We start from the raw sequence: 57,344 nt of genomic DNA, 5'->3' as shown, positions 1-57,344 counted from the left end.
GCCAATCGTATGGAAATTGATGAAGGATTATCAACGCCAGCTTAAGGAAGGAAAAACACCAGAGTTTAAAATTGACGAACACCCTGAATTACGTAAGAAAATATTTGATTCTCGCATTTGGAAATAAGTATGAAATGGCTAGAAAGAAATTTTTAGCCATTTTTAGTTTATTCATATATTGCGTTTTATCATTAATATCGTGATAAATTGAAAATAATCCCCGATAGCTATTGTTCTAAGTGGGTAAAAAGGGTATATTCCGACCCAAATTTTTTCTTTTTTACAGAACGGAGTTTATTATGTTTGGTTTATCCCCTGCTCAAATGATTATCTTATTAGTGGTCATTTTATTGGTTTTCGGTACGAAAAAATTAAGAAATGCGGGTTCAGATCTTGGCGCTGCAGTAAAAGGCTTTAAAAAAGCAATGCAAGATGATGAAAAAGCAAAAGATGCAGAATTTAAGTCTATTGACAATAATGCAACATCTGCAAAAACTGAAACCACAAAAGAGAAAGAACAGGCTTAATCCGTGTTTGATATTGGTTTTTCAGAACTTGTTTTGTTGATGGTGGTTGGCCTAGTTGTGCTAGGGCCGAAGCGTTTGCCTGTCGCTATTCGCACAGTGATGGGCTGGGTGAAAACGATTCGTGGTTTAGCTGCCAATGTGCAAAATGAGTTGAAACAAGAACTAAAATTGCAAGAATTACAGGATAGTATCAAAAAAGCTGAATCTTTGAACTTGCAAACCCTTTCACCAGAATTGAGTAAAACGGTGGAAGAATTAAAAGCTCAAGCAGATAAAATGAAAGCAGAGCTAGAAGATAAAGCAGCTCAAGCTGGTACAACGGTGGAAGAGCAAATTAAAGAAATTAAAAGTGCGGCTGAAAATGCAGAAAAATCTCAAAATGTAGCATTAACTGAGGATTCTTCTACGGAAACTTTACCTGAAGCAGAAAAAACACCTGCAGATTTAACCGTACTTGAAGCCCACGAGCAAGCAGAATTGACCGAGCGTTTATCTGATTATTATCCGCCTGATGAGATTGAAATTGCTCCAGCACCAAAATCTCAATCTTCAAAAACTGAATTATAGCGAGTTTTTATGAGTAATGTGGATGAATCTCAACCTCTAATTACACACCTTGTTGAGCTAAGAAACCGTTTATTACGCTGTGTGATTTGTGTGGTATTGGTTTTTGTCGCATTGGTGTATTTTTCCAACGATATTTATCATTTTGTTGCAGCACCTTTAACGGCTGTTATGCCAAAAGGTGCGACAATGATCGCAACGAATATTCAAACGCCTTTCTTTACGCCAATTAAATTGACAGCGATTGTTGCTGTTTTTATTTCTGTTCCTTATTTGCTTTATCAAATTTGGGCTTTTGTTGCGCCTGCATTGTACCAACATGAAAAACGGATGATTTATCCGTTGCTATTTTCAAGTACGATTTTATTTTATTGTGGCGTATCTTTTGCTTATTACGTTGTATTCCCGTTTGTATTTAGTTTCTTTACTCAAACTGCGCCAGAAGGCGTTGCTATTGCAACAGATATCAGCAGTTATTTAGATTTTGCTTTAGCGTTGTTTTTAGCCTTTGGTGTTTGTTTTGAAGTACCGATAGCTATCATTCTACTTTGCTGGACTGGTGTTACCACAGTGAAGGCTCTTTCAGGAAAACGTCCTTATATTATCGTGGGGGCATTTTTTATCGGCATGCTTTTAACGCCTCCTGACGTTTTTTCACAAACTTTACTCGCGGTGCCGATGTGCTTGCTCTTTGAGCTTGGCCTATTAGTAGCTCGTTTTTATCAACCCAAAGATGATGAAAGTGCGGTTGAAAACAACGATGAATCAGAAAAAACAGAATAATGAATCGATTAATATATAAAATGGGGGCTTAGCCCCTTTTTTATTGCATTGATGTCATCCTCGCGTTGTTTTTTCATAAAACAATATCTTTTGGTTTATTCGCGACTAAATGTGATTTATAGCTTAGTAAAAGTTTCGTATTTTCACCTAAAACATCATCATTTTATTAGGTTATTATCTTTATTTTTATTTTCTATTTAATAAATTAGGTGGTTTTTTAGATAATTTCTTTCTGTTTTGTTTTTCTTTAAATTTCCTTCATAAAAATTATTGCAACGTTAAATCGCTCATTGCATATTATCAGTGTGCCCGATGAGGCGAACATAATTAAAAAACACAATACACACAACATCAACAACAAAGAAGGAAATTCATTATGTCAACAGTTGCTTCCTTAGATGCATTCTTAGCAAAAGTCGCTCAACGTGATGGTCATCAACCTGAGTTTTTACAAGCGGTTAGAGAAGTGTTTACTTCTATTTGGCCTTTTTTAGAAGCTAATCCTAAATATCGTTCAGAGGGATTATTAGAACGTTTAGTCGAGCCTGAACGTGCATTTCAATTCCGTGTAGCTTGGACCGATGACAATGGTCAGGTGCAAGTCAACCGTGCATTCCGAGTGCAATTTAATAGTGCAATTGGTCCATTTAAGGGCGGTATGCGATTCCATCCATCAGTAAACTTATCTATTTTAAAATTTTTAGGTTTTGAGCAAATATTTAAAAATGCTTTAACTACATTGCCTATGGGCGGAGCAAAAGGTGGTTCAGACTTTGATCCAAAAGGGAAATCGGATGCAGAAGTTATGCGTTTTTGCCAAGCATTGATGGCTGAACTTTATCGTCATGTAGGGGCTGATACTGATGTGCCTGCGGGTGATATTGGTGTTGGTGGGCGCGAAGTTGGTTATTTAGCGGGCTATATGAAAAAATTATCAAACCAAGCAGCATGCGTCTTTACTGGGCGTGGATTATCTTTTGGGGGGAGTTTAATTCGTCCAGAAGCAACGGGATATGGGTTAGTTTATTTTGCTCAAGCCATGTTGGCTGAAAAAGGCGATAGTTTTGAGGGTAAAGTTGTATCTGTTTCAGGTTCTGGTAACGTTGCGCAATATGCTATTGAAAAAGCATTATCTCTTGGCGCAAAAGTGGTGACTTGCTCTGACTCATCAGGCTATGTTTATGATGCTGAGGGATTTACTACTGAAAAATTAGCCGCACTTTTAGAAATTAAAAATGTAAAACGTGGTCGAGTGAAAGATTATGCAGAACAATTTGGCTTGCAATATTTTGAAGGTAAACGCCCTTGGGAAGTGAAAGTTGATATTGCGCTTCCTTGTGCAACTCAAAATGAATTAGAACTTTCAGATGCTCAACGTTTAATTAAAAATGGCGTGAGATTGGTCGCTGAAGGTGCCAATATGCCAACTACCATTGAAGCAACAGAAGCGTTACAGGAAGCGGGTGTATTATTTGGACCTGGTAAAGCGGCTAATGCTGGTGGCGTGGCGACTTCTGGTTTAGAAATGGCGCAAAGCTCACAACGTTTGTATTGGACTGCAGAAGAAGTGGATGCAAAATTGCATCGAATCATGTTAGACATTCACGCAAACTGTAAAAAATACGGCACGATTGAAGGACAAGAAAATATCAACTATGTGGTAGGCGCAAACGTAGCAGGTTTCGTCAAAGTCGCTGATGCTATGTTGGCACAAGGTGTTTATTAATCCTCAAAATTTTAAATAGAAAATAACAGCACTTTAAAAAAGAGCGGTTATTTTTTCGGATGAAATTTGAATATAAGAAAGGCGACCTTGAGTCGCCTTAGAGATGTTATTTATTTGAATTGTTTTCATCGCACTTATTGATATCACTACATTTACCGTAAAGATATAAACTGTGTGCTTTTAACTTAATACCATACTGTTGGCTAATTTCGCGTTGACGTTGTTCGATGATATTGTCACTGAATTCAAATACTTTTCCGCAATCCTCACAGATAATATGATCATGGTGTTCAGTTGGTGCCAATTCAAATACAGATTTGTTCCCTTCAAAATTGTGACGAATCAGAATATGAGCCTCGTCAAATTGATTTAATACTCTGTAAACGGTCGCTAAGCCAATTTCACTCCCTTGATCAAGCAGGATTTTGTACACATCTTCTGCTGAGAAATGTTCGTTTTTGTGTTCTTGCATTAAGCTAAGAATTGTTAAACGAGGTTCAGTGATTTTTAATCCAGCTTTTTTAAGTAATTTAATGTTTTCTTCAGACATAAAGTTCCCTTCCTTTTATGTGAAAAATGCTAAGCGAGCTCGGCTAAACACATTTCATCGTAAATTTGTTTACACCATTTTTCTACACGTTCTGCCGTGAGTTCAGGTTGGCGATCTTCATCAATACACAACCCAATGAAAGTTCCATCTTCTAATAATGCTTTTGAAGCTTCAAAAGTATAGCCTTCAGTTGGCCAATTACCCACAATGATTGCACCGCGCGGTTCTACGATGTCACGCACGGTGCCGATAGCATCACAGAAATAATCAGCATAGTCTTCTTGATCGCCACAGCCGAAAATACCTACGAGTTTATCTGTAAAATCAATTTCTTCTAGCGTTGGGAAAAAATCATCCCAGTCAGCTTGTGCTTCGCCGTAATACCAAGTCGGAATACCGAAAAGTAAGAAATCGTATGCTTCAATATCTTCTTTGCTACTTTTTGCAATATCACGAATATCGATTAAGTCGTTACCTAATTGTTTTTGGATCATTTTCGCGATGTTTTCAGTATTGCCTGTGTCACTGCCATAAAATAGACCAACAACTGCCATTTTTCTTTCCTTTTAAAATTTAACGTATTGATTATAAATAGGGGATATACCCTAAATTATGTGGGAGTATACTACAAAAGTATTCTCATTTAAATGAATTAATTCTTATTTACAAATCGCTCTATCGCACGTATAACAAATTCAGGTTTTTCAGCATGGACCCAATGCCCACAACCACTAATAGTAAAAGACGTCGCATGAGGAAATTGTTCTAAAATTTTTTCGCTATTCTCTATTTTTATATAAGAAGAATTTCCGCCTTTGATAAACAGCGTCGGCGTGAGTACATGCACCTTTTCCCAATCCATAATGTTAGCGTAATTGTTGAAAAGTGCGGTGAGATTAAACCGAAAATAATCAGGTGAATTGGGTTCAAAAGATTTCAGCATAAATTGCACGACATCTTGATCGTCAATTTCCTTTTCTAAGAGCGGTTTGGCTTCTTGACGAGTTTGAGGGGCTGTATTTTTGACAGCGAACAAGCCATTAAACACATCTTTATGCCCAAATCCTTCGTAAGGCAGGGGAGACATATCAATTACAATTAATTTTTCGACTAATTCTGGGCAAAGTGCGGTGATTTTCATGGCGGTTTTTCCCCCCATAGAATGGCCAATTAATATCACTTTGGGTAAATTCAAGTGGCGGATTACCGCGATAACATCTTCAGCCATAAGTTGATAATTCATTTTTTCCGAATGAAAACTATGGCCGTGATTGCGCAGATCTACGCGTAAAATATTGTAATTTTCGCTAAAAGCTCTAGCGATGATGCCAAGGTTATTCATATCCCCGAATAAACCGTGAATAAAAACTAAAGTTGGAGAATTAATCGTTTGTTTTACTTGGTGAAATTGATAATTGAGCAATGAATTTGCCATAATTTTTGCGTGAGAATTTGTAAAGAAGTCGTTATAATTAAAAAAATTCTAGCAAACAGAGAGAAAAAAATGAAGATCATTGAAGTTGATGAAGAATTATACCAATACATTGCGAGCCAAACCCGCTCTATTGGGGAAAGTGCTTCGGATATTTTACGCCGTTTGCTTAATTTACCGGCGCATGCGAGTGTTTTTGCCGATGACTTAACATTTGCTCCGGCTGAAAATAACGAAAAAACAGAATCAAAAGTAGAAGTACAGACTGAACCAGCTAAGTCAGAAAGTGTAAAACCGACGAAAAAACAGCCGATAACGGCAATTAATCAGATCGTAGAAAAAGTTCAAACGTTGTTGAACTCGACAGAATTTCAAGAAGAAGGCAAAGCTGTTACGCGTTTCTTAGCAATTCTACGTGTGCTTTATCGCACTAATCCTGAGAGTTTTGCGCAAGCCACAGAATCTTTACAAGGCCGCACTCGAGTTTATTTTGCGCGCGATGAAGCAACATTGTTAATGACCGGCAATCATACAAAACCAAAACAAATTCCAGATACGCCTTATTGGGTTATTACTAACACAAACAGTGGCCGTAAAATGCTGATGTTGGAAGGTGCAATGCAATCAATGGATTTGCCTGAAAGTTTAATTGATGAAGTGCGGGCATATTTCACGGTAAATTAATGATGTATCCTTGGCAAGCCTTTGCTATCCAACCTAAGTTTTCTCATAAAATCGCCTTGCGCACTGCACAGGGCGATATTTTTAATTGGGCGCAAGTAGCCGAGAAAGTGAATCAAACCGTTTCCTTCTTACAAAATAAAGGTGTAAATCCAGAAAGTGCGGTTGCTTTTGTTGGAAAAAATACAGAAGACATTTTATTTTTATATCTTGCTACAATCCAACTTGGTGCAAAAATTCTAGGTATTAATCCGGCTTTTCCGCAAGAAAAAATTACAGAATTGTGTAATGTTCATCACATCGATTTTTGTTTTTATGATGAAGATTTGAGGGATTTTCCCAAAGCTGATGTAGTTATACAAAAAGCTGATTTCTTTCGCCCTGCAACAATGACGCTCACGTCTGGCTCTACAGGTTTGCCAAAAGTGGTAGTACATAATGTTCAAGCGCATTTAGATAATGCGAAGGGCGTATGCGAATTGATGAAGTTTGATAGCGAACATTCTTGGCTACTTTCCTTGCCGTTATATCATGTTTCAGGACAAGGTATTGTTTGGCGTTGGTTGAGTTGTGGCGCTGAATTGCATTTTCCGAAAACGGATTTTTACGCTTCATTATTGGAGTCGACTCACGTTTCTCTTGTGCCAACGCAATTACAGCGTTTATTAGATTATTTACAGAAAAATCCGAGTATTTCATTTGCTACACGTCATATTTTACTGGGCGGTGCGCATATTCCGACAGAACTTACACAAAAAATGGTGAAATACGGTATCGAAACGTATTCTGGCTACGGAATGACGGAGATGGCTTCTACGGTTTTTGCCAAAAAATCTGATGAAAAACAAGGCGTAGGGCAACCGCTATTAGGTCGAGAATATCGTTTGGTGAATGATGAAATTTGGCTAAAAGGTGCGGGTTTGGCTATGGGATATTGGAAAGATCGACAAATTTTTTCATTAACGAATAGCGATGGCTGGCTTCAGACAAAAGATAAAGGCATTTTGCAAGAGGGTGAACTGGTTATTATTGGACGACTTGATAATATGTTTATTTCAGGCGGTGAAAATATTCAGCCTGAAGAAATAGAGCAAGTTATGCTGAAAAACGCTATGGTGAAACAAGTTTTTGTTTTACCCAAAGTCGATTATGAATTTGGCTATCGCCCAGTTGCGATTGTTGTTTTGAATGAACCCTTTAATCAAAGTGCGGTCGAAAAACTCACTGAATTTTTACAAGATAAATTGGCTCGCTTTAAACAGCCAATAGCTTATTATGAATTGCCAGTAGATTTATCTGCTGGCGCAATAAAAATATCACGTAAAGTGCTTGCCGATTGGTTAGCAAAACAAATAAACGAACAATAAAAAATACAGGTAACTTATGAAAACATCACGTTTTTTCACCGCACTTTTAGCCACAGCTTTAATAGGTTGGGCGACGGTGCATCCAACATTTGCAGCAAACAAAAGCAAAATATTATTACCTACGGAGCAAGAGCTCTCTGCAGATTTAGCTGATGTGCAAAAAATGGCTGATGGTGATGTAAAAACAGCACTTATTAATGAATTGCAAACCTCTTTAGATTTATTGCAACTCATTCAAACTCAACAAAAAAATAATGAAGATTTACATGATGTTTTGGCTCATGCTGATAGTGAAATTAAGAAAAATAATGCAGATTTATTGGCATTTAAGAAGCAGTTAGAACAATCTAAATCAGTAGATTATCAAGCTCAAAATTTAGCGGATTTACAGGCTACATTAAGCAAACTTAATGCTCAACAGCAGGAAACCCAAACTGCATTAAGTAAAGCGAACACTCAATTAGCGGGGCAAAGTTCTATATCTGAGCGTGCACAAACCAGTCTTACTGAGAATTTGAAACGTACACAAGAAATTAATCAACAATTAGCCGATAGCAATCTTACAAAAACTTTACGTCAAAAAAATCAAATAGAATTACAGTTGATTGATTTAAAAAACGCTTACAACCAAGATTTATTAAAAAATAGCGATCAACTGACATTGCTTTATCAAAGCCGCTATGATTTGTTGAATGCTCGTTTGCAACTGCTACAACAACAAATTGTGGCTATCCAAGAAGTGATTAATCAGAAAAACTTGGCGCAAACTCAAAACCAAGTGGAACAAGTTCAGCAACAGCAACAAAATAGTGCGAAAAATGCTTATATTCAGAAAGAATTGGAACGTAATGCAGAGTTGAGTCAATATTTGTTGCAACAAACTGAAAAGACGAACATCTTGACACAAGATGATTTAAGAATGCGTAATGTGTTTGATAGTCTAACGCAAACTCAACATACCATCGAGGAGCAAATTAGTGCACTACAAGGTACGTTGGTGCTTTCTCGTATTATTCAACAACAAAAACAAAAATTACCGACTAACTTAAATATTCAAGGTTTATCAAAACAAATTGCGGATTTGCGGGTGCAAATTTTCGATATTACTCAAAAACGTAATGAGCTTTATGATTTAGATGCCTATATTGCCAAAGTCGAATCAGATGAAGGTGAGAAATTTACTTACGCTGAAAAAACACAATTAGTTAATTTGCTAACTGAACGTCGTAAAATGTCTTCTGACTTAATTAAGTCATTGAATAATCAACTTAATTTAGCCATTTCGTTAGAGCTTACTCAGCAACAAATTACTCAAATTAGTGATCAAATTCAATCAAAATTGGAGCAACAAAGTTTCTGGGTTAAAAGCAATAATCCTATTAATTTAGATTGGTTTACTGAATTGCCTCGAGCATTTATAGCACAAGTTGATGGTATTGTAAAAAAAATTGGTTTACCAACAAATTACAGTAACTTGCCTTACTTGTTGATGTACTGCTTAGGCTTGTTTGTTGTTGGTGGTGCTATTTTTAAATTCAAATATCGCATCAAACAACGCCTATCAAAAATTAACGGCGAAATTAACCGATTAAAATATGATAATCAGTGGAATACACCACAAGCTTTATTGCTTACTGCATTTTTAACGCTTTCTGGAACTTTATGGTTTTTAGCCATTTGTCAAATGCTTGGTTTTTTCTTTATGAAAAATCCAACTGAGTTTTGGGATTGGTCGTTTAGTATGGCTGGCTATTGGTGGTTCTTCACATTTTGGCTTTCTTTATTCCGCCCAAATGGGATTTTTGTTCGTCACTTTGAATTTTCTCAACAAAGTGCGGTGCGTTTTCAAAGTGTAATTAAACGTATTGTTGTAGCAGTTGTGTTATTACTTAATACATCAGTATTCAGTAACGTAACTGATTATGGGTTAGCAAATGATGTGATTGGACAGGTGAATACAATAGTTTCATTGCTGTTCTGCATTATTATCATCGCACCACGTTTCAAAAATGTGCTACGTTCTTACGAAGATGAGAAAAAAAGCCATAACCATATTATTGTCAAAATCGTTCAATTTGGTTTACAGATTATTCCTGTTGGCTTAGTGATATTAGTTGCGTTGGGATACTATTACACTGCGTTGAATTTAATACAGCATCTGATTAATTCTTATATCGCATGGTGTGTGTGGTGGTTAATTCGCCAAGTAATTTATCGTGGTATTACTGTATCATCTCGTCGCTTGGCTCATCGTCGTTTAGAAGAAAAACTCCGTCAAAAACAAGCAGGCTTTAATGATGGTTCGACATCCGATGATGTTGTTGTTCTAAATGAAAAAGAAGAAGGTTTAGCGTTAAATGAAGTGCGTAGTCAATTATTACGTTTTGCTGATCTCTTTATTTGGACTGCGTTGATTGGAATTTTCTATTACGTTTGGTCAGATCTTGTCGCGGTGGCAAGTTATTTGCGTGAAGTGACCTTATGGCAGCAAACGACGACAACTGAAGCTGGTACCGTGATGGAAAGTATCACTTTATTTAATCTTCTCGTTGCCTTGGTTATTGTAGGGATTACTTATGTGTTAGTACGCAATATTTCAGGTATTTTAGAAGTACTAATTTTCTCACGGGTTAAACTTTCACAAGGCACGCCTTATACTATTACTACATTATTAACCTATGTTTTAGTTGCGGTTGGTGGTGCCTGGGCATTTGCTACATTAGGCATGTCGTGGTCTAAATTGCAATGGTTATTTGCTGCCCTTTCAGTTGGTTTGGGCTTTGGTATGCAAGAAATCTTTGCAAACTTTGTATCCGGGATTATTTTGTTATTTGAACGCCCAATTCGAGTAGGCGATACCGTTACAATTAATGGCGTTAGCGGGACCGTTGCGAAAATTCGTATTCGTGCAATTACGTTGATTGATTTTGATCGTAAAGAAGTGATTGTGCCAAATAAATCTTTTGTAACAGGGCAGGTAATTAACTGGGCACTTTCTAACACTATGACACGTTTAGTGATCAATGTTGGTGTCGCTTATGGTTCGAATCTTGAATTAGTGAAGAAATTATTGCTACAAGCCGCAAATGAGCAGACAACAGTATTAAAGGATCCTGAACCAAGAGCCTATTTCTTGAGTTTTGGTGCCAGCACCTTGGATCACGAATTGCGCGTTTATGTTGCTCAACTTGCTGAACGTACAAATACGATTGATGCACTTAATCGCCGTATTAATGAGCTCTTTGCAGAAAACAATATTGATATTGCATTTAACCAACTTGATGTTTTTATCAAAAATAATGATACTGGCGAAGAAATGCCTTTTATTGAAGTAAAAAAATAAGTGAGAGATTATGGCTGGTAACACAATCGGACAACTTTTTCGTGTGACAACTTTTGGGGAGTCACATGGTATTGCATTAGGCTGTATCGTTGATGGGGTACCGCCAAATCTCGAATTATCAGAGAAAGATATTCAGCCAGATTTAGATCGTCGTAAACCTGGGACATCTCGATATACCACGCCGCGCCGTGAGGATGATGAAGTTCAAATTTTATCTGGTGTGTTTGAAGGAAAAACGACAGGTACAAGTATTGGAATGATCATTAAAAATGGTGATCAGCGTTCGCAAGATTATGGCGAGATTAAAGATCGTTTCCGCCCAGGACATGCGGATTTTACCTATCACCAAAAGTATGGAATTCGCGATTACCGTGGTGGTGGGCGTTCATCAGCGCGTGAAACAGCAATGCGAGTTGCTGCAGGAGCGATCGCAAAAAAATATTTACGCGAACATTTTGGTATTGAAGTCCGCGGTTTTTTAAGTCAAATCGGTCATGTGAAAATTGCACCGCAGACTATCGGAGACATTGATTGGGAAAAGGTAAATAGCAATCCATTCTTTTGTCCTGATGAAAGTGCGGTAGAAAAATTCGATGAATTGATCCGTGAACTTAAAAAAGAAGGGGATTCTATTGGCGCTAAACTTACTGTTATCGCTGAAAATGTTCCAGTCGGATTAGGCGAGCCAGTATTTGACCGTTTAGATGCGGATCTTGCCCATGCATTAATGGGAATTAATGCAGTAAAAGGCGTCGAAATTGGTGATGGTTTTGCTGTGGTTGAGCAACGTGGAAGTGAACATCGTGATGAAATGACACCAGATGGATTTGAAAGCAATCATGCTGGTGGCATTTTAGGCGGAATTAGTTCTGGTCAACCGATTATCGCCACAATTGCGCTAAAACCGACTTCAAGTATTACGATTCCTGGTCGTTCAATCAATCTTAATGGCGAAGCAGTAGAGGTTGTAACAAAAGGTCGACACGATCCTTGTGTGGGTATTCGAGCTGTACCCATCGCAGAAGCCATGATGGCGATTGTTTTATTAGATCATCTATTACGTTTTAAGGCACAGTGTAAGTGATCTTAATGTAATATTTAGGGCTAGGTCGCTATCTCCTAGACAAGCTTTGATGTTACCCCTTTGAGCAATGAATGTTCCTCAAAGGGGAGTTATTTTTTTATCGTGGGTATATTTATCGACGATGAAACTATTAATGATAATAGTAGAATGAATAAAATTTTATTAAAAACAACCATAATTTTTACCGCACTTTTCTCTCTGAATGTTGTTGCCTCTCCTCTAGATTGGCAAAAAGTGAAACGTCCAATACCAAGTGACGATGGGAAAGCAAAACCTATTGGTAGTTATACCAATGGGTGTATTATTGGGGCGCAAGCATTACCGCCGAAAGGTGAAGGTTACCAAGTTATTCGTATGAATCGCAATCGTTATTATGGTCATCCAAATATGATTCAGTATCTTGAACGTTTGGGGCAACGTGCTAAAGCTGCTGGGTTGCCAACGATGTTAGTGGGCGATATTGCCATGCCAGGTGGCGGCCGATTTTTAACGGGTCATGCTAGCCATCAGATGGGATTAGATGCAGATATTTGGCTAAGAATGGGCGAAATGTCAGACGCCTATGCGCTCAATTCTGATGGTAAAGGTTTATTAGTTGTGGATAGAAAGGCACAACGAGTAGATGAGCGCGTGTGGAATAGCAATCATGCGACGTTAATCAAATTAGCCGCGCAAGATCCAAGTGTAACACGTATTTTTGTTAATCCTGCGATTAAGGTAAAATTATGCCAAACCGCTGGCAATGATCGCGGTTGGCTACACAAAGTTCGTCCTTGGTATGGTCACGACTCTCATTTTCATGTTCGTTTAACTTGCCCTGCAGATGCACCTTATTGTGAAAATCAAGCACCTGTGCCTGCCGGTGATGGTTGTGGAGACGAATTATATTCTTGGTTTGAACCGCCAAAACCAGGCACTTCAGTGAGTAAACCTAAAGTTACACCACCGGAACCGTTTTTGTGCCAACAAATTTTGAACTCACCGAATCGGAGTGAATGGTTAGAATAGCATTAAGGTAAATCAATATGGATATCGGAATTGATCTTTTAGCAATATTGTTTTGTGTTGGTTTTGTCGCATCATTTATCGATGCAATTGCTGGCGGTGGTGGATTAATCACTATTCCAGCGTTGCTCATGACAGGTATGCCACCGGCAATGGCGTTAGGCACTAACAAATTGCAAGCTATGGGGGGCGCATTATCCGCAAGCCTTTATTTCTTGCGAAAAAGAGCGGTCAATTTACGCGATATTTGGTTTATTTTGATTTGGGTTTTCTTAGGTTCATCCCTCGGTACATTGTTAATTCAATCAATTGATGTAGCGATTTTCAAAAAAATTCTACCTTTTTTGATTTTAGCCATTGGTCTGTATTTTTTATTTACACCTAAATTAGGTGATGAAGATCGAAAACAACGATTAAGTTATCTGTTATTTGGTCTTTTAGTTAGCCCATTTTTAGGTTTTTATGATGGCTTCTTTGGTCCAGGAACTGGCTCAATAATGAGTTTAGCCTGTGTTACTTTGCTAGGATTTAATCTCCCGAAAGCGACAGCACATGCAAAAGTGATGAACTTCACTTCAAACCTTGCTTCTTTTGCGCTTTTCTTATTGGGCGGACAAATTCTTTGGAAAGTGGGTTTCGTGATGATGGCTGGGAGCATTTTAGGCGCAAATTTAGGTGCTAAAATGGTAATGACGAAAGGTAAAACCTTGATTCGACCAATGGTTGTTATCATGTCCTTTATGATGACGGCTAAAATGGTTTACGATCAGGGCTGGTTTCATTTTTAATTCGGAAAGCGCGGTTAAAATTAATTTCATTTTATTATGTCAAATAATCAACAAAATTTACGTTTGACAGCGAGGGTGGGCTATGAAGCGCACTTTTCATGGTCGTATTTAAAGCCTCAATATTGGGGAATTTGGCTCGGTATTTTCTTTTTATTGTTGTTAGCATTTGTGCCTTTTCGTCTACGCGATAAATTGGCGGGAAAATTAGGTATTTGGATTGGGCATAAAGCAAAGAAACAGCGTACGCGTGCACAAACTAACTTGCAATATTGTTTCCCTCATTGGACTGAACAACAACATGAGCAAATAATTGATAAAATGTTTGCGGTTGTTGCACAAGTTATGTTTGGTATTGGTGAGATTGCCATCCGTTCAAAGAAACATTTGCAAAAACGTAGCGAATTTATCGGTCTTGAACATATCGAACGGGCAAAAGCTGAAGGCAAGAATATTATTCTTATGGTGCCACATGGCTGGGCGATTGATGCGTCTGGCATTATTATGCACACTCAAGGCATGCCAATGACTTCTATGTATAATCCACACCGTAATCCATTGGTGGATTGGCTTTGGACGATTACACGCCAACGTTTCGGCGGAAAAATGCATGCTCGCCAAAATGGTATTAAACCTTTTTTAAATCATGTTCGTAAAGGCGAAATGGGTTATTACTTACCAGATGAAGATTTTGGTGTGGAGCAAAGCGTATTTGTTGATTTCTTTGGAACTTATAAAGCGACATTGCCGGGATTAAATAAAATGGCAAAACTTTCTAAAGCTGTTGTCATTCCAATGTTTCCTCGTTATAACGCTGAGGCTGGCAAATATGAAATGGAAATTCATCCCGAAATGAATTTAAGTGATGATCCTGAACAATCAGCTCGAGCAATGAACGAAGAAATAGAATCTTTTGTTACGCCAGCGCCAGAGCAATATGTTTGGATTTTGCAATTATTGCGTACAAGGAAAGATGGCGAAGATCTTTATGATTAAGAATAGGGTTTGAAAGTCATATTCTCGAAAACGGATATTCAATAAGGTAAATAAGAAATGGAAGAAAAAATTCGGCTAACGCAATACAGCCATGGTGCGGGTTGAGGTTGTAAAATTTCGCCTAAGGTGTTAGGGACAATTTTACATTCAGAACTGGAAAAATTTTATGATCCAAATTTGCTCGTCGGCAATGAAACTGCTGACGATGCAGCGGTGTATGATCTTGGTAATGGAACTGCAATTATCAGTACCACTGACTTTTTCATGCCGATTGTAGATGATCCTTTTGATTTTGGACGAATTGCCGCAACCAATGCCATTAGTGATATTTTTGCTATGGGCGGTAAGCCGATTATGGGAATCGCCATTTTAGGTTTTCCAACCAATGTATTACCTGCAGAAATTGCACAGAAAATTGTTGATGGTGGGCGTTTTGCTTGCCATCAAGCGGGTATTGCTTTGGCGGGGGGACATTCCATTGATTCGCCTGAACCTATTTTTGGTTTAGCCGTGACAGGCGTGATTGATACTGAAAAAGTGAAACGTAATGCGTCTGCAAAATCAGGTTGTAAGCTTTATATGACTAAACCGCTTGGTATTGGTATTTTGACGACGGCGGAGAAAAAAGGAAAACTTAAGCCAGAACATCAAGGTTTAGCCACTGCTGCTATGTGCCAAATGAATTCTATTGGCAGTCAATTTTCCCAAGTGGATGGTGTCACCGCAATGACGGATGTCACCGGATTTGGTTTACTTGGTCATTTAATTGAAATCTGTGAAGGTTCAAATCTAAGTGCGGTAGTTTTTGCGGACAAAATTAAAACCTTGGGCGGTGTAAAAGATTATATTGCGCAAGGTTGCGTACCTGGTGGAACAGGGCGTAATTTTGACAGTTATGGACATAAAATTGGTGTATTAACGGAAGAACAAAAAGCGATTTTGTGTGATCCTCAAACATCAGGCGGTTTATTAGTGGCAGTTGAGCCTAATAGCGTTCAAATGGTCATTGAAATAGCCAAGGATGCGGGCATTGATTTATATGAAGTGGGGGAATTAAAACCTAAATCAGAACTCGATGTCGTCGTTGAAATAGCTTAATAAAAAAGCGTGGAAATTTTAAAATCCACGCTTTTTTTATCTTCTAGAAGGATTATTTTCCGATAACGTCTAATCCGCCCATATATGGACGTAGCACTTCTGGCACGGTGATTGAACCATCTGCATTTTGATAGTTTTCAAGCACAGCCACTAAAGTACGACCAACTGCCAAGCCAGAACCATTTAAGGTATGCACTAAGCGTGTTTTCTTGTCGCCTTTTGCTTTACAGCGTGCTTGCATACGGCGAGCTTGGAAATCCCACATATTTGAGCAAGAAGAAATTTCGCGATAAGTATTTTGTGCAGGCACCCAAACTTCTAAGTCGTAAGTTTTGCAAGAGCCAAAGCCCATATCGCCTGTGCAAAGTAAAACTTTACGGTATGGTAAATTTAATAATTGCAATACTTTTTCCGCATGACCTGTTAATTCTTCGAGTGCTTCCATTGATTTATCAGGATCAACGATTTGTACCATTTCCACTTTATCAAATTGGTGCATACGAATTAAACCGCGAGTATCACGACCGTAAGCCCCAGCCTCTGAACGGAAACATGGTGTATGTGCGGTCATTTTTATTGGTAATTCTGTTTCATCAATAATTACATCACGCACTAAATTAGTAACAGGCACTTCTGCAGTTGGAATTAATGCGTAAGGTTGTTCGCCTTCTAAGGCTAAAGTATGGAATAAATCTTCACCAAATTTTGGTAATTGCCCTGTGCCATAAAGTGTGGCGTGATTTACTAAATAAGGCACATAGGTTTCTAAATAGCCATGTTGTTCAGTATGAAGATCTAACATGAATTGCGCTAATGCACGGTGCATTTTAGCGATTTGACCTTTCATTACAGCAAAACGCGCACCAGCTAATTTAGCCCCTGCGGCAAAATCTAAGCCATTTGCTTCTTCGCCCAAAGTGACATGATCTTTCACTTCAAAATCAAATGTACGTGGTGTACCCCAACGTAAGATTTCTTTATTTTCTGTGTCATCTATGCCTAATGGAACTTCGTCTGCAGGTAGATTTGGAATGGTTAATGTAATTTTGTTGATTTCCGCAAGTACTGCATCTAATTGTGCTTTTGTTTCAGTCAATTGATTGCCCATATCATCCACTTCTGCCAATAATGGCGCGATATCTTCACCACGTGCTTTAGCAGCGCCAATGGCTTTGGAGCGAGTATTACGCTCCGCTTGTAAGTTTTCTGTGGTGACTTGTAAGTTCTTGCGTTGTTCTTCTAATGAGGTGAGTTTTTCTGTATCAAGAATAAAGTTACGTTTTATTTTTAATTTTTCTGCGACTTCCGCTAAATTATTACGGAGTAAATTTGGATCGATCATGGTATTTCCTTACTTTTTTCGTTGAAATGAAAACGGTTTTATTCTATCGCACGTTGTTGAAATAAACCAGTTAAAAGCCAAGGGAAAAGCGAGATTCTGAAAATAAAGAAAAATACACCGCACTTTGTGCTAAAATTCGCGCCAATTTAATCAAATTTTTAGGTGAGTTATGAGAAAATTTATTCTTTCTTTTTTATTTATGATTATCGGCGGTGGGCTTGGTTTTGCGGGGGCTCATTTTCACCCGACAAAATGGCAGGTTAGTGCGCAATTTGAAGCGCCAAAAATGAGTGAACTAGGTAATTATTTTTCTCTTTTTTCTACATACAGTTTAGTTAGCGGTGATGCTGATGCCGTTGATATGGTAAAAATTGAGCGTAAGGCGACAGATTCTGCGTATCATGAATTTACAAAAATTCTTAATTCACCCGCTCAATTAATCGCTTTTTTAAATCAATCTGATTTTGTGAAAGCGAGAGTTAAAGTTGAAAACCAAACCATTCAGCAGATTGCCTCACATTTTAAATTTTCCCAAGAAAATAATCTTGATCAATTAACTCTTTCTTCTTTTGATCGTGAAGAAGTGGATCAACTTTTTGTAGAATACATTCGTTATGTGAATAATCAAGCGTGCCAAACATTAAATAATGAATTGATTACAAAATGGAAATCGTTATTCGAACAAGTGAAAAATGCTGCAGATGCTAAAATTGACGTTTCTTGGGAAAACAAATTGAAAATGATGCAATCTGTTCAACCCTTAGATAATAATTTGGTAGCATTTCATTTTGTTCAACAGCCTAATCTTGTGATATCAGAGAAACCTTATATTATCTTAACGGGTATTGGTGCTGGTTTTGGAATTATCCTTAGTTTGTTAGCGATGCTGATTTTAGGTGCTGGAAGAAATAAAAAAGCAAAAGAGTAAAGGATTATTTGAGAGAAATAAATTTTGTGATCGTTGTCAAATTTTTAAGATTGTTTTCTGTTTATTTGGGGCGAATGTAGTAAACTGAAACCAGTTAAAACCACTATAGGAGCAATGCTATGTTTCCCGAATACCGAGAACTAATCACCAAACTTAAAAGTAATGATGCTTATTTCGATCGTCTTTTTGAAAAGCATAACGAATTAGATCATGAAATTAAGAACATGCAGGAAAACATTCAGCTCGCCACTCATATGGAAATTGAGGCTTTGAAAAAAGAAAAATTACGGATTAAAGATGAGCTTTATGAATATCTCAAGAAAAAATCACAAGAATAGTAAAAAAACCGGCTGATGCCGGTTTTTTTGTTGAACTGTTTTAGGTTACACCACAGGTTTTTGTCGATAAAACAATAAGCCTGGTAAAGCTAATCCAAATACTATTGCGCCTAAGATAAAACTGGTATTAATAAAGGAACTAATCATCTGTTCAAATAAAGCATCGGAAAAGCCGAAATGATGAATTTGTACCATTGAAATCATTGCTTTATAGGCATGAACACCGGGGATCATCGGGATAATTGCGGCAACAGTGAAGGCTTTGGGGTGGGCTAAATAACGATGGGAAAGATGCACGCCTAAAAATCCAATTACGCAAGTGGCAAAGAAGGTGGCAAATACAATAGGCATATTAATATGCAGTAATAATGTGCGTGTAACATGCCCAAGTGCGGCTAAAATTGCGCAATATTTTAAGGCTTTTGGCGGCACATTAAATACTAAAGCAAAGCCCACAGCTGGAATTGCGGCAAATAACATATCATCGAATAATTTCAATATAAGTATTGTTATATCTAATAACATTTTAATGCCCCCAAGTTGTAATCTGTAATACGCTTAAAGCGAATACAATGCCAAGGCATGCGCCAAAAGTGAGAATAGTCGCAATCGTCCAACGGCCTAATCCCATATTGACATAACCTTTTAATATATCTGCCAAAGAATTAATCAGAGGAAACCCCGGCACAAGTAATAACACACTAGATGCTAAGGCAATTTGAGGATCGTTACCTAAGTTATATTTTAAGCTCACGCCAGAAATCAGCGAGGCGACAAAAGAGGTGATGGAAAAGACGATAAGGGGATTATAGTGCCGTTTAGAAAATTCTTGTCGCACAAACATTGCAATGGCTGCCGCCACAAAGGTGATGCCACAAATTACCCAGTCTCCGCCAGATAAATGGGCAAATGCTGCACAAGATAAGCCTATCATAAACACCACTAACCATCGGTTATATTTAAGCGGTTTTAATTGATCCAGTTTTCTTTGTGCGATTTCTAAGTCATACAAATGATGTTCAACGGCAATCACAATGCGCTGCACATCAGTAACCATTTGCATATTAATGCCTTTATCCGTATTTTTTCTTGCGGTGGTAATGCAATGATTATCTGATAAGGTCGTCAGCACCACCGCATTTGCCGTAAGTGCACATTCTACACTTTCTACGCCAAGTGCTATGCCTAAACGCTGCGCCATTTGCACCACCACAGTACTTTCTGCCCCATGTTGTAACAAGAGTAGTGCTGTTTGTACGCATACGCGAGTCACCGCCCGTTGATATTCGTGTTCCATATCTTTTTTCTTCTATCAAAATATACCTAGAAAGAATTATAAAAATGTTTTCTGAAAAATGCGCAAAAAAAGAACCGCACTTATGATCCAAGTCAAAAGTGCGGTTCAATTTGTCTGAGTTTTTATGATTAAAGTTTGACGACTTTCGCTTGTTTAATCATATTATCGCCCACTTCAAGAATGGTAATTTGCAAGCCATCAATTTCGCAAACCGTGCCTTCATCGGGAATTTCTTCTAAGTGTTCGAGGATTAAACCATTAAAGGTTCGGGCATCTTCTGTATCTAATTCCCAGTTAAACATTTTGTTGAGATCGCGTAGGTTGGCAGATCCATCAATAATCATGGAACCATCAGATTGTTGCGTTACTTCTTCGTCAATGCTTGGAGCGGTAGAAGTGGTAAAATCACCCACGATTTCTTCCAAAATATCTTCCAACGTCACAAGACCTTTAATATCACCGTATTCATCCACCACTAAGCCAATGCGTTCTTTATTTGCACGGAAATTCACAAGTTGAGTTTTTAATGGCGTGCTTTCAGGAATGAAATACACTTCATCCGCGGCACGAATTAAGGTTTCCTTAGTAAATTCATTTTTTTCAAGCAGTAAGCGGAATGCTTCACGCACGCGCAAAATGCCAAGCACTTGTTCATCAAGGCTGCCTTTGTAAAGTACCACGCGGTTATGTGCTGCATGATTGAGCTGGCGCATAATGGCTTTCCAGTCATCATCAATATCAATGCCGCCGATTTCGTTGCGCGGAACCATAATGTCATCAACGGTGACGATTTCCATATCTAAAATAGAAAGCAACATTTGTGGATGTTGTTCATCAGGTGTCGCTTCGCCCGCTTCTGATACGATACTACGAAGTTCCTCACGGCTAATTACTTGTTTTTGCATATCGGGTTTTAATCCTACCAAATGCATTAATGATTTGGTAAAAATATTCATCAACCAAACTAACGGATAGAAGATTTTAAGTAATACCGTCAAAATATGGCTAGACACAAAACCGACTTTTTCCGCGTGCATTGCTGCCACAGTTTTGGGGAAAATTTCAGAAAAGACAAGCATCACGAAAGTGAGTAAACCCGTTGCAATCGCCACGCCGGCATCTCCGTATAAACGCATACCAATCATGGTTGCAATCGCTGATGCGCTGATATTCACAAGGTTATTAAAAATAAGAATAAAGCTTAACAAGGTATCTGGCTTTTCTAGCAGTTTTTCTGCTTTTTTTGCGCCTTTATTGCCTTGTTCAGATAGAAAACGAAGACGATATTTATTGAGAGAGAGTAGTCCGGTTTCTGATCCGGAAAAATAGGCAGATAATACTAAACAGATAATGAGAATAATAAATAAAGTACTAAGGGGAATACTGTCCAAGGGAAAATCCTTTTGTTCGTTAATCAACAAAAAGTGCGGTCATTTTTCACCGCACTTTTTACCTGTTATTTGATTTTGCTAAATCAAATGGCTACTCAAATAGCCAAGAGTGAGCAGAATGATACCCGAAATTGGCTAAATAATCATTCTTTTTCCTTATATCCTATGCTTTCTTCATGAAATCGCCTACTCAAAAAGCCATTTTCATTTGAAATGATGAAAAACGCCTAAATTTCGGTATAATCAGCGCAATTTTTGAGAAAAACAGGATTGTTAGCCATGTTTGAGAATTTATCGGATCGCCTTTCCAAAACTTTACGTAATATCACAGGAAAAGGCCGTTTAACGGAAGATAATATTAAAGAAACCTTACGCGAAGTGCGTATGGCATTACTTGAAGCAGATGTTGCTTTACCTGTGGTGCGTGAATTTATCGCGAAAGTAAAAGAAAGCGCGCTTGGGGAAGAAGTCAATAAAAGTTTAACGCCAGGGCAAGAATTCTTAAAAATAGTTCAGCGTGAGCTTGAAAAAGCCATGGGCGAAGCCAATGAGAGTTTAAACCTTGCAACCCAACCACCAGCGGTTATTTTAATGGCGGGTTTACAAGGTGCGGGTAAAACCACCAGCGTGGGTAAATTGGCAAAATTCTTGCGTGAACGCTATAAAAAGAAAGTGTTAGTGGTGTCTGCCGACGTATATCGCCCAGCTGCGATTAAGCAACTTGAAACCTTGGCTCAATCCGTTGGCGTGGATTTTTTTCCATCGGATGTTAAACAAAATCCGGTTGATATTGCTAAAGCGGCGCTTGCTGATGCAAAACTGAAATTCTACGATGTGTTGATTGTGGATACGGCAGGTCGCCTACACGTTGATACAGAAATGATGGACGAAATCAAGCAAGTCCATGCAGCATTAAATCCAATCGAAACCCTTTTCACCGTTGATGCGATGACTGGTCAAGATGCCGCCAATACGGCAAAAGCCTTTAATGAAGCATTGCCGCTTACCGGTGTTATTTTGACGAAAGTGGACGGTGATGCCCGTGGTGGTGCGGCGTTATCAATTCGTCAAATCACAGGTAAACCAATCAAATTCTTGGGTGTGGGCGAGAAAACAGAAGCGCTTGAGCCGTTCCATCCAGACCGTGTCGCTTCCCGGATTTTGGGCATGGGCGATGTACTTTCCCTTATCGAAGATCTTGAACGTTCTGTTGATCGTGAAAAAGCCGAAAAAATGGCGCAGAAATTCAAGAAAGGCGATGATTTCACTTTAGATGATTTCCGCGAGCAGCTTATTGAAATGAAAAAAATGGGCGGCATGATGTCTATGCTTGAGAAATTACCGGGTGCAAAAAATTTGCCTGATCACGTTAAAAATCAAGTGGATGACAAAATGTTTGTCAAAATGGAAGCGATCATAAACTCCATGACCTTAAAAGAACGTGCAAACCCCGATATTATCAAAGGTTCTCGCCGTCGTCGTATTGCATTAGGTTCTGGCACTCAAGTGCAAGATGTTAATAAATTACTTAAACAATTCGATGAAATGCAACGTATGATGAAGAAAATGCGTAAAGGCGGTATGGCTAAAATGATGCGTGGAATGCAAGGCTTAATGGGCGGAGGCTTAGGCGGTCTTGGTGGTTTAGGCGGAATGTTTAAACGATAATTTCAGAAGATAAAAGTGCGGTAAAAAAGAAATATTTTTACCGCACTTTTGTATTTTATGCTGGGTTATCTATATCTTTAAATTCTACATCAAAGCTATATTCTTTCGCCAACCATTCACCTAATGCCTTGATGCCATATCGTTCTGTTGCGTGATGGCCGGCAGAGAAGAAATGTAATCCTTGCTCACGGGCAGAATGAATTGTTTGTTCTGACACTTCACCAGTAATAAATGCATCGCAGCCTTGTTCTGCCGCAAGATCAATATAACCTTGTCCGCCACCAGTGCAGATACCAATTTTTCGGATTAAGTGCGGTCCGTTTTCAATGCAAATTAACGGTTTTCGATTTAACACTTTTTCTATTTTTTCTGCAAAGTCTTTACCTGTCATCGGTTCTTTTAATTCGCCCCAAACAGGAATACTCACAGCGCCTTTTTCTAATGGTTGTAAATTTTCAATGTCGAGCAGTTTGGCTAATTGTGCATTGTTTCCTAATTCTGGGTGCACATCTAATGGCAAATGATAGCCATATAAATTCATGTCATTCACTAAAATGGCTTTAATTCGCTTGCCTTTCATTCCTCGAATACAAGGGTTTTCACTTTTCCAAAAATAGCCGTGATGAACCAAAATCGCATCGGCATTTTGGCTGATTGCGTAATCAATTAGAGCCTGGCTCGCTGTTACGCCAGTAATAATTTTTTTGATTTCTGTTTTACCTTCGACTTGTAAGCCGTTGGGCGCATAGTCATTGATTTTATCAGAAGAAAGTTTTTGATTAATGAGTTGTTCAAGTTCAAGATTATTCATAATGGATCGTTGATTGGAAAAAGTTGGGATATGGTACAAAATTCCAAAAAAAATGGCTAGTGCGAAGGAGTGGGGGAATGCACTAGCCAAGTTTCATTACTATTAAATTACTATCTAGTATCTAAAACAGGATTCATTATATACATAATTTTATAGCGATCAAGGGGAAATAAGAAATTTTTTATTTTATTTAAAGTGCGGTTTAAATTTCTTACGTTTTTTAATAGTTCAATAAGTCAAATTTATCAGCAAAGAAAGGAAGCTTGGCTTTGATGAGAGGTATTAATGATAGCAAGGAAAGTAAAATATTTCGTTAGGATGTGGCATCGTTGTGCTACAATTCGCGGGTTTTTTAATTTAACAAAAAGGTTTACTTATGAAAAAATGGTTATTCATTATTGCAGGCGCGTTGATTATTTCAGCTTGTGCAAATAAAGATGTGTATTTTAACGGAGCGGAAGGTTCTCATTCAGGTGTTAAATTTGATAAAGATTCTCGCCAATGGGGATTAAATCAATAAAAAAGTGCGGTTATAAAGAAGCCTATCTTACAGAATTGTAGATAGGCTTTATTGTTTATATTCTTTAGTTTTCGCCCTTATTGAGGTTATCAATAAAATTTCATAGTTTTATTTTGATTTTAATAGTTCAATAATCTCTTTTAATGCCTTAATTTCATCATCTTTTTGAGCTAATAACGTATCTTTCATTGCCAGTAAACTATTTAATTTTTCATTTTCAGCTGTTAATACTTCATTAGTACCGAAATGACTGTTAGTTAAGTTATAAGAATTATCACCGCCTACCGCAAAGAAAATTGATCTATCCTTACAAGTAATTAATTCGCCCATATCAATATTAAATACATTCGCAATTTGCTGTAATTTATCTAAATTAATACTGCTTTGTCCACGTTCAATTTTGGCATATCCATTCGGCGACATCGAAAGTTTTTCTGCCATTTCTTCTTGCGACCATTGATTGATTTCTCTCATTACGCGAATTTTATCGTGGACTTCCATTTTATTTCCTTAGAGTGCGGTTTTGGGTAGTGGCAGATAAGTTTTTGATACTGTTAGTTTGTGGTAAAAAACTGGGGGTAGTATAACATTTACGCAAAATTTATACAAAATTTTATGGTATGCGTAATGATTAATGGCTCGTTTTTAGGTGATGTGGCTAGAATTCTGGCAGATACTAATTAAGGTATAAGTACTAGGGAAATATTTAATTATTATAATAAATACGCTTCAACATATAACAAAAAGATTAAACATACATCAGCATCTCTTGCTAAAGAGGTATTAAACAAAGCACAATCCTTACGAGGAAATTTAGCTTGCTTTTAGCTTGAGCAATAGTTTTCCATTATTAGAGATTTATGCGGTTTAGAACAATTTTCCAATAATGCACAAGTAAATAAGCTAAAACTAACTTAGTAATAAGATATTACTCTCATCTAGCTCCACAATAAATCGCTGAATAAATTTTAGAAACGGTTAATCAAGTCAGAAATTGGTTAGATGATTACCCTGAAGTTAAAAAACACTATGAGAGTGCATTAGAGAAAAAATAATAAAATCTATGAAATAAATCTAGTTGATGATTTGCGCCCTGTTCTTGAATCTTTAGTTAAAATATTCTTAAGAAAACAGAAATCATTAGAAAATTTGAAATCTGAGTTAGGTAAATTCCTAGATGAAAGAAATATTAACATGGAAGTCAAAAATTTTTATATAGCTATTATTTTTGACTTTTTCACTAAGTGTCAAAATGAAAATGTAAAACATAATATTAATTTTAAAGATATTGAAAGAGATTTCAATTTTAACTAGACCTCAGTTTTTATGAAATTTTTAATAAATTTAACATTCTCAAAAAAAGTTATTGGCAACAGCTGCACGGCTAGGATTAACTGCTTGTAGTTTAGGTGGTAAGGGATAATATAAATTTTTTTGAATTGTAGCAATAAGTTATCTATTTATAAAATGAAGAAGTTTTATTTTTACTTTTACTTTGTAAGGTAAGTTTTATGTCTAAATTTGATACGATCACGCGCTTAAATAGGTTAATTAATGCCGGAGCAAATCGGGATTATGTGACGGCTGTAAGTGCAATATGGTTTTTGCAAGCAAGTAATGATCCTAATACCTTGGAATCACAAAAAATTGTACCTGTCATTTTAGGTACTTTAGAAAACTTCTTTGTAGATGAGGCGAAAGTAGTAGATGAAGATGTTTACCTCTTGTTTGTAGAAACAATTAGAAAAAGTGAGTACGGAGCTCTTTTTGATGAAGGTCAAGCTATTTTTGATGTTGGTAGAGAGGAAATTTTAAAAAGTTTTTCTTCAGGAAGGGATACTGTAATGGATATTTATGCTCATTATGCGAATGTGATACTTAGAACGACAAAACAACAAGACAAACAAAGATTGCTACAAATTTTAGAATTATTAGCAGAGAAGGTCGATATGATGTGCATTTTGGCAAGTAAAGCAGAGTCGGAGCTTTTTTAGGTAGTCAGATTTAACCTTTACCATTTTATTTTAAAAGGGCGTCTTATGTCATTAATTAAACAAGTAGGAAGGATCTTATTTAGTTCAAGCATTAAGTCTAATACTGGAGATCAATATACGGATAAGGTATCCCATAAAGTTTACGAACAAGGTGTAATGTTTCTATCGCAAGAAAATTATGAAGAAGCACTTAATCTCTTTAAAAAAGCGGCTTCTTTTGGACATATTTCTGCTAAATATAATCTTGCTCTCATGCTTTTCAATGGGATGGGGGATTATCCTGATTTTACGCTTGCACGTAAGTTATTTCAAGATGCTAAAAGTGGAGGACACGCACGCTGTGATGAGTTTCTGAATTTTATGCAAGAAGTAGACGAAATTTTCTCGGAGGATGTCATGTTTATGACACTTGCTTTTAATCCAACTTTTATAAAAAACGCTGAGTTATCGCTTGCTACATTTGGTATAAGACCAGAAATTCAGGCAGGAAAAATCATTTATCTTATTTCTCGTTATTTTATATCTAAATTAAAAAATAATCCTAATTCTGTAAAAATATTTTTAGCCTATCATGAAGACTTTTTAGATGAAGATGAGTTTGATTTAGAAGATCTTAAAGAGAATGGGCTTTATCAATCAAATCTTGATGTATCTGATTTTACTGGTCTATTGACTTTTGGGGATATTACAAACTCTATTGATGAAGTAATTTGGGAAAACGTAAAACAGAATTTTAACTTAGAAGATTATGAACTTTATGATGCTAAGTTTAGAATTGTTAGAGAAGTTATAAAAAATATTCATCATTTATAATTTAATTGAGGTACATAATGGGATTTTTAGATATTTTTAGAAAGAAAAATAATGTTATAGAACCTGTAAGAGCAAGTATTTCTACAACCAATAAGATTTTAAATACTTTAAATACAGAAGTCAGTGAAACAGGAAAAGTAGCTTATGATTTAGGAATGCGATATTTAAATGAGTATCCTATCAACTTTGAACTTGCGAGAGAAAATTTTAGAAAGGCAGTTAGTCTAGGATACATGAAGGCTAAACAGGCGGCTGAAGTCATAGGATTGAATGAGTCAAATAAAATAAATTCAAATAATGCATACGAATTAATGTTAAAGGCAATTTCAACTTACAAAAATAATCAGAGACATATTGGAGATCTTGTTTATTTTATTACTTATGATCTCAAATTTAATGTTTTTGATACAAGTTCTAATCCAACTTATTATGCTTCAAGATTTGTAGACTATGAAATTTATTGTATGCGTGAATATGGTAATGAAGCTGTTGAAAGTTTTCATAATAAATCTTCATTGAGACATTGGATACTTCAATATAAAGATGATTGGGAGTCAGGAGAAATGTCGAAACATTCTGAATACCTTAATGAAAAACCATTTCCGATAATTTCTGCATTAAGTGGTATTTCAATGGTGAATGGTGATATGGCTGTTTTAAGAGCTGCTGTTGTAGCAGATATTTTGGATAACTACTTATAAGTAGTAAGGAAAAACAATGTTTTCAAAATTATTTTCTAGTTTAATTGGTAATAGAAAAGATAGTTCAGTAAATGATATGATAAAAGATATGGAAAAAATTGTCATTTTGCGATTTAGAGGTATTTCAGAACAAAGTGGAGGTAAACTTGCACCGACAAGAAAAACAAGTGATGATGAAATCTTAAAGGTATATCGTACTGTCTTATCAAAATTTAGAGAAGCAGCAAGAGATAGAGAAGAGCATATTCCTGCAGCAAATTTAAATTATATTGCATTGATGTTATTACAAATGTATGAAAATGTTGGAGAAGAATTCTTTTTAGAACATTTAGCATATCAGATTAGTTATTATAGCCAAAATGGGTTAAGGGAAGATTATAAGCGTGAATTAAATTTATTCTAATGCAAACTGAAGCCCTTTTCTCTAATATTGCTGCTCGTATCAGTACAGAGCTTTCCCAAGCAGAAAGCTCTATTTATATTGCTGTGGCTTGGCTTACAAATCGAGATTTATTTGATATTTTGGTGTATAAAGCTAGGTCAGGTGTGACCGTACAGTTGCTACTTTCTAATGATGAAATAAATCAAAATAGTGTATTAGATTTTTCTTGCTTAAAAATAGGTAATTCTGTTGCTTATTTAGTCGGTGATGGTAAAAGTGATTTAATGCATAATAAATTTTGTGTGATTGATCGATGCGTAGTTATTACTGGATCTTATAACTGGAGTTATAAAGCTGAGAAGAATAATCACGAAAATATTGTGATCACGACTAATGATTTTGAGTTGGCTGATCAGTTTATTTTTCAATTTAAAAAAATTCGTGATAACTATTTTGCTTATCAAGAGTCTATTGAATTCCCAGTAGGCAAAATCATCAAGCGGCTAGAAATTCTTAAAAACTATGTCATATTGGAAGACGAGGAGGATATTGAGCGTGAAAGCCGAAAACTATCGACTTATCAATTTCAGCAGGATATAGCTCAAATTATTCAAGCCTTATCTGAAAATGCTTTTGAACGTGCCATATGGCTAATTGATGAGTTTATTAAGCGCAATCACAAAGTGGTTATTTATGGTGATATAGATATTTCGGCACTAAAACTTGAAATTCGATATTTAGAACATCAACTAAATGCGTATGATGATGAAAAAGTAGAATTAGAAAAAACATTAATGTTGTTCCAAAATCGTCATGCGAAAGAACTTGGAAAATATATCTCTCGTTTATTGCACTTACGCAAATTAAAATTCATTTGGGACGATAAAAAATTTGCGGAAGCAGAGCAAGATGAGCGAGAATATCATCAACAACTTGAAGAAGAAAATGAGAAAGATATTCAAATATTAGATGATAAGAAACAAAAGGAATTAAAGCGAGCCTATAAAAAAGCGAGTATTCTGTGCCATCCCGATAAAGTGGCTGATGAAATGAAGGAAAAAGCGACAGAAACTTTTACTCAATTAAAGCAAGCCTATGAGGAAAATAATTTAGAACTTGTTCAAGAGATTTTAGCAAATTTAGAACAGGGAAAATTTTCTAGCTCTCAAACAGGTTCAAACGGAGAAAAAGAAAAACTTAAATTAAAAATTCAACGGTTACGGGAAAAGATTCAGCAACTTGAAGCAGACATTTATGCGATTAAAGAAAGTAACGAATATCAAACTATTGCCGCTATTGAGGATTGGGACGAATACTTCGAAACAACTCGAGAACGATTACAAGACGAAATTGAACAAATTGAATCTGAACTAGATGCGTAGATTATTTTTAGAATAAAATAGAATCTCTGCCACAATTTGTGTAAATACCTGTTTCTGAGATAATACATCAGATACAGGTATTTTCTTATGAATGAAAAACAACTCTACGCCTTATACACCTTAGTGAAGGAATTTGCCAAAAAACTAAAAGTATACGTAATAGCTACACCAGGTTCCAAACAAGATTGGCAGTATTTAGGTTTTACACCGAAAGTTTAATTCTGTTGGAAAAAACAAGACAGTAACATTCCTTCAATGTTTTCTTATTCAGAAAAATATGTGCAGATGTTAGTAGAAAAGGACTTTTAGTTATTTTATAAAAAAGTAAAGCGATAACTTTTAGGAGAATTATCGCTTTTTTATTTCAGGAAAGATTATTTAACTTTCACAATCCAGCCTTCAGGTGCTTCGATATCACCGAATTGGATGCCAGTGAGTTCTTCATAAAGGCGACGTGTTACTGGGCCAACTTCAGTTTCAGAATAGAATACATGGAATTGTCCTTTATGTTGGATTCCGCCAACGGGTGAAATGACCGCTGCAGTACCACAAGCGCCAGCTTCAGCAAATTGATTTAGCTGATCGATATAAACATCACCTTCAATTGCTTCCATACCTAAACGCTCTTTTGCGATATGTAAAAGAGAGTATTTGGTGATACTTGGTAAAATAGATTCTGATTTTGGTGTGATAAATTTATTATCTTTGGTGATCCCAAAGAAGTTTGCCGCACCGACTTCTTCAATTTTAGTGTGAGTTTTTGGATCTAAATAAATGGCATCAGCGAATTTACGTTCTGGCGTACCTTGTTCAGCCGCTAATACGTGTGGAAGAAGGCTTGCAGCGTAGTTACCACCCACTTTTACGCCACCAGTTCCCATTGGTGCAGCGCGATCGTATTCGGTGGTAATAAAGTTAGATGGTGTTAAACCACCTTTGAAATAGGCACCCACTGGGCAGCAGAATACAGAGAAAATAAATTCAGGCGCAGCTTTCACACCGATGTTTTCACCTACGCCAATTAAGAATGGGCGTAAGTATAGGGTTGCGCCAGAGCCATAAGGGCCGACCCATTCTTCGTTCGCTTTCACTACTTCTTTACATGCACGGATAAATAATTCAGTGGGCACTTGTGGCATGAGTAAACGATCTGAAGTATGTTGCATACGTTTTGCATTTTCTTGTGGGCGGAATAAGTTGATTGAACCGTCTTTGCAACGGTAAGCTTTTAAGCCTTCAAAACATTGTTGACCGTAGTGAAGTGCGGTAGAACCTTCGTGAATATGTAAGGTATTGTCTGTTGTGAGTTTGCCTTCATCCCATTTACCATCTTTCCAGTGTGCAATGAAACGGTAATCTGTTTTAATATAACTAAAACCAAGGTTATTCCAGTCTAAATCTTTCATTTTACTTCCTTAATATTATTTTTTTGAATGAAATGCCACTTAATCTACACCATTCCAGAAGTGATTTAAATAATAAATTCTCGAAATTATGCAATTTTTAGCCAATTAAAAAGGAATAATGAAATTTTGGAAACAGGGCAGGAAATAAAGATATAGTTATGCTAAAATCGGGATGAAAAAAACGCCACTCAATGAGAGCAGCGTTTAACCAAATCGGTTTAATAATATACAGGAAGTAAATGAGTAACATATTTGTTACTCAAGTTCGGTTACCCGAACTATATGCAAACACAACATCATACTTAAGTCCGAAACTCATTAACTAGTAAGGAATTACCAATCATTAAGTATGGTTGTATTGTAAGGAAAAAGGGTAGGAAAGGACAAATGACGTTTTTTTATTTGAAGTATTAGAAAAACTAATCCGAATTAAATCTTGTCTATTATAGACAAAAATTTTATGAATGGAAATACTTATGTATAAACGTTTGCCACCGTTAAATTCGCTAAAAGCTTTTGAGTCAGCTGCTCGTTATTTAAGTTTTACTAAAGCAGCAGATGAGCTTTGTGTGACACAAGCGGCAGTTAGTCATCAAATTAAATTATTAGAAGAGTTCTTAGGAATTGAATTATTTAAGAGAAAGAATCGTTCTTTAGAATTAACAGAGCTTGGAAAAGCTTATTTTGTTGATATTAACAAAATTCTGCGCCGCTTAAATGAAGCAACAGAGCGATTGTTAACGTTAAAAACGGATCCGCATTTAAATATTAGCGTGCCACAAACTTTTGGTATTCAATGGCTCGTGCCACATTTAAGTGAATTTAATCAGCTTTATCCGCAAATTGAGGTGCGTTTAACTGGTGTGGATCAAGATGAAGGATTGTTAAATAAAGAAATTGATCTTGCTATTTATTATGGTTTGGGTAATTGGCAGAATCTACAAGTTGATCGTCTTGGCGGAGAAAATTTATTGATTTTAGCCTCGCCCGAATTGCTAGCAGAAAATCCAATTATTCAGCCTGAAGATTTAAAAAAACACACATTAATTCACATTCATACGCGTGATAATTGGCAAGCGATGGCAAATCATTTACAGTTAGATGATTTAAATATTCAGCAAGGGCCGTTATTTAGCCATACATTTATGGCATTACAGGCCGCGATTCATGGGCAAGGCATTGTATTAGCTAATCGCTTATTAGCTTTGCAAGAAATTGAAAATGACTCATTAAAAGTGGTGTTGCCAACCAATTTACCTGATCCAAAATCATTTTATGTGGTCAATCATCTTGATCGCCTAGATGACCAAAAAATTCAAGCATTTCGTCAGTGGATTATTAACTCAATTAAACAAGAAGAAAATGAATAAACTCGCATTATATTGTCGCCCAGGTTTTGAGAAAGAAGTTGCCGCAGAGATCACCGATCAAGCAAGCAATTTAGGTGTATTTGGTTTTGCACGAGTACAAGATAATTCGGGCTATGTCATTTTTGAATGTTATCAACCTGATGAGGCTGATCGCCTTGCCCGAGACATTCCTTTTAATCGTTTGATTTTTGCTCGTCAGATGGTTGTGGTTTCTGATTTATTGGAAGATTTAGAGCCCGCTGATCGTATTAGTCCCATCGTGGCGGCGTTTGAAGAATTATCACAACAAGTTAATTTTGCTCAATCTAGTGAGCTTTTTGTCGAAACAGCAGACACAAATGAAGCGAAAGAGCTTTCCACTTTTTGTCGTAAATTTACCGTGCCTTTACGTCAGGCATTGAAAAAACAGGGCTGGCTTTCTGCAAAAGCAACTCAAAAGAGCGGTCAATTTTTACATTGCTTTTTTGTAAAACCGAATTGCTGTTATGTGGGATATTCTTATGTAGATAATCATTCTTCGCATTTTATGGGAATCCCTCGTTTAAAATTTCCGGCAGATGCACCAAGTCGATCTACGTTAAAACTAGAAGAGGCTATTTTGACTTTTATTCCGCGTAAAGAAGAGAATAAACGTTTAAATGAAAATATGATTGGCGTTGATTTAGGGGCTTGTCCTGGCGGTTGGACGTATCAATTAGTCAAACGAGGTTTATTTGTTTATGCAGTTGATCACGGAAAAATGGCAGCGAGTTTGCATGATACGGGGCGCATTCAACATTGCGCGGAAGATGGTTTTAAATTTCAGCCTCCTAAAAGGAAAAAAGTGGATTGGTTAGTCTGTGATATGGTGGAAAAACCAAGTCGTATTTCTTTATTGATTGGCAAATGGTTGTTAAATGGTTGGTGCAGAGAAACGATCTTCAATTTAAAATTACCCATGAAAAAACGTTATCAGGAAGTTGTATTATGTTTAGAAAACTTGGCTGTTATGTTGGCTGAGCAGAATTTGAATTTTGAGATTCAAGCAAAACATTTATATCACGATCGTGAAGAAATCACGGTTCATATAGCATTAAAATCTTGAGTGAATTGTTTTCATAACCAAAAAGGACGTCGCGAATGAATTTACACGAATACCAAGCAAAACAACTATTTGAGCATTATGGATTACCCGTAAAAAATGGGGCTGTCTGTCAATCTGTTGATGAAGTAGATTTGGTACTGGCTCAACTTTCAGGCGATAAGTGGGCAGCGAAATGCCAAGTTCATGCGGGTGGGCGTGGTAAAGCGGGTGGCGTTAAATTAGTGCACGATGTAGAGGAAGCTAGATCTTTTGCAGAAAAATGGCTAGGACAACGTTTAGTCACTTTTCAAACGGATAAATCAGGTCAGCCAGTAAACCAGATTTATTTTGAAGAAACCTGCGATATTGATAAAGAATTTTACTTAAGTGCGGTTGTTGATCGCGCTTCTCAAAAAGTGGTGTTTATTGCTTCCCCAGCGGGTGGAATGGATATTGAAGAAGTCGCTCAAAATTCACCGCACTTACTTCATAAAGTCATTATTGATCCTTTATTTGGAGGATTGCCTTATCAAGGCCGTGAATTAGCGTTTAAATTAGGGTTAAGTGGTACGCAAAACAAACAGTTTACCGATATCTTTATGGGCTTATCTCGTTTGTTTTTAGAAAAAGATTTATCTTTAGTGGAAGTCAATCCGCTTGTTCTCACTAAACAAGGCAATTTGGTTTGTCTCGACGCTAAAATATCTGTTGATGATAACGCTTTATTTCGTCATAAAGATTTATTGGCACTGCAAGATTTAACTCAAAATGATGCTCGTGAAGCAGAAGCTGAAAAATTCCAGTTAAACTATGTGGCTTTAGAGGGCGATATTGGTTGTATGGTAAACGGGGCTGGGCTTGCAATGGGCACCATGGATATTGTGAAACTCTATGGCGGGAAGCCTGCGAATTTTCTTGATGTGGGTGGTGGTGCAACGAAAGAACGGGTTGCTGAAGCATTCAAAATTATTTTAACCGATCCTTCCGTGAAGGTGATTTTAGTGAATATTTTTGGTGGCATTGTTCGTTGTGATTTGATTGCTGAAGGCGTGATTGCTGCAGTAAATGAAGTGGGCGTGAGAGTGCCTGTGGTTGTGCGATTAGAAGGAACGAATGCTGAAATCGGTCGCCAAATTTTAGCGGAAAGCGACGTTAATATTCTTACCGCGCACAGTTTACAACAAGCCGCAGAATTAGCCGTGAATGCAGCAAAAGGAGAACACAAATGGCGATTTTAATTGATAAAAATACTAAAGTGATTTGCCAAGGTTTTACTGGTGGACAAGGGACTTTTCATTCTGAACAAGCATTAGCCTACGGAACGCAATTAGTTGGTGGCGTATCGCCAAATAAAGGTGGAACTACCCATCTTGGTTTGCCTGTATTTAATACAGTTCGTGAAGCTGTCGAAAATACGGGGGCAACTGCGACTGTCATTTATGTGCCAGCACCATTTTGTAAAGATGCCATAATTGAAGCCATTGATGCAGGGATTAAGTTAATTGTCTGTATTACTGAAGGCATCCCTACATTGGATATGCTTAAGGTAAAACAAAAATTAAATGAAACTGGCGTTGTGATGATTGGACCAAATTGCCCGGGGGTGATTACGCCTGATGAATGTAAAATCGGCATCATGCCGGGACACATACATAAAAAAGGCAAAGTGGGGATTGTTTCTCGTTCTGGTACTTTAACGTATGAAGCGGTAAAACAAACTACCGATGAAGGCTTTGGACAATCGACTTGTGTGGGTATTGGTGGCGATCCCATTCCAGGCTCTAGTTTTATTGATATTCTTGAAAGATTTCAACAAGATGCCAAAACAGAAGCCATTGTGATGATTGGCGAGATCGGCGGTTCCTCAGAGGAAGAAGCGGCAACCTTCATTAAAGATAACGTCACCAAACCAGTGGTAGCTTATATTGCTGGGATTACTGCGCCAAAAGGCAAACGGATGGGGCATGCTGGTGCGATTATTAGTGGCGGAAAAGGCACTGCCGCAGAAAAAATTGCTGCGCTTGAGGCAGCAGGTGTGACTTGTGTAAAAAGTCTCGCTGAAATTGGTGCAGCCTTGAGAAAAGTATTAAAATAATTTCAGAAAATTAACCGCACTTTAGTTTGATAAGGCGTAGATTGACTCTCTACGCCTTTATTTTTATATGCTCGCCATTATAAAGTGAGCGCAAAACTGCTATAATCAGCGCACACTTTTTAAGGAAGAAACACATGAGCCAATTTTTTTATATCCACCCTGAAAATCCACAAGCGCGCTTGATTAATCAAGCCGTAGAGATTTTACAAAAAGGCGGTGTGATTGTGTATCCGACGGACTCGGGCTATGCCTTAGGCTGTATGATGGGCGATAAACATGCAATGGATCGCATTGTGGCGATTCGTAAATTGCCTGAAGGACATAATTTTACGTTGGTGTGTAGTGATTTGTCGGAACTTTCAACTTACGCAATGGTGAGCAATACTGCGTATCGTTTGATTAAAAATAATACGCCGGGGCGTTATACTTTTATTCTTACTGCAACGAAAGAATTACCACGCCGTTTAATGACATCAAAACGTAAAACCATTGGTTTACGCGTACCAGATAATAAGATCGCTTTAGATTTACTTTCAGCCTTAGGTGAGCCGATTTTATCTTGTTCGTTAATGTTGCCAGGTGAAGAACATACCACGCAATCTGATCCTGAGGAAATTCGAGATCGTTTGGAACACCAAGTCGATTTAATTATTCATGGTGGATATTTAGGGCAAGAGCCTACAACAGTGGTGGATTTAACGGAAGAATCGCCAGTGATTTTGCGCGAAGGAAGTGGAAGTACTGCTCCTTTTATTTAACTTATAGACGCTTGTGAAAGCGACCTTTCCATTATTTAAGGAAAACAATGAAACCTAGTCAAAAACAAACTCAAAGACAACCGCACTTTTCCAAAGATTCAGCAAAGAAAAGTGATTTTTCAGCTAAAAATGATAGACGTTCAGTGTCTCGTAATGCTCGCGTAGAAACGACAAATACGAAAAAAAGTGCGGTTAATTCTGACAATAAATTTTTAGCTAAGCCAAAAGCGAAACCTGTTGCAAAATCCTCGAATCAACCTAAAGCAGAGGGCGAAAAATTACAGAAAGTTTTAGCGCGTGCTGGGCAAGGCTCTCGTCGTGAAATTGAAACGATGATTGCCGCAGGCCGAGTGAGCGTAGAGGGTAAAATTGCGACTTTAGGCGATCGTATTGACGTACATTCTGGCGTGAAAGTGCGTATTGATGGCCAAATTATTAATCTTAGCCACGCACAAAAAGAAATTTGCCGCGTGTTAATGTATTACAAACCTGAAGGTGAACTTTGTACTCGTAGCGATCCTGAAGGGCGAGCCACAGTGTTTGATCGTTTGCCGCGTTTAACAGGCTCTCGTTGGATTGCGGTGGGACGTCTAGATATTAATACATCGGGTTTATTGCTTTTTACCACTGATGGTGAGCTGGCAAATCGCTTAATGCACCCAAGCCGTGAAGTGGAACGTGAATATTCCGTGCGTGTATTTGGTCAAGTGGATGATGCAATGTTAGCGCGTTTACGCAAGGGCGTTCAGCTTGAAGATGGCCCAGCCAACTTTAAAGAAATTAAATTTACAGGTGGTGTGGGGATTAACCAATGGTATGACGTAACCTTGATGGAAGGACGTAATCGTGAGGTGCGCCGTTTATGGGAATCCCAAGGGATTCAAGTCAGTCGCTTGATTCGTATTCGTTACGGCAATATCAAACTGATGAAAGGTTTGCCTCGTGGTGGCTGGGAAGAAATGGATCTTGAAAACGTCAATTACTTGCGCGAGCTTGTGGGATTACCGGCTGAAACCGAAACGAAATTAGATGTTACACAACCACGTCGTCGTCCAAAATCAGGGCAAATTCGTAAAGCGGTAAAACGTTATTCTGAACTTAGCAAACGTTATAAAAAATAAGGACTTTTTTTATGAAAATGCAGCAACTGCGGTATATTGTTGAAATTGCTAACCATAATTTAAATGTAACTGAAGCGGCTAATGCGCTTTATACGTCACAGCCTGGAATTAGTAAGCAAGTTCGGTTGCTGGAAGATGAATTAGGTCTAGAAATTTTTGAACGTCATGGCAAGCATATAAAATCAATTACGCCAGCAGGGAAAAAGATTATTTCGATTGCACGCGAGTTACTTGTTAAAGCGCAAGGTATCCGTGCTGTTGCCGATGAATATACTCAGCCAAATCACGGTGTATTACGTATTGCGACGACAAATACTCAGGCACGTTATATGCTGCCAAGCGTGATTGAACGTTTTTCTAAAAAATATCCTGATGTGAGTTTGCATATTCACCAAGGTTCGCCAACACAAATTCATGATGCATTAATGTCGGGAGAGGTGGATTTGGCGATTACCACCGAAGCGCCTTATTTATTTGATGATTTGGTTCAGATTCCATGCTATTGGTGGAATCGCGCAGTGATTGTTACGCCAGAACATCCGCTTGCCAAAGTGAAAGAATTGACGATTGAGGAATTAGGTAAATATCCTCTTGTGACCTACACTTTTGGTTTTACAGGTGTTTCTGATTTAGATTACGCATTTAATAGCGCAGGAATTTTGCCGAATATAGTCTTTACGGCTACCGATGCCGATATCATTAAGACTTATGTACGCTTAGGCTTAGGGGTGGGTATTATGGCATCTATGGCTCATACTCCATCAGATACAGATCTTGTGGCAATTGATGCCAGTCATTTGTTCCGCCCGAGTATGACGAATATTGCATTTAAACATAGCACCTTCTTACGTAATTATATGTACGATTTTATGGAATATTTTTCACCGCACTTAACTCGTAGTGTTGTGGAAAAAGCAGAACGCTTGCGTGATAACAATTCAGTGAAAAAATTATTTGAAGGCATAGAATTGGAAACAAGATAACAATGTATAAATGAAGTGCGGTTGAAATTTAATAAGAATTTCAACCGCACTTTTTTATACTAAAAATAGAACTGGAACAAGGTTCATCACACCGACTGTCGCGATAGAAAGTAATAATCTTGATGCGCCAAAAATAAAACCACGATTAGTGCCATTATCAAATTTTACTAATAAGTTTGCCATCGCCGTGAGGGCATATACTTCAATGACTGTAAAAATGACGAGATAGACATAGGCGGAAAATACGGAAAGATAATGTAAGGTGATAAACCAAGGCACGATAATTCCAATAGCCAACAGAGGGGCAACCCATGCTGCTTGTTTGATTGTTAAATTAATTTTTCGGGAAAAATAGCTTTGTAATAGCACGGTGAGTAAACCATTGCCAAATAATGCTATCGGCGAATGTTCAGGCATGCCAAGTTTATTGTTAAATAAAAATGGGAAAATGACAAAGAAAGAGCTTGCAATGGCAAGAGGTAAAAATAGCATTAAATGCACTATTAGAAATTCTTTTGTAATAATTACTTTGATTTGTGTAAAGCGAAATTTTACCAACGTTTGTAAGGTTTGAATTTGATAGAAAGGCTTCACCATTAAGGCGAATAATACGGTTTCCATTGAAAAACAGACCCAAATGAGTAAGTCGATATGTTCGTATTTAATAAAGGGGATAACTAAAAGCGGCGCAAACATGGATGACATGGAGGTCACTTTTAGGTATTTTCCTTGCAAGCGCGTTTTTTCTTTGTATTCATCTCCAGCCAGCACAAGCAAGCAGGCTTTGGCGTTGGTTCCAAATAAGCAACTACCTAAACCAAAACAAGTGGTCGCAATAAGAAGTAATAAATAATTATCTGCTGCGAGAAAGAAAATATAAGCGATTACATCTAAAAAACAGCCGAGCAACATCATTTTGGCTAAACCATAACGATCGCCCCAAATACCAGCAAGAATGGAAAGGGCTTGGTTTGAGAAAAAGAGTAGCGATAAGGAAAAGGCAATTTCGCTGTTGCTCAATCCTTTACTTTGTAGATAAATCAGAAATACCGTTTGCACAGAAAAAAAGGCAAGGGTGGAAAAGAAACGCCGAGTCAGTAAAAGTTTTTGTAAATTCATAGAGTCAAATGATAAAAAAGAAAAGCACGCGTTGAATAACGCGCGCCATGAATTTTATAAGTGCGGTTGAAATTAATATAAAAATTTTACCGCACTTGAAAGATTAAAACAGATCGTGATATTTCACTAAATCCTTACGTTGAATAGCAAATACGCCTAGCCCGCCATTTTTCAGCTCTACCCATTCAAATGGTACATATGGATATTGCTCAATTAAGCTCACCATACTATTGCCCACTTCACACACCAATACGCCATTTTCGGTTAAGTAATCTGGCGCTTGTTTCAAAATTTGTTTGGTAATGTTTAAGCCATCATGGCCAGAACCCAAGGCTAACTCTGGTTCAAAATGGAATTCTTCCGGCATATCGGCGAGATCTTCTTCATCCACATAAGGTGGATTGGTCACGATAAGATCGTATTTTTGTCCTAAAATATTTTCAAATAAGTTTGATTGAATCGGGAATACGCGATGCTCTAATTGATGGCGTGAAATATTGATCTCCGCGACATTAAGTGCATCAACTGATAAATCGACCGCATCCACTTCCGCATTCGGGAAAGCATAAGCACAAGCTATAGCAATACAACCGCTGCCTGTGCATAGATCGAGAATATGATTCGGCTCTTGTGAAATTAAATCTTCAAAGCGATCTTGAATTAACGCACTAATTGGGGAGCGTGGAATAATAGTTCGTTCATCGACATAAAATTCGTGACCGCAGAACCAAGCACTATTTGTTAAATATGCCACTGGTACGCGTTGTTCGATTCGGGTTAATACAAGTTGAACTAAAGTTTCTTTTTCAGATGGGGTTAATCGACTGTTAAATAATTCGGTAGGTAAATCAATCGGTAAATGTAAGCCACTTAAAACGAGTTGCAGGCTTTCATCCCAAGGATTATCGTGCCCTTGCCCGAAGTAAATATCAGATCGATTGAGAATGCTATACGTCCAACGCAGAAAATCTTGGATGGTTTGCAGTTCGTTTACAACATTATCTTCCAAGATAGTTGCAACTAATTCTTGGTTATGTGAGGTTTCCATCGCATTTCTCCATAAAAGTGAGTAGAAAAGTTAGCATAAAATTCGGTATGAAAATTTGGCGTAGTTATACCACAGATGAGAATATAGAACTATGATATGATACTCAAAATTTAAAATTAATGAGAAAAAATGCAAGACGAATTTGATTTATTCCGTGCGGAAACCAAAGGCATTAAGCCAATTAAACAAGATACTTTTGTTGCCCATCGCCCAAAACGTGATCAGAAAAAAATAGAATTGAAAGAATTACGAGCGAAAGAAGATACGTTATTTTATTTTTCTGATGAATATGAGCCGTTACTTAATGAGCATGATGGTGTTGTGAAATATTTACGTGATGGGGAAGATTCCCATTTATTAAAACAACTTCGTCGTGGAGATTTTTCGCCAGAATTGTTTTTAGATTTACACGGTTTAACCCGTGAACAAGCTAAGCAAGAATTAGCCGCACTTTTACTGGCTTGTGAAAATGAGCATGTTGATTGTGCCAGTATCATGACGGGCTATGGCACCTTTACATTGAAAAAACAAATTCCACGTTGGCTAGTACAACATCCCAAAGTGAGGGCATTACATCAAGCGCCAAGAGAATGGGGCGGTGAAGCCGCAATTTTGATTTTGGTTGATTTGTAAAACAACGTTATAAAAAATACCGCACTTTTACTGCCAGTGGCAAAGTGCGGTATTTTCTTTTATATTTTTACTTGAACTATTGTGTCGCTTGAATTGCGGTTAAGGCAATTGTGTACACAATATCATCAACTAAGGCACCACGAGATAAATCGTTCACTGGTTTGCGCATACCTTGAAGCATTGGGCCAATAGACACTAAATCAGCAGAACGTTGTACTGCTTTGTAAGTGGTGTTACCGGTGTTCAAGTCAGGGAATACGAATACCGTTGCTTTACCTGCTACAGGTGAATTTGGTGCTTTAGAGCGAGCCACATCTTCCATCACAGCCGCATCGTATTGTAATGGGCCATCGATTAATAAATCAGGGCGTTTTTCTTTCGCAATACGGGTTGCTTCTTTCACTTTTTCTACGTCAGCACCGCTACCAGATGTACCCGTTGAGTAAGAAATCATCGCGACTTTTGGATCAATACCAAATGCTTTTGCAGAATCCGCAGATTGAATTGCGATTTCAGCAAGTTGTTCTGCAGTTGGATCTGGGTTTACCGCACAGTCACCATAAACAAGCACTTGATCTGGTAATAACATAAAGAAGATAGAAGAAACAATAGAACTACCTGGTGCAGTTTTGATGATTTGCATTGGTGGGCGAATGGTGTTTGCAGTCGTGTGAACGGCACCAGATACTAAACCATCTACCTCATTTGCTTCTAACATCATGGTACCAAGCACTACAGTATCTTCCAATTGTTCACGAGCTGCGGTTTCTGTCATACCTTTAGCTTTACGTAATTCAACTAAACGAGCAACATAGTTTTCACGAACATCTGCTGGGTTAATGATTGTAATGCCTTTACCTAATTTAACACCTTGTGCTTCAGCTACACGTTGAACGGATGCTGGATCTGCTAAAAGTACACATTCTGCAATGCCACGTTCTGCACAAAGTACGGCAGCTTTGATGGTACGAGGTTCATCACCTTCAGGAAGAACAATGCGTTTTTTCGCAGCACGAGCAAGTTCAGTCAATTGGAAACGGAATGCTGGTGGGGATAAACGACGTAAACGAGTAGAATCCGCAACTAGGTTATTGATAAAGTCAGCATTAAAGTGCTGGCTAGTGTATTGTTTGATGTTTTCAATACGCTCTTTATCATCAACGGGCACTTCAAGATTAAAGTTTTGTAAATTTAATGCTGTTTGCCAAGTATTACCTTCAATACGGAAGATTGGTAATTTTGCTTTTTCAAAAGCTGGTTGGCAAAGTTTATTGATTTGAGCATCAATTTTGTAACCGCCAGTTAATAAGAGACCACCGATTTCAATACCATTTGACGCTGCGAGAGCGGCTGCTACAAGCACATCTGGACGATCTGCTGAGGCGACTAATAAGCTGCCTGCACGGAAATGCTCAACCATATTTGGTAAACTTCTTGCACAGAAAGTAATACCACGGATACGACGGTTAATATCTCCTTCAGTGATAATTGATGCGCCTAAGTATTTCACTAAATCGATCGCACGTGTTGCGATTAAATCTGCTGACCAAGGCACGCAAGCTAATAATTTGATTGAGCTATTTGCAAATAATTTGCTCACTTCTGCTTCACAAGCATGGCTGTGTTGGAATGAATCAAAAATTTCAGCAAGATCAGGGCGTGTACGACCAGATTCATCAACGGGGGCATTAAATTTGTTTACGACAACGCCTAAAAGATTTGGATTGTTTTTACCACCAAATAAAGAGGCTGCTGCTTCTACACGATCTTTTAATTCGGTTGGGGTTTCAGTTGCAGGTGCTGCAACTAATACGATTTCCGCATCTAATGCTTGTGCAATTTCATAGTTGATGCTATTTGCGTAACCGTGTTTTCTTGTTGGAATTAAGCCTTCAACCACAACGATGTCATTGTTTTTGGTTAATTGTTGGTGATTTGCCACAATTTTTTCTAGCAATACATCAGACTGATTTTGCCCAATCAATGATTCCGCAATGCTTAACATAAACGGTTCAGACGTTTCAAGGTTAGTGCTGGTGCGAATGATAGAGGTTGTACGATCCAGTTTATCTTCACCTGTGCTTGGTTGAGAAACAGGTTTCATAAAACCAACTTTTGCGCCTTTTTGTTCAAGAGAATGGATTAATCCCAGACTAATGCTGGTTAAACCCACGCCTGTGCTTACAGGGATAAGGATAATCGTGCGAGACATAGTTAAACCTTAATGTGTATATATTATAAATAAAAACTGCCGAAAAATTCGGCAGCTTGTTGTTGAGTTAGAAACAAAGTTTAGCGGTATCTTGTGCGATAACTAATTCTTCATTAGTTGGAAGTACAATCGCTTTAAATGCGGAATCATCAGTAGTGATTACGCCATCTTTACCGAAGCGTGCTGCAAGATTGCGTTCGTTATCCACTTTAATACCAAATAATTTTAAGTGATTTAATGCTAATTCACGAACATGAGCGGAGTTTTCACCGATACCACCCGTAAATGCAATGGCATCTAAGTGATCATCACCTAATACCGCCATATAAGCACCGATGTATTTCGCTAAACGATAGCTGTATACATCTAAAGCGCGTTTTGCTTCTGGTTTAGATGCATCATCGTAGTTATCTTCAGCATAACGGCAGTCGCTTGTTACTTCAGTTAAACCTAAAAGACCAGATTTTTTCACTAAAGTCTCTTCGATTTGTTCCATAGACATACCTAAAGTTTTGTATAGGTAGAATACGATTGCAGGGTCGATATCACCACAACGAGTACCCATGACTAAACCTTCTAACGGAGTTAAGCCCATTGATGTATCGATACATTTACCGTTACGCACAACAGAAACAGAACCACCATTACCTAAGTGACAAATAATCGTATTGACTTGGTCTGCAGGTTTGCCTACATATTCAGCGACTTCACGAGAAACGAAGTAGTGGCTAGTACCGTGTGCACCGTAGCGACGAACGCCATGTTCTTTATATAAAGAGTATGGAAGGGCATAAAGGTATGCTTCTTCAGGCATGGTTTGGTGGAATGCTGTATCAAAAACTACCACGTTTTTATCTTTTAAGTGCGGGAATGCGTTGAATGCTTCGCGAATACCGATTAAGTGCGCTGGATTGTGAAGTGGCGCAAATTGTGCAGCATCTTCAATACCTTTAATAACTTCATCAGTTACGATAACAGATTGGGTGTATTTTTCACCACCATGTACGATACGGTGACCAATTGCCGCGATAGAGTTTTTAAGCTCATCTGTCATGATATTAGACGCGACAAAGTTTAGCGCTTCAGTATGAGCTGCGCCTGCGCCTAAATCTGCGTTACCTTTCTCACCATTGAGTTTCCATTTGATACGAGCTTCTGGTAAGAAAAATGCTTCCGCTAAGCCGGATAATTTTTCTTCACCTGTTGCAGGATCAAGAATTGCAAATTTTAGTGAAGAACTACCACAGTTAAGGATAAGAACAAGTTTTGACATGGGAACCCTATATTTGATTAAAGTTAATGGAAATCCACCTTGCTGATGGACTGAAAGAATCTGGCATAGGATACACCTTTTGATAAACAAAATAAATTCATCCCAGCATAAAAAGACAACGATTTATGGAACTTTTTGAAAAATTAAACTTTTTCAGTAAGGTGACAATTTCAGGCAAACTGGGGTATGATAAGTGCGGTTGTTTTTTAAAGGTGTTTTTATGGCATTTTTTTCCATTTTAAAACAGGGACAAATTTATCTTAATACTTGGCCGCAGGAGGCTAAGTTAGGGATTATTTTCCCTGAAAACCGCATTATGAAAGCCACGAATTTTGCACAAAAATTCATGCCCTTTGTTGCTGTATTTGCAGTGGTGTGGCAACAGATTTATGCAAAAAATGATTTGATGGCCTTTTCTATTGCAATTTTGACCGCACTTTTTGCCTTGCTTATTCCTTTTCAAGGTCTTTATTGGCTTGGTAAGCGTGCGAATTCGCCATTAGAAAATCAAAGTGCGGTATGGTTTTATGATATTTGCGAACGCTTAAAAAAACTACATGAACCCTTGCCTCTTGTGCAAGACCAACCGACATACCAACATTTAGCAGAAGTCTTAAAGAAAGCTCAAAGTAAATTTGAACGTGCTTTTTGGCAGGAAATTTAGTTTACGCAAACGTTTTCTTTTTGGCTTTATTTTTGTAGAATACCCCGGTCGTTTTAAACGGCCGTTTTTCATTGAGAGATTTTTTAATGATCGATTACATTATTATTGGCATTATCGCTTTTTCTATTCTTGTCAGTTTATTACGCGGTTTTGTACGCGAAGTGCTTTCACTCGGTAGCTGGGTTGTAGCATTTATTGTAGCAAGCCAGTTCTATCCTTATCTTGCAGCTTATCTTACGCAAATTGAATCAATGTATATTCGTAATGGAACCGCAATCGGGATTTTATTTGTACTGACTTTAATCGTGGGCGCCATAGTAAATTATGTGATTAGTCAATTAGTGGATAAAACTGGTTTAAGCGGCACAGATCGTGTTTTAGGTGCGATTTTTGGTTTAGTGCGCGGTGCACTGATTGTCGCTGCGCTATTATTTTTCATGGATACCTTCACCAATTTTGAACAAACTGATTGGTGGAAAGAATCTCAATTAATACCGCACTTTGGTTTTATTATTGAATGGTTCTTTCAACAACTTCAGGCTAGTTCAAGTTTTTTAAATCCAACGCTTAATCAATAAGGAACACAAAATGTGTGGTATTGTCGGTATTGTTAGCCAAAGTCCGGTTAATGAATCTATTTATGCAGCATTAACTCTTTTGCAACATCGTGGGCAAGATGCTGCGGGCATTGTGACAGTTGACGATGAAAATCGTTTCCGCTTACGCAAAGCTAACGGTTTAGTGAGTGATGTGTTCCATCAAGAGCATATGCTACGGTTGCAAGGAAATGCTGGGTTGGGGCATGTTCGCTATCCTACAGCGGGGAGTTCTAGCGTCTCAGAGGCACAGCCTTTTTATGTGAATTCTCCCTATGGTGTCACTTTGGTGCATAACGGCAACTTAACCAACTCAGTCGAGTTAAAAGAAAAAGTCTTTAAAACTGCCCGTCGCCATGTAAACACTAATTCCGATTCCGAACTTCTTCTTAATATTCTCGCTAACCATCTCGATCATATTCCTCAAGATCACCTCGACCCACAAGATATTTTTTATGCCGTTCGTAAAACTCACAAAGATGTTCGTGGTGCTTATGCTTGTTTAGCGATGATTATTGGGCATGGTATGGTTGCATTTCGTGATCCTTTTGGTATTCGTCCTTTGGTGTTGGGTAAACGCGAAGAAAATGGCAAAACTGAGTATATGTTTGCCTCTGAAACAGTAGCTTTAGATATTGTGGGTTTTGACTTTATTCGTGATATTGCCCCTGGTGAAGCCGTTTATGTGACGTTTGATGGCGAGCTTTATTCACAGCAATGCGCCGAAAGTGCGGTGTTAAATCCTTGTATTTTTGAGTATGTTTATTTTGCACGCCCAGATTCAACGATTGATGGCGTCTCTGTTTATGCTGCACGTGTTCACATGGGCGAAAAACTCGGACAGAAAATTGCAAAAGAATGGGCAGATGAAATTGATAATATTGATGTGGTGATTCCTGTTCCTGAAACTTCCACAGATATTGCGTTACAAATTGCCCGCGTACTAGGGAAACCTTACCGCCAAGGATTTGTGAAAAATCGCTATGTTGGTCGTACGTTTATTATGCCAGGACAAGCTCAGCGTATTAGCTCTGTTCGTCGAAAATTGAATACCATTAAAGCTGAATTTAAAGATAAAAACGTGTTATTGGTGGACGACTCTATCGTTCGCGGTACAACCTCTGAGCAAATTGTTGAAATGGCTCGCTCAGCTGGTGCGAAGAAAATTTACTTTGCCTCTGCTGCCCCAGAAATTCGTTATCCAAATGTATATGGTATTGATATGCCGAGTCGCGATGAACTGATCGCTTACGGTCGAAATGTTGATGAAATTGCACATTTGATTGGTGTGGACAAATTAATTTTCCAAGATCTGACCGCACTTACTGAATCTGTTCAATTAGAAAATCCGGCTATTCGAGGATTTGATTGTTCAGTATTCACAGGCGAATATATTACAGGTGACATCACGCCAGAATATTTGGATAAAATCGCAAGTCAACGGAACGACAGTGCAAAGAAAAAACGAGAAAAACAAGCATCTAATCTTGAAATTTATAATGAACAATAAAGTTCGATAAGGCGAGATATTTAGTCCGATAAAAATCACCGCATTAAAAAAGTGCGGTGATTTTTTATTTGTTTTTTAGTATGTCTTCTAGATAGTTTTCGCAATCAGAATATTTAAATTGGAATCCCGCGTTGAGTAATTTTTCAGGCACAACATTTTGGCTTTCTAGTAATAGATTCGCTCGTTCGCCAAGAATGAAATGTAATATCCATTTGGGAATGGTTGCAAAGGCAGGACGTTTTAATATTAGAGCCAAAGTGCGGTTAAATTTATGCTGTTTTATGGGATTCGGGGCGGTGAAGTTAAATGAGCCTTGGCATTCTGAATGATCGAGTAAAAATAAAATGCCATTTACCATATCTTCCAAAGCAATCCAGGGAAAATATTGCTCTCCATTGCCCAGTTTGCCGCCAAGTCCCCATTTGTATAGAGGCAACATTTGAGCTAGTGCGCCTCCTTTCTTAGAAAAGACCATGCCTGTTCGAATCAAACAAACTCTTGCATCAGCTTGTCGCGCAGTATTTTCCCAATCTTGGCATAATTGTGCGGTGAAGGTTTTTGCTGTTTTACTTGTTTCGGTAATTTTTTGTTCGCCTTGATCGCCGTAAATTCCAGTCGCTGAACCTGAAATAAAAATAGGATATTGCTGATATTGATTAATGAATTCAACCAGTTGAGTAGTGAGGCTTAAACGACTTTCTCGTAAAATAGATTTTTGCTTTGTCGTCCAGGCTTTATGAAAAATCGGCTCACCAGCAAGATTGATGATGGCATCAAACTGTTCTTGTAAATCGAGTTCTGAAAGTGCGGTAATAAATTTGATATTTTTTTGCTTTGAGATAGTGTGCGGCGTACTTGAGCGCGTTAAGATCGTCACTTGTTCATTGCGTAAGCAGAGTTGTTCGACAAGTGCTTTGCCGATAAGTCCCGTGCCTCCAGTTAATAAAATGTTCATTACAACGCGTTTTCAAATAAACGTTGAACATTTTTGAGTAAATCGACAATTTTTGTACCACGCGTTGGTGTGATAAAAATTGTGTCATCGCCTGCGATAGTGCCTAAGATGCCTTCTGATTTTCCAATTGAATCGAGCAAGCGAGCGATGAGTTGTGCCGCACCTGGAGAAGTCTTAATGACAATTAACATATCATTGTAATCAACATCTAATACAAGATTTTTTAATGGACTACTGGTATTAGGAACACTCAATTCACCTGGTAAGCAATAGACCATTTCCATTTTGGTATTACGGGTGCGAACTGCTCCAAATTTGGTGAGCATTCTGGATATTTTTGATTGATTTATGCCTGTAAAGCCTTGTTTTTTTAAGGCATCGACAATCTCACTTTGAGAGCCAAAGCGTTCTTGATTGAGTAATTCTTTAAAAGCGCGAGTTAAATTGTCAGTCATTTTTATTTTTCAATAGTCAAAAATTTGCATAAGAATTGCATAAAAATTCATTTTCATCAACTTGAATGTGAATAAAAGCAAAAAGAAGGAAAAAATTACCTCAGAAATGTGAACTAGATCATAGAATGATATTTCTCTGTTTGTAATTGTGAGATGAAAATTTTAAAATCAGGTCATCTTAAATTAACTAACACATAAGGAGTATTTATGAAAGTTGCAGTATTAGGCGCCGCAGGCGGTATTGGTCAAGCATTAGCGTTATTACTAAAACTTCAGTTGCCTGCTGGTTCAGATTTAGCATTATATGATATTGCCCCTGTTACCCCAGGTGTTGCAGTAGATGTGAGCCATATTCCAACCGCAGTGAATGTGAAAGGTTTTTCTGGTGAAGATCCAACTCCAGCACTTGAAGGTGCGGATGTTGTATTAATTTCTGCTGGTGTTGCACGTAAACCTGGTATGGACCGCTCTGATTTATTCAATATTAATGCAGGCATTGTTCGTGGTTTAATTGAGAAAGTCGCGGTTACTTGCCCAAAAGCTTGTGTTGGTATCATCACTAACCCAGTTAATACTACAGTTGCAATTGCGGCTGAAGTATTGAAAAAAGCAGGCGTTTACGACAAACGTAAATTATTTGGTGTGACAACTTTAGACGTGTTACGTTCTGAAACCTTTGTGGCTGAATTAAAAGGTTTAAATGTTTCTCGTACTAGCGTTCCTGTTATTGGTGGTCACTCAGGTGTGACTATTCTTCCATTACTTTCTCAGGTTCAATATGCTGAATGGAATGAAGATGAAATCGAACCATTAACAAAACGTATCCAAAATGCAGGTACAGAAGTGGTCAATGCAAAAGCGGGTGGCGGTTCTGCAACGCTTTCAATGGCGCAAGCTGCAGCGCGTTTTGCTCGTTCTTTAGTGAAAGGATTGAGTGGCGAGACAGTTGTTGAATGTACTTATGTTGAAGGCGATGGTAAATATGCTCGTTTCTTCTCTCAACCAGTTCGTTTAGGTAAAGAAGGTGTAGAAGAAATTTTACCAATTGGCCCATTAAGCAATTTTGAACAACAAGCCTTAGAAAATATGTTACCGACTTTACGTGCAGATATTGAATTAGGTGAAAAATTTATTAATGGTTAATCATTAAAAAAGAAGGGAGCATTAGCTCCCTTTTTTATGTTTCGATAAAAAAGCCACCAAATGGTGGCTTTTGTTTGTGTCTTTATTATTTCTGACGCATTGCAGGGAATAAGATAACATCACGAATTGATGGTGCATTTGCATAAAGCATCGCTAGACGGTCGATACCTAAACCTTCACCAGCTGTTGGTGGTAAGCCGTGTTCTAGCGCAACAACAAAGTCTTCATCTTTAAACATCGCTTCATCATCACCCGCTTCTTTCGCAGCGACTTGTGCATCAAAACGTTCATTTTGGTCTTCCGCGTCATTTAACTCTGAGAAACCATTACCGATTTCACGACCACCGATAAATAGCTCAAAACGATCTGTTACATCTGGGTTTTCATCATTACGACGTGCAAGAGGCGAAATTTCCGCTGGGTGAGCCATTAAGAATGTTGGTTGAATTAAGTGATGTTCAGCCACTTCTTCAAAAATTGCATTGACAATGCTACCTAAACCCCAAGATTTTTGTACTTCAATACCTAAGCGTTCAGCCGTAGCCTTTGCACGATCAAAGTCATATAAATCTTCTTTTACGATACCTTTGTTTTCACCGTATTTAATGGTTGCATCGTGTAACGTAATACGTTCGAATGGTTTACCAAAATCAAATTCGTATTCGCCGTATTTCACAATGGTAGTACCAAGAATATCAATCGCTAATTTACGAAGAAGTTCTTCGGTGTTATCCATTAAATCATGGTAGTCTGCATACGCTTGGTAGTATTCAAGCATGGTAAATTCTGGATTATGACGAACAGAAACTCCTTCATTACGGAAGTTACGGTTTAATTCAAATACTCGTTCAAATCCACCCACTACTAAGCGTTTTAAATAAAGTTCAGGTGCGATACGTAAATACATATCCACATCTAATGCATTGTGATGGGTCACAAAAGGACGCGCAGATGCACCGCCAGGAATCACTTGTAACATTGGTGTTTCCACTTCCATAAAGCCTTTAGAAATGAAATATTCACGAATACCCGCGACAACTTTAGAACGAATAATAAAAGTGCGGCGAGATTCTTCGTTAGAAATTAAATCTAAATAACGCTGGCGATAGCGAACTTCTTGGTCGGTTAAGCCATGGAATTTATCTGGTAATGGGCGAAGTGCTTTAGTTAAAAGTTGAACTTCAGTGGTTTTCACTGTGAGTTCATCGGTTTTTGTTTTAAATAAAGTGCCTTTAACGCCAACGATGTCGCCTAAATCCCAAGTACCAACGTCATCTTTATAAACACCTTCAGGCAAATTATCGCGAGCAACATAAAGCTGAATTTTACCGCTCATATCTTGAATGGTGATAAACGTCGCCTTGCCCATTGCTCGGCGAGTCATAATACGCCCCGCAACTTGTACTTCAACGCCTTTCTCTTTTAAGATTTCACCGTCTTCTGCATCATATTGATTGTGCAAATCTTGTGCGAGAGCATCACGACGAAATTTGTTTGGAAATGCATTACCTTTTGCACGTAATGCGGCTAATTTTTCACGACGAACGAGCATTTCGCCATTGAGATCTAATTCTTTAACTTCTTGTTCTGACATGTTGTTTACCTTTAATTTTAACTTTAAAAATATCTTCAAAAATAACCGCACTTTGGGGTTATTTCTTATGATGGGATAAGTAACTCGTCTTTACTCATCCAGCAAATCATGCTTAAAGCCCAGCTTTTAAACTCGCTTCAATAAATCGATCTAAATCACCGTCTAATACGGCTTGGGTGTTACGGTTTTCCACCCCAGTGCGCAAATCTTTAATGCGTGAATCGTCTAATACATAAGAGCGAATTTGGCTTCCCCAACCAATGTCGGATTTATTATCTTCCATTGCTTGTTTATCTGCATTTTTCTTCTGTAATTCAAGCTCATACAATTTCGCTTTTAATTGTTTCATCGCTTGATCTTTGTTCTTGTGCTGTGAACGGTCGTTTTGACATTGCACAACTATGCCACTTGGCATATGGGTAATTCGCACCGCACTTTCAGTTTTGTTTACGTGCTGCCCACCAGCTCCCGATGCTCGATAAACATCAATACGTAAATCAGCAGGATTGATTTCAATATCAATATCGTCATCAATTTCAGGGTAGACAAATGCTGCGCTGAATGATGTATGACGACGGTTATTGGAATCAAATGGACTTTTACGCACTAAACGATGAATACCGGTTTCTGTTCGTAACCAACCAAAGGCATATTCACCGCTCACTTTAATCGTTGCCGATTTCAATCCAGCGACATCACCGTCAGAGACTTCCATCAGTTCTGTTTTAAAACCTTTGCTTTCAGCCCAACGGAGATACATACGAAGCAACATTTCTGTCCAATCTTGAGCTTCCGTACCGCCAGAACCTGCTTGTAAGTCCACATAGCAATCGCAAGCATCATGTTCGCCACTAAACATTCGACGGAACTCTAATTTTTCAAGTTGTTGTTCGAGTTCATCTAATTCAGTTACCGCTTCATTGAAAGTGTCTTCGTCTTCTGCTTCGATGGCAAGTTCTAACAACCCATCAACATCTTCTAAGCCTTGTTCTAAATTTTTGATGGTATTTACAACTTGTTCTAAAGAAACACGTTCTTTACCAAGCGCTTGGGCTTTATCTGGATCATTCCAAACATCTGGCTGTTCTAATTCGGCATTGACTTCTTCTAAACGCTCAACTTTGGCATCGAAGTCAAAGATACCCCCGAAGCACCGAAGTGCGGCCGGATAAGTCGGTGATTTTATTTTTTACAGGATTGATTTCAAACATAATAAATTCACTGTGTGATAAAGTGTGGAATTATATGCTATTTTCTGATTTTTGGATAGTTTGACCTTGCAGAAATTAGCAATCTCTCTATAATTTCAGACTTTCTTACTCAAGCTAATTTAGGAACAAAAAATGAAGAAAATTTTTACCGCACTTTTGTGCATGGCTGCGGCTAATGCAATGGCAAACGATGCCACAATTAAAAGCAAATTACAGTCTCTTGGCGCATCCAATATTGATGTGAAATCCTCGCCAATTTCAGGTATCAAAACTGCCGTCACAGATCAAGGCGTACTTTATGTGACGGAAGATGGAAAATATGCTTTCCAAGGTAAACTTTACGAGCTCACAAATAATGGCCCAGTTGATGTGGCGGGTAAAATTTTAGTGGATAAACTTAATTCTTATAAAAATGAGATGATTATTTACCCCGCTAAAAATGAAAAGCATGTTGTGACAGTATTTATGGATATTACTTGCCATTATTGCCATTTGTTACATCAGCAATTAAAAGAATATAACGATCTTGGTATTACCGTGCGTTATTTAGCTTTCCCTCGTGCGGGTATGAATAACCAAACTGCAAAACAAATGGAAGCGATTTGGACGGCTAAAGATCCTGTTTTTGCTTTAAACGAAGCTGAAAAAGGTAATTTACCGAAAGAAGTTAAAACCCCAAATGTTGTGAAAAAACATTATGAATTAGGCGCACAATTTGGTGTAAATGGCACACCTAGTATAGTTACCTCAACTGGTGAGCTTATTGGCGGTTATTTAAAACCAGCTGATTTATTGAGCGCACTTGAAGAAACAGCGAAATGATTTTATAATGAAAAGCAAGGGGCAGATGCCTACCCCTTGTATTTAGTCGGTTATGCTTAATATGCTGGGGAGCTTAAAAGCATTAACAATACTAAGACTATGATATAACTACATAATTTAGGCATTATTAAAATCCTTAGCTGACACAATAGTTAGACTAATGGTCAGTAGGGCTTTTAACCCCTGTCAGCATTCAGGGTTAAAAGCCCTGACCGACAGGAAAAAGTATAGATAAAAGAGCTGTTGATTTCAACAGCTTTTTGCTTTTAGATATGAATTAATATCCAGTGAAAAAACTTATCAAACGCCGTGAAATTCCAGTTGGAAATTCTGTTTCAAACCATCCGTTATTAGATCGCCTTTATCGCGCTCGCCATATTCAAAACACCGAAGAATTAGACCGCACTTTAAAATCAATGCTGAATCCAAATCAGCTATATGGTATTGAGCAAGCCGTAAATTTATTAGTGGAAGCTTACCAACAACAGCAAAAAATAGTGATTGTTGGGGATTTTGATGCTGATGGCGCAACTAGCACGGCATTGAGTGTGCTTGCTTTAAAACAACTTGGTTTTTCCGATGTGGATTATCTTGTACCAAATCGATTTGAACAAGGTTATGGTTTGAGTATTCCTGTGGCTGAAATGGCTATTGAAAAGGGCGTTCAGCTATTAATGACGGTGGATAATGGCGTTTCATCTTTTGAAGGCGTTGCATTTTTGAAAGAGAAAGGTGTCCGTGTTTTAGTGACGGATCATCATTTACCACCGGAAACTTTGCCGCCAGCCGATGCTATTGTTAACCCTAATTTAAGTCAGTGTGGTTTTCCTTCAAAATCCTTAGCGGGCGTTGGTGTTGCGTTTTATTTGATGTTAGCCGTACGAGCAAAATTTCGTGAGCTCGGTATTTTTACTGCAGAAACACAACCTAATTTTACTGATTTACTCGATCTAGTGGCATTGGGTACTGTCGCTGATGTGGTGCCTTTAGATCAGAATAATCGTATCCTTGCTTATCAAGGCTTAATGCGGATTCGTGCACGGCGTTGCCGTCCCGGTATTGTTGCGTTGGCTGAAGTGGCTAACCGTAATGTTGAACAGTTTACTTCAAGTGATCTCGGTTTTTGTATCGGACCTCGTTTAAATGCAGCAGGGCGTTTAGACAATATGTCGATTGGGGTAGAGCTTTTACTGGCGGATGATATGCTAAAAGCCAGAGAATTCGCTTTAGATCTTGACCAACTCAACCAAACGCGTAAAGAAATTGAAGCAGGCATGAAGCTTGAGGCCCTAGAAATTTGCCAAAATCTCACCGCACTTTTTAAAGAGTTACCTTCGGGGATCACACTTTATCAACCAGATTGGCATCAAGGTGTGTTGGGCATTGTGTCGTCTCGGATTAAGGAGCAATATCACCGTCCAGTCATTGCCTTCGCGAAAGATGGTGAGGGAGTTTTGAAAGGTTCTGCGCGTTCCATCGAAGGTTTGCATATGCGTGATGTTTTGGAGCGTATTCATTCGCAACATCCTAATATGATTTTAAAATTTGGTGGCCATGCTATGGCTGCAGGATTAAGCCTTCGAGAAGAGCACTTTGACGATTTCCAACATATTTTTAATCAAACCGTTGCCGATTGGCTTGATGAAGAACATTTACAAGGTGTAATCTGGACCGATGGCGAATTAAATTCAAATGAATTTAATCTTGAAACGGCGGAACTGATAAAATCAGCAGGCCCTTGGGGACAAGCTTTCCCAGAGCCTTGTTTTGATGGAAAATTTAAAATTTTAGACCAGCGTGCAATTGGACAAAATCAAAACCATCTCAAAATGTTAGTGGAGCCAAGACAAGGCGGGCCTTTATTAGATGCAGTTGCGTTTAATATTGATACAAGATTATATCCCGATCTTTCAATTAAACAGGCAAGATTTGCATATAAATTGGATGTTAATGAGTTTCGTGGTAACCGAAATGTACAGCTTTTAGTGGAATATATTGAAGCGATTGATGAGTAATATTTTGAAATTTTATGGATTATTCGTATTAGGCTTATTTGGGTTTACATCATCGGTTCTAGCCGAAGTAAATCAAAAAGAATTTTCTACTCAAAATCCACCGCACTTACCATCTTCTGATGTCATGCATTTTGAAGATGGGCGGGATTATTTTTCTTATCAAGAGCCTGTTGAACAAGCGCCTAGAGCGGATAAAAAAATACGTATTCAATTCTTTTTTGATTACGATTGCCGAGTATGTTCGTCAGCGCAAGATATTTTGGAGCTTTATAGTCAAATGCGTACAAATAAAGTTGCGTTGGAGCAATATCCTATTGCAACTGCGGATAGCCAGTTTAGCGCACGCGTTTTTTATACCTTGCAAGCACTAAGTGCGGGTGAATTATCTAATGTTTTATTATTTGAAACTTCAGAAAAATCCCGTTATGCAGAATTGTCTGCGACAAATAAAATTCAACAATGGGCGGAAGAACAAGGTCTAGATAAACAGTTATTTATTCAAACTGAAAATTCAGAAAGAGTAAAAGAACAAATTCAAGATGCGATTGAATTGACAGAAGAGTATGGCGTCTTCACCTATCCTTACGTTGTCATTAGTGGAAAATATGTACTCACGGCGAGTACGCTTTATAACGATGATTATAGCGTGGCAGTGTTAGATTTTTTGGTAAATAAAATAGAACAGGAACAAAAGTGATGAAAATTGGAATTGTTGGCGCAATGGCGCAAGAAGTGGAAATTTTAAAAAATTTAATGGCAGAGAGAACTGAAACTCGAGTAGCAAGTGCGGTCATTTTTGAAGGCAAAATTAATGGTAAAGATATTGCATTGTTGCAATCAGGTATTGGCAAAGTGGCTGCTGCAATCGGTACGACGGCATTGTTGCAATTAGCCAAGCCAGATTTTGTGATCAATACTGGTTCTGCTGGTGGGGTAGCAAAAGGCTTGAAAGTGGGGGATATTGTGATTTCTGATGAAACACGCTACCACGATGCGGATGTGACAGCTTTTGGCTATGAAAAAGGGCAGTTACCCGCTAACCCCGCGGCATTTTTATCAGATAAAAAACTAGCTGACCTCGCTCAAGAAATTGCAGAAAAGCAAGGACAATCAGTAAAACGTGGTTTAATTTGCTCTGGCGATAGTTTTATTAATAGTGAAGACAAAATTGCACAAATAAAAGCTGACTTCACGAATGTGACGGGGGTTGAAATGGAAGCCACAGCGATTGCACAAGTTTGCTATGCTTTTAATGTGCCTTTTGTGGTGGTTCGAGCAATTTCTGATGGAGGAGATGGTGAAGCAAGTATGTCTTTTGAAGAGTTCTTACCGTTGGCTGCAAAACAGTCTTCATCATTAGTATTAGGGATGATTGATAGACTGTAGTAATAATCTTTTAATAAGATAATAAATTCTAAAATTGAATCATAAACATTATTTAAAAAGGCATAGCTTATTAGCTATGCCTTTTATATGAACTTACTAGAATTTATAGTTCAAACTCAGAATATAAGTTCTTCCACGTGCAAAGTTATAAAGCACTGTTTTATCTGAACCACCGTTACAAGCAGATGGATCTTTTGCACATTCGATAGAATTATTTAAACTTGAATAATATCTTTGTGAAGCCGCATCATTTCCAGCATCCAACGGATCAACATAACGTTTATCTAATAGATTTTGTACTTCCGCTTTAATAATCAAATCTTTGATTGGTTCATAGCTGACGTGTAAATCTAAAATAATAGGTTGTTTTTTAATATATTCTGTCTTTTTAATAGCATAATAAA

General features: G+C 37.8%; 58 protein-coding genes (2 of these 58 running past the window's edge). 39 read left to right on the top strand and 19 right to left on the bottom strand.

From position 1 onward, the window contains the following. The 5 genes from HMPREF9096_RS06315 to gdhA form a co-directional block, all read left to right on the top strand. On the top strand, positions 1–127 hold the 3' end of the coding sequence (locus HMPREF9096_RS06315; RefSeq protein WP_032803290.1) for a sodium:alanine symporter family protein. 1,313 nt of this gene lie to the left of the window's left edge; the window shows 127 of its 1,440 coding nt (coding positions 1,314–1,440); the start codon falls outside the window, past its left edge; it ends in the stop codon at positions 125–127. Between the two features lie 172 nt (positions 128–299). Next, positions 300–527 (top strand): twin-arginine translocase TatA/TatE family subunit, encoded by a 228-nt coding sequence (gene tatA, locus HMPREF9096_RS0108665; RefSeq protein WP_005629124.1) that lies wholly within the window; start codon positions 300–302, stop codon positions 525–527. A 3-nt stretch (positions 528–530) separates the two neighbouring features. Then, positions 531–1,094, top strand: a complete 564-nt coding sequence (gene tatB / locus HMPREF9096_RS06320) for a Sec-independent protein translocase protein TatB (RefSeq protein ID WP_009500070.1) — start codon at positions 531–533, stop codon at positions 1,092–1,094. 9 nt (positions 1,095–1,103) lie between these two features. Continuing rightward, positions 1,104–1,874 carry a twin-arginine translocase subunit TatC gene (gene tatC / locus HMPREF9096_RS06325; protein ID WP_009500069.1) on the top strand — a complete coding sequence of 257 codons (771 nt, stop codon included), beginning with the start codon at positions 1,104–1,106 and terminating at the stop codon, positions 1,872–1,874. A gap of 376 nt (positions 1,875–2,250) precedes the next feature. Beyond that, a complete protein-coding gene (gdhA, locus tag HMPREF9096_RS06330; protein WP_009500068.1) occupies positions 2,251–3,600 on the top strand; it encodes an NADP-specific glutamate dehydrogenase in 1,350 nt (449 codons plus the stop codon). A gap of 106 nt (positions 3,601–3,706) precedes the next feature. On the opposite strand, the gene fur is transcribed toward gdhA, so the two are convergent. From fur to HMPREF9096_RS06345, 3 genes are all read right to left on the bottom strand, one after another. Continuing rightward, positions 3,707–4,150 carry a ferric iron uptake transcriptional regulator gene (gene fur / locus HMPREF9096_RS06335; protein ID WP_005635392.1) on the bottom strand — a complete coding sequence of 148 codons (444 nt, stop codon included), beginning with the start codon at positions 4,148–4,150 and terminating at the stop codon, positions 3,707–3,709. A gap of 29 nt (positions 4,151–4,179) precedes the next feature. Then, positions 4,180–4,704 (bottom strand): flavodoxin FldA, encoded by a 525-nt coding sequence (gene fldA, locus HMPREF9096_RS06340; protein ID WP_005629135.1) that lies wholly within the window; start codon positions 4,702–4,704, stop codon positions 4,180–4,182. 98 nt (positions 4,705–4,802) lie between these two features. Then, complete coding sequence (locus HMPREF9096_RS06345) at positions 4,803–5,585, bottom strand: alpha/beta fold hydrolase (RefSeq protein WP_009500067.1); 783 nt, start codon at positions 5,583–5,585, stop codon at positions 4,803–4,805. Positions 5,586–5,654: 69 nt separating this feature from the next. Between HMPREF9096_RS06345 and seqA the strand changes: the two genes are divergently transcribed. The 8 genes from seqA to selD all read left to right on the top strand — a co-directional run bounded on the left by seqA (position 5,655) and on the right by selD (position 15,941). Next, the gene (gene seqA, locus HMPREF9096_RS06350) at positions 5,655–6,266 is read left to right on the top strand and encodes a replication initiation negative regulator SeqA (RefSeq protein WP_005635399.1); all 612 of its coding nucleotides are present in this window, start codon (positions 5,655–5,657) and stop codon (positions 6,264–6,266) included. Positions 6,267–6,268: 2 nt separating this feature from the next. After that, positions 6,269–7,630: an o-succinylbenzoate--CoA ligase gene (menE, locus tag HMPREF9096_RS06355; RefSeq protein ID WP_032803296.1), complete on the top strand. Its 1,362-nt coding sequence runs from the start codon at positions 6,269–6,271 to the stop codon at positions 7,628–7,630. A gap of 16 nt (positions 7,631–7,646) precedes the next feature. Then, positions 7,647–10,973 carry a mechanosensitive channel MscK gene (gene mscK, locus HMPREF9096_RS06360; RefSeq protein WP_009500064.1) on the top strand — a complete coding sequence of 1,109 codons (3,327 nt, stop codon included), beginning with the start codon at positions 7,647–7,649 and terminating at the stop codon, positions 10,971–10,973. Between the two features lie 10 nt (positions 10,974–10,983). Further along, positions 10,984–12,057: a chorismate synthase gene (aroC, locus tag HMPREF9096_RS06365; protein ID WP_009500063.1), complete on the top strand. Its 1,074-nt coding sequence runs from the start codon at positions 10,984–10,986 to the stop codon at positions 12,055–12,057. 147 nt (positions 12,058–12,204) lie between these two features. Beyond that, positions 12,205–13,065 carry a penicillin-insensitive murein endopeptidase gene (gene mepA / locus HMPREF9096_RS06370; RefSeq protein ID WP_032803289.1) on the top strand — a complete coding sequence of 287 codons (861 nt, stop codon included), beginning with the start codon at positions 12,205–12,207 and terminating at the stop codon, positions 13,063–13,065. 17 nt (positions 13,066–13,082) lie between these two features. Continuing rightward, complete coding sequence (locus HMPREF9096_RS06375) at positions 13,083–13,850, top strand: TSUP family transporter (RefSeq protein WP_009500061.1); 768 nt, start codon at positions 13,083–13,085, stop codon at positions 13,848–13,850. Between the two features lie 36 nt (positions 13,851–13,886). Beyond that, positions 13,887–14,843, top strand: a complete 957-nt coding sequence (lpxM, locus tag HMPREF9096_RS06380) for a lauroyl-Kdo(2)-lipid IV(A) myristoyltransferase (RefSeq protein WP_009500060.1) — start codon at positions 13,887–13,889, stop codon at positions 14,841–14,843. Between the two features lie 57 nt (positions 14,844–14,900). Continuing rightward, entirely contained in the window at positions 14,901–15,941 is a 1,041-nt protein-coding gene (gene selD, locus HMPREF9096_RS06385) for a selenide, water dikinase SelD (protein ID WP_083817177.1), read from the top strand. Positions 15,942–15,993: 52 nt separating this feature from the next. Here selD and serS read toward each other — a convergent pair whose 3' ends face one another. Beyond that, positions 15,994–17,283 carry a serine--tRNA ligase gene (gene serS, locus HMPREF9096_RS06390; protein ID WP_009500058.1) on the bottom strand — a complete coding sequence of 430 codons (1,290 nt, stop codon included), beginning with the start codon at positions 17,281–17,283 and terminating at the stop codon, positions 15,994–15,996. A 169-nt stretch (positions 17,284–17,452) separates the two neighbouring features. Here serS and HMPREF9096_RS06395 point away from each other — a divergent pair, with 169 nt between their 5' ends. Both HMPREF9096_RS06395 and HMPREF9096_RS06400 read left to right on the top strand, forming a co-directional pair. Beyond that, positions 17,453–18,211, top strand: coding sequence for a hypothetical protein (locus HMPREF9096_RS06395; RefSeq protein ID WP_009500057.1), 759 nt, complete (start codon positions 17,453–17,455; stop codon positions 18,209–18,211). 119 nt (positions 18,212–18,330) lie between these two features. Next, entirely contained in the window at positions 18,331–18,549 is a 219-nt protein-coding gene (locus HMPREF9096_RS06400) for a YdcH family protein (protein ID WP_005628252.1), read from the top strand. 45 nt (positions 18,550–18,594) lie between these two features. On the opposite strand, the gene HMPREF9096_RS06405 is transcribed toward HMPREF9096_RS06400, so the two are convergent. The 3 genes from HMPREF9096_RS06405 to HMPREF9096_RS06415 all read right to left on the bottom strand — a co-directional run bounded on the left by HMPREF9096_RS06405 (position 18,595) and on the right by HMPREF9096_RS06415 (position 21,237). Further along, positions 18,595–19,074 carry a threonine/serine exporter family protein gene (locus HMPREF9096_RS06405; protein WP_009500056.1) on the bottom strand — a complete coding sequence of 160 codons (480 nt, stop codon included), beginning with the start codon at positions 19,072–19,074 and terminating at the stop codon, positions 18,595–18,597. A gap of 1 nt (position 19,075) precedes the next feature. Further along, positions 19,076–19,846: a threonine/serine exporter ThrE family protein gene (locus HMPREF9096_RS06410; RefSeq protein WP_009500055.1), complete on the bottom strand. Its 771-nt coding sequence runs from the start codon at positions 19,844–19,846 to the stop codon at positions 19,076–19,078. A gap of 128 nt (positions 19,847–19,974) precedes the next feature. After that, entirely contained in the window at positions 19,975–21,237 is a 1,263-nt protein-coding gene (locus HMPREF9096_RS06415; protein ID WP_032803288.1) for an HlyC/CorC family transporter, read from the bottom strand. A gap of 279 nt (positions 21,238–21,516) precedes the next feature. Here HMPREF9096_RS06415 and ffh point away from each other — a divergent pair, with 279 nt between their 5' ends. Next, entirely contained in the window at positions 21,517–22,905 is a 1,389-nt protein-coding gene (ffh, locus tag HMPREF9096_RS06420; protein ID WP_009500052.1) for a signal recognition particle protein, read from the top strand. Between the two features lie 55 nt (positions 22,906–22,960). Here the strand turns inward: ffh and HMPREF9096_RS06425 are convergent, their stop codons facing one another. Continuing rightward, entirely contained in the window at positions 22,961–23,716 is a 756-nt protein-coding gene (locus HMPREF9096_RS06425) for a Nif3-like dinuclear metal center hexameric protein (RefSeq protein WP_009500051.1), read from the bottom strand. Positions 23,717–24,092: 376 nt separating this feature from the next. Here HMPREF9096_RS06425 and HMPREF9096_RS06430 point away from each other — a divergent pair, with 376 nt between their 5' ends. Further along, positions 24,093–24,236: a hypothetical protein gene (locus tag HMPREF9096_RS06430; protein ID WP_005630689.1), complete on the top strand. Its 144-nt coding sequence runs from the start codon at positions 24,093–24,095 to the stop codon at positions 24,234–24,236. Positions 24,237–24,344: 108 nt separating this feature from the next. Here HMPREF9096_RS06430 and HMPREF9096_RS06435 read toward each other — a convergent pair whose 3' ends face one another. Further along, positions 24,345–24,737: a helix-turn-helix domain-containing protein gene (locus HMPREF9096_RS06435; RefSeq protein WP_009500050.1), complete on the bottom strand. Its 393-nt coding sequence runs from the start codon at positions 24,735–24,737 to the stop codon at positions 24,345–24,347. 1,010 nt (positions 24,738–25,747) lie between these two features. On the opposite strand from HMPREF9096_RS06435, the gene HMPREF9096_RS06440 reads away from it, so the two are divergent. The 6 genes from HMPREF9096_RS06440 to HMPREF9096_RS09455 all read left to right on the top strand — a co-directional run bounded on the left by HMPREF9096_RS06440 (position 25,748) and on the right by HMPREF9096_RS09455 (position 29,727). Beyond that, on the top strand, positions 25,748–26,230 hold the full coding sequence (locus HMPREF9096_RS06440) for a hypothetical protein (RefSeq protein ID WP_009500048.1): 483 nt from the start codon (positions 25,748–25,750) through the stop codon (positions 26,228–26,230). Between the two features lie 45 nt (positions 26,231–26,275). Continuing rightward, positions 26,276–27,043 (top strand): tetratricopeptide repeat protein, encoded by a 768-nt coding sequence (locus HMPREF9096_RS06445; RefSeq protein WP_009500047.1) that lies wholly within the window; start codon positions 26,276–26,278, stop codon positions 27,041–27,043. A 17-nt stretch (positions 27,044–27,060) separates the two neighbouring features. After that, the gene (locus HMPREF9096_RS06450; RefSeq protein WP_009500046.1) at positions 27,061–27,744 is read left to right on the top strand and encodes a hypothetical protein; all 684 of its coding nucleotides are present in this window, start codon (positions 27,061–27,063) and stop codon (positions 27,742–27,744) included. Positions 27,745–27,760: 16 nt separating this feature from the next. Then, positions 27,761–28,147 (top strand): hypothetical protein, encoded by a 387-nt coding sequence (locus HMPREF9096_RS06455; protein ID WP_009500045.1) that lies wholly within the window; start codon positions 27,761–27,763, stop codon positions 28,145–28,147. After that, positions 28,147–29,508 carry a phospholipase D-like domain-containing protein gene (locus HMPREF9096_RS06460; protein WP_009500044.1) on the top strand — a complete coding sequence of 454 codons (1,362 nt, stop codon included), beginning with the start codon at positions 28,147–28,149 and terminating at the stop codon, positions 29,506–29,508. Before HMPREF9096_RS06455 ends, HMPREF9096_RS06460 begins: the two co-directional genes overlap by 1 nt. A gap of 87 nt (positions 29,509–29,595) precedes the next feature. Continuing rightward, complete coding sequence (locus tag HMPREF9096_RS09455; RefSeq protein ID WP_009500043.1) at positions 29,596–29,727, top strand: hypothetical protein; 132 nt, start codon at positions 29,596–29,598, stop codon at positions 29,725–29,727. Between the two features lie 155 nt (positions 29,728–29,882). On the opposite strand, the gene HMPREF9096_RS06465 is transcribed toward HMPREF9096_RS09455, so the two are convergent. Further along, positions 29,883–30,914, bottom strand: a complete 1,032-nt coding sequence (locus tag HMPREF9096_RS06465; RefSeq protein WP_009500042.1) for a branched-chain amino acid aminotransferase — start codon at positions 30,912–30,914, stop codon at positions 29,883–29,885. A gap of 476 nt (positions 30,915–31,390) precedes the next feature. Here HMPREF9096_RS06465 and HMPREF9096_RS06470 point away from each other — a divergent pair, with 476 nt between their 5' ends. The 7 genes from HMPREF9096_RS06470 (at position 31,391) to cysB (ending at position 38,304) form a co-directional block, all read left to right on the top strand. Beyond that, positions 31,391–32,284: a transcriptional regulator GcvA gene (locus tag HMPREF9096_RS06470; protein ID WP_032803287.1), complete on the top strand. Its 894-nt coding sequence runs from the start codon at positions 31,391–31,393 to the stop codon at positions 32,282–32,284. After that, on the top strand, positions 32,277–33,368 hold the full coding sequence (gene rlmM, locus HMPREF9096_RS06475) for a 23S rRNA (cytidine(2498)-2'-O)-methyltransferase RlmM (RefSeq protein ID WP_009500040.1): 1,092 nt from the start codon (positions 32,277–32,279) through the stop codon (positions 33,366–33,368). The genes HMPREF9096_RS06470 and rlmM overlap by 8 nt, the downstream gene beginning before the upstream one ends. A gap of 35 nt (positions 33,369–33,403) precedes the next feature. Continuing rightward, positions 33,404–34,585 carry an ADP-forming succinate--CoA ligase subunit beta gene (sucC, locus tag HMPREF9096_RS06480; protein ID WP_009500039.1) on the top strand — a complete coding sequence of 394 codons (1,182 nt, stop codon included), beginning with the start codon at positions 33,404–33,406 and terminating at the stop codon, positions 34,583–34,585. Beyond that, on the top strand, positions 34,573–35,442 hold the full coding sequence (gene sucD, locus HMPREF9096_RS06485) for a succinate--CoA ligase subunit alpha (RefSeq protein ID WP_009500038.1): 870 nt from the start codon (positions 34,573–34,575) through the stop codon (positions 35,440–35,442). Before sucC ends, sucD begins: the two co-directional genes overlap by 13 nt. 134 nt (positions 35,443–35,576) lie before the next feature. Next, on the top strand, positions 35,577–36,200 hold the full coding sequence (locus HMPREF9096_RS06490; protein WP_009500037.1) for an L-threonylcarbamoyladenylate synthase: 624 nt from the start codon (positions 35,577–35,579) through the stop codon (positions 36,198–36,200). Positions 36,201–36,247: 47 nt separating this feature from the next. Next, entirely contained in the window at positions 36,248–37,321 is a 1,074-nt protein-coding gene (gene rluB / locus HMPREF9096_RS06495) for a 23S rRNA pseudouridine(2605) synthase RluB (RefSeq protein ID WP_009500036.1), read from the top strand. 11 nt (positions 37,322–37,332) lie between these two features. Further along, positions 37,333–38,304 (top strand): HTH-type transcriptional regulator CysB, encoded by a 972-nt coding sequence (gene cysB / locus HMPREF9096_RS06500; protein ID WP_009500035.1) that lies wholly within the window; start codon positions 37,333–37,335, stop codon positions 38,302–38,304. A 54-nt stretch (positions 38,305–38,358) separates the two neighbouring features. On the opposite strand, the gene HMPREF9096_RS06505 is transcribed toward cysB, so the two are convergent. Together HMPREF9096_RS06505 and prmB are read right to left on the bottom strand one after the other, a co-directional pair. Beyond that, the gene (locus tag HMPREF9096_RS06505; protein WP_009500034.1) at positions 38,359–39,423 is read right to left on the bottom strand and encodes an MFS transporter; all 1,065 of its coding nucleotides are present in this window, start codon (positions 39,421–39,423) and stop codon (positions 38,359–38,361) included. A gap of 103 nt (positions 39,424–39,526) precedes the next feature. Continuing rightward, positions 39,527–40,471, bottom strand: a complete 945-nt coding sequence (gene prmB / locus HMPREF9096_RS06510; protein WP_009500033.1) for a 50S ribosomal protein L3 N(5)-glutamine methyltransferase — start codon at positions 40,469–40,471, stop codon at positions 39,527–39,529. Positions 40,472–40,600: 129 nt separating this feature from the next. Here prmB and smrB point away from each other — a divergent pair, with 129 nt between their 5' ends. Then, positions 40,601–41,104 carry an endonuclease SmrB gene (gene smrB, locus HMPREF9096_RS06515; RefSeq protein WP_005634866.1) on the top strand — a complete coding sequence of 168 codons (504 nt, stop codon included), beginning with the start codon at positions 40,601–40,603 and terminating at the stop codon, positions 41,102–41,104. Between the two features lie 76 nt (positions 41,105–41,180). Here the strand turns inward: smrB and pta are convergent, their stop codons facing one another. After that, positions 41,181–43,316, bottom strand: a complete 2,136-nt coding sequence (gene pta, locus HMPREF9096_RS06520) for a phosphate acetyltransferase (RefSeq protein ID WP_009500032.1) — start codon at positions 43,314–43,316, stop codon at positions 41,181–41,183. A 67-nt stretch (positions 43,317–43,383) separates the two neighbouring features. Beyond that, entirely contained in the window at positions 43,384–44,589 is a 1,206-nt protein-coding gene (locus HMPREF9096_RS06525) for an acetate kinase (protein ID WP_009500031.1), read from the bottom strand. 220 nt (positions 44,590–44,809) lie between these two features. On the opposite strand from HMPREF9096_RS06525, the gene yfbV reads away from it, so the two are divergent. From yfbV to purF, 3 genes are all read left to right on the top strand, one after another. Beyond that, positions 44,810–45,253 (top strand): terminus macrodomain insulation protein YfbV, encoded by a 444-nt coding sequence (gene yfbV / locus HMPREF9096_RS06530; RefSeq protein WP_009500030.1) that lies wholly within the window; start codon positions 44,810–44,812, stop codon positions 45,251–45,253. A gap of 86 nt (positions 45,254–45,339) precedes the next feature. Then, on the top strand, positions 45,340–45,831 hold the full coding sequence (locus tag HMPREF9096_RS06535; RefSeq protein WP_005626270.1) for a CvpA family protein: 492 nt from the start codon (positions 45,340–45,342) through the stop codon (positions 45,829–45,831). 10 nt (positions 45,832–45,841) lie between these two features. Beyond that, positions 45,842–47,359, top strand: a complete 1,518-nt coding sequence (purF, locus tag HMPREF9096_RS06540; RefSeq protein WP_009500029.1) for an amidophosphoribosyltransferase — start codon at positions 45,842–45,844, stop codon at positions 47,357–47,359. 64 nt (positions 47,360–47,423) lie between these two features. Here purF and HMPREF9096_RS06545 read toward each other — a convergent pair whose 3' ends face one another. Together HMPREF9096_RS06545 and argR are read right to left on the bottom strand one after the other, a co-directional pair. After that, entirely contained in the window at positions 47,424–48,314 is an 891-nt protein-coding gene (locus HMPREF9096_RS06545; RefSeq protein WP_009500028.1) for a TIGR01777 family oxidoreductase, read from the bottom strand. Continuing rightward, a complete protein-coding gene (gene argR, locus HMPREF9096_RS06550) occupies positions 48,314–48,769 on the bottom strand; it encodes a transcriptional regulator ArgR (protein ID WP_005638679.1) in 456 nt (151 codons plus the stop codon). The genes HMPREF9096_RS06545 and argR overlap by 1 nt, the downstream gene beginning before the upstream one ends. 207 nt (positions 48,770–48,976) lie before the next feature. Here argR and mdh point away from each other — a divergent pair, with 207 nt between their 5' ends. After that, entirely contained in the window at positions 48,977–49,912 is a 936-nt protein-coding gene (gene mdh, locus HMPREF9096_RS06555; RefSeq protein WP_005634845.1) for a malate dehydrogenase, read from the top strand. A gap of 85 nt (positions 49,913–49,997) precedes the next feature. Here mdh and lysS read toward each other — a convergent pair whose 3' ends face one another. Together lysS and prfB are read right to left on the bottom strand one after the other, a co-directional pair. Further along, on the bottom strand, positions 49,998–51,506 hold the full coding sequence (lysS, locus tag HMPREF9096_RS06560) for a lysine--tRNA ligase (protein ID WP_009500027.1): 1,509 nt from the start codon (positions 51,504–51,506) through the stop codon (positions 49,998–50,000). A 112-nt stretch (positions 51,507–51,618) separates the two neighbouring features. After that, a protein-coding gene (gene prfB, locus HMPREF9096_RS06565) for a peptide chain release factor 2 (protein WP_156791778.1) occupies positions 51,619–52,717 on the bottom strand; the annotation gives its coding sequence in 2 pieces (ribosomal slippage) (positions 51,619–52,641 and positions 52,643–52,717; 1,098 coding nt in all). Between the two features lie 132 nt (positions 52,718–52,849). Between prfB and dsbC the strand changes: the two genes are divergently transcribed. The 4 genes from dsbC to HMPREF9096_RS06585 all read left to right on the top strand — a co-directional run bounded on the left by dsbC (position 52,850) and on the right by HMPREF9096_RS06585 (position 56,940). Beyond that, on the top strand, positions 52,850–53,539 hold the full coding sequence (gene dsbC, locus HMPREF9096_RS06570; protein ID WP_009500025.1) for a bifunctional protein-disulfide isomerase/oxidoreductase DsbC: 690 nt from the start codon (positions 52,850–52,852) through the stop codon (positions 53,537–53,539). A 287-nt stretch (positions 53,540–53,826) separates the two neighbouring features. After that, positions 53,827–55,554: a single-stranded-DNA-specific exonuclease RecJ gene (gene recJ / locus HMPREF9096_RS06575; protein WP_009500024.1), complete on the top strand. Its 1,728-nt coding sequence runs from the start codon at positions 53,827–53,829 to the stop codon at positions 55,552–55,554. Next, positions 55,547–56,251, top strand: coding sequence for a thiol:disulfide interchange protein DsbA/DsbL (locus tag HMPREF9096_RS06580; RefSeq protein WP_009500023.1), 705 nt, complete (start codon positions 55,547–55,549; stop codon positions 56,249–56,251). Before recJ ends, HMPREF9096_RS06580 begins: the two co-directional genes overlap by 8 nt. Continuing rightward, positions 56,251–56,940: a 5'-methylthioadenosine/adenosylhomocysteine nucleosidase gene (locus HMPREF9096_RS06585; RefSeq protein ID WP_009500022.1), complete on the top strand. Its 690-nt coding sequence runs from the start codon at positions 56,251–56,253 to the stop codon at positions 56,938–56,940. Before HMPREF9096_RS06580 ends, HMPREF9096_RS06585 begins: the two co-directional genes overlap by 1 nt. 96 nt (positions 56,941–57,036) lie before the next feature. Here HMPREF9096_RS06585 and HMPREF9096_RS06590 read toward each other — a convergent pair whose 3' ends face one another. Next, positions 57,037–57,344, bottom strand: the end of a protein-coding gene (locus HMPREF9096_RS06590) for a TonB-dependent receptor (protein WP_009500021.1). 2,455 nt of this gene lie beyond the right edge of the window; 308 of the gene's 2,763 nt are visible here — the last part of the coding sequence; its start codon lies beyond the right edge, outside the window — the gene reads right to left on this strand; its stop codon occupies positions 57,037–57,039.

This window comes from Haemophilus sp. oral taxon 851 str. F0397 (genome assembly GCF_000242295.1).
GTDB lineage: Bacteria > Pseudomonadota > Gammaproteobacteria > Enterobacterales > Pasteurellaceae > Haemophilus.
This window is presented reverse-complemented; position numbering and strand designations above follow the sequence as displayed.

Bases quoted from the DNA above. Each gene is read 5' to 3' on its own strand.
- mdh (WP_005634845.1), top strand. From the start codon at position 48,977: ATGAAAGTTGCAGTATTAGGCGCCGCAGGCGGTATTGGTCAAGCATTA.
- menE (WP_032803296.1), top strand. From the start codon at position 6,269: ATGTATCCTTGGCAAGCCTTTGCTATCCAACCTAAGTTTTCTCATAAA.
- fldA (WP_005629135.1), bottom strand. From the start codon at position 4,704: ATGGCAGTTGTTGGTCTATTTTATGGCAGTGACACAGGCAATACTGAA.
- HMPREF9096_RS06425 (WP_009500051.1), bottom strand. From the start codon at position 23,716: ATGAATAATCTTGAACTTGAACAACTCATTAATCAAAAACTTTCTTCT.
- HMPREF9096_RS06410 (WP_009500055.1), bottom strand. From the start codon at position 19,846: ATGGAACACGAATATCAACGGGCGGTGACTCGCGTATGCGTACAAACA.
- sucD (WP_009500038.1), top strand. From the start codon at position 34,573: ATGGCGATTTTAATTGATAAAAATACTAAAGTGATTTGCCAAGGTTTT.
- HMPREF9096_RS06585 (WP_009500022.1), top strand. From the start codon at position 56,251: ATGAAAATTGGAATTGTTGGCGCAATGGCGCAAGAAGTGGAAATTTTA.
- tatA (WP_005629124.1), top strand. From the start codon at position 300: ATGTTTGGTTTATCCCCTGCTCAAATGATTATCTTATTAGTGGTCATT.
- purF (WP_009500029.1), top strand. From the start codon at position 45,842: ATGTGTGGTATTGTCGGTATTGTTAGCCAAAGTCCGGTTAATGAATCT.
- mepA (WP_032803289.1), top strand. From the start codon at position 12,205: ATGAATAAAATTTTATTAAAAACAACCATAATTTTTACCGCACTTTTC.
- HMPREF9096_RS06435 (WP_009500050.1), bottom strand. From the start codon at position 24,737: ATGGAAGTCCACGATAAAATTCGCGTAATGAGAGAAATCAATCAATGG.
- lysS (WP_009500027.1), bottom strand. From the start codon at position 51,506: ATGTCAGAACAAGAAGTTAAAGAATTAGATCTCAATGGCGAAATGCTC.
- HMPREF9096_RS06465 (WP_009500042.1), bottom strand. From the start codon at position 30,914: ATGAAAGATTTAGACTGGAATAACCTTGGTTTTAGTTATATTAAAACA.
- lpxM (WP_009500060.1), top strand. From the start codon at position 13,887: ATGTCAAATAATCAACAAAATTTACGTTTGACAGCGAGGGTGGGCTAT.
- HMPREF9096_RS06525 (WP_009500031.1), bottom strand. From the start codon at position 44,589: ATGTCAAAACTTGTTCTTATCCTTAACTGTGGTAGTTCTTCACTAAAA.
- HMPREF9096_RS06535 (WP_005626270.1), top strand. From the start codon at position 45,340: ATGATCGATTACATTATTATTGGCATTATCGCTTTTTCTATTCTTGTC.
- smrB (WP_005634866.1), top strand. From the start codon at position 40,601: ATGCAAGACGAATTTGATTTATTCCGTGCGGAAACCAAAGGCATTAAG.
- HMPREF9096_RS06440 (WP_009500048.1), top strand. From the start codon at position 25,748: ATGTCTAAATTTGATACGATCACGCGCTTAAATAGGTTAATTAATGCC.
- HMPREF9096_RS06545 (WP_009500028.1), bottom strand. From the start codon at position 48,314: ATGAACATTTTATTAACTGGAGGCACGGGACTTATCGGCAAAGCACTT.
- HMPREF9096_RS06455 (WP_009500045.1), top strand. From the start codon at position 27,761: ATGTTTTCAAAATTATTTTCTAGTTTAATTGGTAATAGAAAAGATAGT.
- ffh (WP_009500052.1), top strand. From the start codon at position 21,517: ATGTTTGAGAATTTATCGGATCGCCTTTCCAAAACTTTACGTAATATC.
- HMPREF9096_RS06460 (WP_009500044.1), top strand. From the start codon at position 28,147: ATGCAAACTGAAGCCCTTTTCTCTAATATTGCTGCTCGTATCAGTACA.
- fur (WP_005635392.1), bottom strand. From the start codon at position 4,150: ATGTCTGAAGAAAACATTAAATTACTTAAAAAAGCTGGATTAAAAATC.
- HMPREF9096_RS06505 (WP_009500034.1), bottom strand. From the start codon at position 39,423: ATGAATTTACAAAAACTTTTACTGACTCGGCGTTTCTTTTCCACCCTT.
- HMPREF9096_RS06345 (WP_009500067.1), bottom strand. From the start codon at position 5,585: ATGGCAAATTCATTGCTCAATTATCAATTTCACCAAGTAAAACAAACG.
- HMPREF9096_RS06375 (WP_009500061.1), top strand. From the start codon at position 13,083: ATGGATATCGGAATTGATCTTTTAGCAATATTGTTTTGTGTTGGTTTT.
- rlmM (WP_009500040.1), top strand. From the start codon at position 32,277: ATGAATAAACTCGCATTATATTGTCGCCCAGGTTTTGAGAAAGAAGTT.
- aroC (WP_009500063.1), top strand. From the start codon at position 10,984: ATGGCTGGTAACACAATCGGACAACTTTTTCGTGTGACAACTTTTGGG.
- HMPREF9096_RS06400 (WP_005628252.1), top strand. From the start codon at position 18,331: ATGTTTCCCGAATACCGAGAACTAATCACCAAACTTAAAAGTAATGAT.
- prmB (WP_009500033.1), bottom strand. From the start codon at position 40,471: ATGGAAACCTCACATAACCAAGAATTAGTTGCAACTATCTTGGAAGAT.
- dsbC (WP_009500025.1), top strand. From the start codon at position 52,850: ATGAAGAAAATTTTTACCGCACTTTTGTGCATGGCTGCGGCTAATGCA.
- HMPREF9096_RS09455 (WP_009500043.1), top strand. From the start codon at position 29,596: ATGAATGAAAAACAACTCTACGCCTTATACACCTTAGTGAAGGAATTT.
- argR (WP_005638679.1), bottom strand. From the start codon at position 48,769: ATGACTGACAATTTAACTCGCGCTTTTAAAGAATTACTCAATCAAGAA.
- HMPREF9096_RS06470 (WP_032803287.1), top strand. From the start codon at position 31,391: ATGTATAAACGTTTGCCACCGTTAAATTCGCTAAAAGCTTTTGAGTCA.
- sucC (WP_009500039.1), top strand. From the start codon at position 33,404: ATGAATTTACACGAATACCAAGCAAAACAACTATTTGAGCATTATGGA.
- HMPREF9096_RS06430 (WP_005630689.1), top strand. From the start codon at position 24,093: ATGAAAAAATGGTTATTCATTATTGCAGGCGCGTTGATTATTTCAGCT.
- HMPREF9096_RS06445 (WP_009500047.1), top strand. From the start codon at position 26,276: ATGTCATTAATTAAACAAGTAGGAAGGATCTTATTTAGTTCAAGCATT.
- yfbV (WP_009500030.1), top strand. From the start codon at position 44,810: ATGGCATTTTTTTCCATTTTAAAACAGGGACAAATTTATCTTAATACT.
- serS (WP_009500058.1), bottom strand. From the start codon at position 17,283: ATGATCGATCCAAATTTACTCCGTAATAATTTAGCGGAAGTCGCAGAA.
- gdhA (WP_009500068.1), top strand. From the start codon at position 2,251: ATGTCAACAGTTGCTTCCTTAGATGCATTCTTAGCAAAAGTCGCTCAA.
- HMPREF9096_RS06580 (WP_009500023.1), top strand. From the start codon at position 55,547: ATGAGTAATATTTTGAAATTTTATGGATTATTCGTATTAGGCTTATTT.
- mscK (WP_009500064.1), top strand. From the start codon at position 7,647: ATGAAAACATCACGTTTTTTCACCGCACTTTTAGCCACAGCTTTAATA.
- rluB (WP_009500036.1), top strand. From the start codon at position 36,248: ATGAAACCTAGTCAAAAACAAACTCAAAGACAACCGCACTTTTCCAAA.
- seqA (WP_005635399.1), top strand. From the start codon at position 5,655: ATGAAGATCATTGAAGTTGATGAAGAATTATACCAATACATTGCGAGC.
- HMPREF9096_RS06395 (WP_009500057.1), top strand. From the start codon at position 17,453: ATGAGAAAATTTATTCTTTCTTTTTTATTTATGATTATCGGCGGTGGG.
- HMPREF9096_RS06405 (WP_009500056.1), bottom strand. From the start codon at position 19,074: ATGTTATTAGATATAACAATACTTATATTGAAATTATTCGATGATATG.
- cysB (WP_009500035.1), top strand. From the start codon at position 37,333: ATGAAAATGCAGCAACTGCGGTATATTGTTGAAATTGCTAACCATAAT.
- HMPREF9096_RS06450 (WP_009500046.1), top strand. From the start codon at position 27,061: ATGGGATTTTTAGATATTTTTAGAAAGAAAAATAATGTTATAGAACCT.
- HMPREF9096_RS06490 (WP_009500037.1), top strand. From the start codon at position 35,577: ATGAGCCAATTTTTTTATATCCACCCTGAAAATCCACAAGCGCGCTTG.
- pta (WP_009500032.1), bottom strand. From the start codon at position 43,316: ATGTCTCGCACGATTATCCTTATCCCTGTAAGCACAGGCGTGGGTTTA.
- tatC (WP_009500069.1), top strand. From the start codon at position 1,104: ATGAGTAATGTGGATGAATCTCAACCTCTAATTACACACCTTGTTGAG.